Origin of the sequence: Pseudomonas sp. Wu6, from assembly GCF_019891515.1 — a bacterium.
Taxonomy (GTDB): domain Bacteria; phylum Pseudomonadota; class Gammaproteobacteria; order Pseudomonadales; family Pseudomonadaceae; genus Aquipseudomonas; species Aquipseudomonas orientalis_A.
In genome coordinates, this window is sequence record NZ_JAFLXH010000031.1 from 1 (window position 1) to 56776 (window position 56776).

Below are 56776 nucleotides of genomic sequence, written 5' to 3' on the forward strand. Positions count from 1 at the left end.
GCACACCGAGCCCAGGCGAGGTGCCGAGTGGTGGGGCAAGAGCGTTTTGCTTACTTTTGCGCTTTTCAAAAGTGAGCCGCCGTCAGGGCGGAACCCTAAGCAGCCGTTACCTAAATAATGGATATGTACTCGTTCCAATCCAACACCCTGGTCGGCCCAGAGGCCGCCATCGGGGGCAAGCCCCCTCCCACATTGGTTTTATATAAGTCAGGAGGACAGGTTTTGTAATAGTTTTGCATTGTAGGAAATTTGTATTTGGGTTGTAGGATTCAAGTCCTTTCGTTATTTCAGGACTTGCATGAACACCCTCTCGGAGCCCCCCAGTCGTCTTTCCCCAAGACACCCGCTGTCTCTGTTCCCGCTCGTACACCCCGTATTTCGTCGACTAACCTTGTCCCGGTCCAGTGACCGCGTTTTGCCGTGTCCGGCATTCTGAACCACTTGAATACAGAGAACCCATAGATGGAATGGTTAGCGGATCCAACGGCCTGGCTCGGCCTTGCGACCTTGATTGTGCTGGAACTGGTACTGGGCATCGACAACCTGGTGTTTATCGCGATCCTCGCGGACAAATTGCCGCCTGAACAGCGCGACCGTGCGCGGCTGATCGGTTTGTCCCTGGCTTTGCTGATGCGCCTGGGCCTGCTGGCAAGTATTTCCTGGCTGGTGACGCTGACCCAGCCGCTGTTCGAGGTGTTCGACAAGAGTTTCTCCGGGCGTGACCTGATCATGCTGTTTGGCGGTGTATTCCTGTTGTTCAAGGCCACCATGGAGTTGCATGAACGCCTGGAAGGGCATGTGGCCCAGCACAAGGGCAACGTGGCCTATGCGATGTTCTGGCCGATCGTGGCGCAGATCGTGGTGCTCGACGCGGTGTTCTCCCTGGATGCGGTAATTACCGCCGTGGGCATGGTCGATGAGCTGGCGGTGATGATGATCGCGGTGATCGTGTCCATCGGCCTGATGATCGTGGCGAGCAAGCCGCTGACCCGCTTCGTCAACGCCCACCCGACGGTGATCATGCTGTGCCTGGGCTTTTTGATGATGATCGGCTTCGCGCTGACTGCCGAAGGCCTGGGCTTCCATATCCCCAAAGGCTACCTCTATGCGGCGATCGGCTTCTCGATTCTGATTGAAGTGTTCAACCAGATCGCGCGTTCGCGGCGCAAGAAGTCGGCGCAAGGCGTATTGCCGGTGCGTGAGCGCACCGCCCACGCGGTGATGCGCCTGCTCGGCGGTCGCGGCCTGGCGGTGGAGGAGGTCGGTGAAGAGGTGGCCGACCTGCTGGACGCGTCGGATGCTGCGCAAGGTCCGTTGTTCGATCGACGTGAGCGCGTGATGATCAGCGGCGTGCTGCAACTGGCTGAACGCCCGATCCGCACATTGATGACGCCACGGGCCAAGGTCGACTGTATCGATCTGGCGGACGATCCTGAGAGCATCCGCCTGAAACTGATGCACTCGTCCTACTCGCGGCTGCCGTTGATCCGTAACGGCGCGGTGGATGAGCCCTTGGGTTTCGTGCACAAAAAGGAATTGCTCAAGGAATACCTGGCCGGCAACGAGCCGAATCTTGCCCATCTGGTGCGCCGTGCGATCAACCTGCTGGAGAGCTTTTCGATCCTCAACGCCTTGGAACAGATGCGTCAGGAATCCACGCACATCGCCTTTGTGATCAACGAATTCGGCGATTTTATGGGGGTGTTGAGCATGACCGACATCCTGGAGTCCATCGCCGGTGAATTGCCGGACGCCAGTGAAATCGAGGGTCCGGATATCGTCGAGGAAGGCGACGGTTTTCGTGCCAGTGGCGCCTTGAACCTGAGCCAGGTCGGTCAGCGCACCGGCTTCAAGGCCGTGGCTACCGAGGATTATCAGACACTGGCTGGCCTGCTGATGAGCCTGCTCGATCGTCTGCCGGTGGTAGGCGATAGTCTGGAACATCAGGGCTGGCGATTGACGGTGGCCGCGGTTGAAGAGCGCCGGGTGACGCAGGTGGTCTTGCAGCCTTGCTCCGATCAAAGCGACTGAACAGGCTGTCCACATACTGCTGTTGCTGCTCCACGGGGCCGAAACCCTTGTGCAGCTCCACCCTGGCGCCATGTTCGTAGATCAACAGCGTGGGAGTGCCCGTGACGTCGGGATGCCTAGGGGTATGGGCGCAATCGAGCACCATGCTGACTATCCACGGGTGGCGCCCGGCGACTCTTTCGAACAACGGGGCTGCACTGGCGCAGGCCGGGCAGTGCTCCGAGACGAACAGAATAAACACGGGGCGCGGTGTATTCAGTACGCGCTGGAAGTCCTTGGCACTGGATATCGTTCGCGTGGCTGCGCCCATGGTGATCTCCTGTCGACGGCGTTGGTTGTTGCCAACGCTAGGCCGTTGATTCAGCCCCGTCTACTGTCAACCTTCACAGGTCGGGCTGACGCTCCAGCCGTTCCCGAGCCTTGCGCGCCTGGCTGGCGCATTTTCGGTATTCCTCATTGTCACGGGATGCCTTGGCCTCGCGGTAGGCATGGTGATTCTGGCTGGTGTAGTTGGTGTCGAAGGCTTCCTTGAGTTTGCGCAGTTGTTCCTTGCAGTCGCGGCGGTCGTTGCTCGCCAGCGCGTTGCCGGCCACCAGATAGCACAGCATTAACAGGCCAAGGCTCAATTTCATCCGGGGGTTCCTCCATGTAGGGGCTTGCTCGCTCTACAGGTTAGCCCAACGGTGCACAGTTGGTGCGCAGTAACACCGTTGTGGGGCAACCGGTAGCAGCCTGATGGGGTGATGGCGCAACGCCGCTGCGTTCTTCAATCTCTATCCTGCTGATCCATAAACAATTTCTCTCGCGCGTATTTTTCCCTGAAAGCATATGGCACACTTTCTGCTGTCTATTCCGTTGTTACATACCAAGTTCCGGTATAGCGGAATACACATCTCCTGGAGTGCTTGTCATGCATCACCGACCTTCCGTGTTCAAAGCGTGTGTTTTTCTCTTCGCCGCCTCGGCGTGCGTCGCCAGCCTCGCGCAGGCGGCGGACAGCAAACTCGACAATGTGCTCAAGCGTGGGCACCTGATCGTGGGTACAGGCAGTACCAATGCGCCGTGGCACTTCCAGGGAGCGGATGGCAAGTTGCAGGGGTTCGATATCGACATTGGCCGCATCGTCGCCAAGGGCCTGTTCAATGACCCGAGCAAGGTCGAGTTCGTGGTGCAGTCGTCCGACGCGCGGATTCCCAACCTGCTGACCGACAAGGTCGACATGAGTTGCCAGTTCATTACCGTCACCGCCAGCCGTGCGCAGCAGGTGGCCTTCACCCTGCCGTACTACCGCGAAGGCGTCGGCCTGCTGCTGCCGAACACCAGCAAGTACAAGGAAATCGAGGACCTGCAGGCGGCGGGCGATGGCGTCACCGTGGCCGTGCTGCAGAACGTGTATGCCGAGGAATTGGTGCACCAGGCGCTGCCCAAGGCCAAGGTCGACCAGTACGACAGCGTCGACCTGATGTACCAGGCCGTGAACTCCGGTCGTGCCGATGCCGCCGCCACCGATCAGTCCTCGGTCAAATACCTGATGGTGCAAAACCCTGGCCGCTATCGCAGCCCGTCCTACGCCTGGAGCCCGCAGACCTACGCGTGTGCGGTCAAGCGTGGCGACCAGGACTGGCTGAACTTCGTCAATACCGCGCTGCATGAAGCCATGACCGGCGTCGAATTCCCAACCTACAAGGCCTCGTTCAAGCAATGGTTCGGCGTTGACCTGCCGGAGCCGGCGATTGGTTTTCCCGTGGAATTCAAGTGATCCGCAACAATCGGGGCGCGCGTGATGGCGCCCCATTCAGGTAGTGCCGACCATGAACTATCAGTTGAACTTTGCCGCCGTATGGCGTGATTTCGACACCTTGCTGGCGGGCCTCGGCCTGGGTCTGCAATTGGCCCTGCTGTCGATCGCCATCGGCTGCGTGATCGGCCTGCTGATGGCGTTTGCCATGCTGTCCAGGCACCGCGCGTTGCGCATTTTCGCTTCGGTGTACGTGACGGTGGTGCGCAACACGCCGATCCTGGTGTTGATCCTGTTGATCTACTTCGCCTTGCCGTCGCTGGGGATTCGCCTGGATAAAATTCCTTCGTTCATCATTACCCTGTCGCTGTATGCCGGGGCCTATTTGACCGAGGTATTCCGCGCCGGGCTGTTGAACATTCCCAAGGGCCTGCGCGAAGCCGGCTTGGCGATTGGCCTGGGTGAGTGGCGTATCCGCGCCTATATCACCGTGCCGGTGATGCTGCGCAACGTGCTGCCGGCGCTGTCTAACAACTTTATCTCGCTGTTCAAGGACACGTCCCTGGCCGCTGCGATTGCGGTGCCGGAGCTGACCTATTACGCCCGCAAGATCAACGTCGAAAGCTACCGGGTGATTGAAACCTGGCTGGTCACGACCGCGCTCTACGTGGCTGCCTGTTACCTCATTGCCATGCTGCTCCGTTACCTGGAACAGCGTCTGGCGATTCGTCGTTAAGGAGGGTTTCCATGTACGAATCCCCCAGTTGGCTGCATGAATTGTGGATTGCCCGGGAGACGCTGTGGGCGGGATTTCAGACCAGTATCTATTGCTCGGCGCTGGCAATTCTCTTCGGCACCCTGATCGGTATCTGCGCCGGGATGGTGCTCACTTACGGCAAGTTCTGGATGCGTGCGCCGTTCCGTCTGTATGTCGACCTGATTCGCGGCACGCCGGTGTTTGTGCTGGTGTTGGCGTGTTTCTACATGCTGCCGGCGCTCGGTTGGCAGATCAGCGCGTTCCAGGCCGGCGCCGTCGGGCTCACGCTGTTCTGTGGCTCCCACGTCGCGGAAATCGTGCGCGGTGCGCTGCAGGCCATTCCCCGTGGGCAACTGGAAGCGGGCAAGGCGATTGGCCTGACGTTCTACCAGTCCCTGGGCTACGTGCTGTTGCCCCAGGCGCTGCGGCAGATCCTGCCGACCTGGGTCAATTCCTCCACGGAAATCGTCAAGGCCTCGACCCTGCTCTCGGTCATCGGCGTGGCCGAGTTGCTGCTGAGCACCCAGCAAGTCATCGCACGCACCTTCATGACCCTGGAGTTCTACCTGTTCGCAGGCTTCATGTTCTTTGTCATCAACTACGCCATTGAATTATTCGGGCGCTACATAGAAAAGCGGGTGGCCTTGCCATGAATCAACTTCAAACAACCGAACCGCTGCTGAATATTCGTGGCCTGCGCAAGCAATACGGGGCAGTGGAAGTGCTCAAGGGCGTCGACCTGAGCCTGCAGCGCGGCAACGTGGTGACCCTGATCGGCTCCAGCGGCTCGGGCAAGACCACCCTGTTGCGTTGCGTCAACCTGCTGGAAGAATTCCAGGGCGGGCAGATAACCCTGGACGGCGAGTCCATTGGTTACAGCGACGTGGCCGGCAAGCGCGTGCGCCATCCCGAGCGCGTGATCGCCCAGCACCGCGCCATGACCGGCATGGCGTTCCAGCAGTTCAACCTGTTCCCGCATTTGACCGCCTTGCAGAACGTGACTTTGGGCTTGTTGAAAGTTAAGAAAATGCCTAAGGACGAGGCGGTGTCGCTCGCGGAAAAATGGCTCGACCGCGTGGGACTTCTGGAGCGTCGCAATCACTTTCCCGGTCAGTTGTCCGGCGGCCAGCAACAGCGCGTGGCGATTGCGCGGGCGATTGCCATGAACCCCAGCCTGATGCTCTTCGACGAAGTGACCTCGGCCCTCGACCCGGAACTGGTAGGCGAAGTGCTCAGCGTGATCAAGGGACTGGCGGAGGAGGGCATGACCATGTTGCTGGTCACCCACGAAATGCGCTTTGCCTATGAAGTGTCCGACAAAATCGTTTTCATGAACCAGGGGCGCATTGAAGAGCAGGGCAGCGCCAAGGATATTTTCGAACGCCCGCAGTCGCCGCGACTGGCGGAATTTCTCAAGAACATTCGTTTTTAATCAAGGAGCTATTTTATGAGCATTACTCGTTACGGTGCCGGCAGTACTGCCGGCGGCGGCCAGCCACGTCCCTTCGCCCGCGCAGTGGAAGCGGACGGCTGGTTGTACGTCTCAGGCCAGGTGCCTGCGGTGGACGGCGAAATCATCACTGGCGGGATCATCGAGCAAACCCGCCAAACCATGCGCAACGTGGTGGCGATCCTTGAAGAGGCCGGCTACGAATTGAAAGACGTGGTGCGTGTCGGCGTGTGGCTGGAAGACCCACGGGACTTCTGGAGTTTCAACAAGGTGTTCGGTGAATACTTCACCCCGGAACACGCCCCCGCGCGAGCCTGCGTGCAGGCGAACATGATGGTCGATTGCAAGGTGGAGATCGATTGCGTGGCCTACAAGAAAAAGGGCTAAATTGGCCCCATTCTCAAGACCACAGCAACTCCAATGTGGGAGGGGGCTTGCCCCCGATAGCGGTGTATCAGTAACAGATGTATGGACTGACACACTGCAATCGGGGGCAAGCCCCTCCCACAGGGGATCACTGTGTAGCACACACCCAAGACCGGATCGGAACCGCCATGACCGAAGACACCATCAAACGCCGCGCCAAGGGCCTGGACCGTGCGTTCGATATCCTCGATTTTCTCAAGGAGGTCGGCCAGCCGCTGCGCCCGAATGATATCGCCAGTGGCATCGGCAGCCCCAAGTCCACGGTCTATGAACTGGTCGCCTCGCTGCTCGAACGGCGCATCCTGGAAACCGTGGGCAAGGACGGTCACGTCTACCTCGGGCGCCAGCTGTATTTCCTCGGCCAGGCGCACCTGCGTCACTTCGACCTGACCCGCGAGGCCGACCACGCCTTGCAGGAAATCGTCAGCCAGACCCACGAAACCGCGCAGATGTGCCTGCTCAACGGGCGCAAGTACACCGTGGCGCTGATGCGCGAAGGCCAGCGGCATTTCCGTATTTCGTCGGATATCGGTGAAAACGCGCCTATCCCCTGGACCGCTTCCGGACGCCTGTTGCTGGGGCATTTGAGCGACCGGCAGATCATCGACCTGATCGACCCCGACGATTTCATCCTGCCGGATGGCCTGCGCCTGCCCCTGGAGACCTTCCTGGCACAGATCCGCCAGGCCACCCTCGACGGGTTCTTCTCCTTCGACAGTGTGGCCGACACCTTTACCCACTGCTTTGCCGCCCCGGTGCGCGACGCCCAGGGCATCAGCATCGCGACGCTGTGCATCGTTGCCCCTCGGGCCGATGCGAGCAAAAACTACCACGACTATCGCCGGGTGCTGATCGACAGCGCCAACAGCCTGGCCCGGCGCATCACCGAATAGGAATTTCCCATGTCTGCCTTCAATGCCGTTGAAAAAGGCGCCGCCGCCATTGGCGCCCATCTGGTCCGCGACGTTAGCCTGCCGGCCCTGGTGCTGCACCGCGAAGCCCTGGAACACAACATCCGCTGGATGCAGGACTTTGTCAGCAACAGCGGCGCGCAGTTGGCGCCCCACGGCAAGACCAGCATGATGCCCGCCTTGTTCCAGCGTCAGATCACTGCCGGAGCCTGGGGCATTACCCTGGCCAACGCCGTGCAGACCCGCGCCGCCTATGCCGGTGGCGTGCGCCGTGTGCTGATGGCCAACCAGTTGGTGGGCGCGCCGAACATGGGGTTGATTGCCGACCTGCTGGCCGATCAGGATTTCGACTTTCATTGCATGGTCGATCACCCGGACAATGTCGCTGACCTGGGCCTGTTCTTCGCCGCCCGTGGCCTGCGCCTGAACGTGATGATCGAGTACGGCGTGGTCGGTGGCCGGTGTGGCTGTCGCAGCGAGCAGGAAGTACGCGAATTGGCCAAGGCGATCAAGGCTCAACCTGCGCTGGCCCTGACCGGTATCGAGGGCTACGAAGGCGTGATCCACGGCGAGCACGCCATCAGCGGCATCCGTGACTTCGCCGCCAGCCTGGTGCGCCTGGCGGTGGACCTGCAAGACAACGGCTTTTTTGACCTGCCCAAACCTATCGTCACCGCATCGGGTTCGGCCTGGTATGACCTGATCGCCGAATCCTTCGAGCAACAGAATGCCGCCGGGCGCTTCCTCAGTGTGTTGCGTCCCGGCAGCTACGTGGCCCACGACCATGGCATCTACAAGCAAGCGCAATGCTGTGTGCTGGACCGTCGCAGCGACCTTGACGAAGGCCTGCGCCCGGCGCTGGAAGTCTGGGCCCATGTGCAATCGTTGCCCGAACCCGGCTTTGCGGTGATCGCCCTGGGCAAGCGCGACGTGGCCTACGACGCCGGTCTGCCGGTGCCGCTCAAGCGCTACAAGGCCGGCATCGTGCCGGCCGAGGGCGATGATGTGAGCGCGTGCCAGGTGACCGCCGTGATGGACCAGCATGCGTTCATGACCGTGGCGCCGGGGGTTGAACTGCGCATTGGCGACATCATTTCGTTGGGTACTTCCCATCCCTGCCTGACGTTCGACAAGTGGCAGGTGGGTTGCCTGGTGGATGAGCAACTGCGGGTGATCGAGACCCTGCGTACCTGCTTCTAGACCGAGTCGCGCCTATCGGGGGCAAGCCCCCTCCCACAGGGGAATGCATTCCAAATGTGGGAGGGGGCTTGACCCCGATGAGGCCATCAGCCCCACCGAGAAATCAGCCATGACCACCCAACCGCGCATCGCCCTCATCGGCGAATGCATGATCGAACTGCAACACCGCGCCGATGGCAGCCTGCACCAGAGCTTCGGCGGCGATACCCTGAACACCGCCGTGTACCTGCGCCGCGAACTGGGCGATATCGGCAGCGTCGACTACGTCACCGCCCTGGGCGACGACAGCTTCAGCGACTCAATGTGTGCGCAGTGGCAAGCCGAGGGCATCGGCCTGGGCATGGTCCAGCGCCTGCCCGGACGCCTGCCGGGCTTGTATTGCATTCAGACCGACGCCAATGGCGAGCGCAAGTTTCTCTACTGGCGCAACGAAGCGGCCGTGCGCGATTGCTTCACCACGCCTGCGGCCGAGCCGATCCTGGCGGCGTTGCCGGAGTATGACCTGGTGTATTTCAGCGGCATCACCCTGGCGGTGCTGGGTGAGGTTGGGCGCGCACGCTTGCTGGACACCCTGGTGCAAACCCGCCGCCGGGGCGGGAAGGTGGTGTTCGATAACAACTACCGGCCACGGCTATGGGCCGATGTGGACGCGGCGCGTGAGGCTTATCGCAAGGTGTTGGCCGAAGTGGATATCGCCTTGTTGACCGAGGATGACGAGCGCGCGCTGTTTGGCTATGAGGACAGCGAGCAGGTGTTTGCAGCCTATCCAGCGATTGCCGAGGTGGTGCTCAAGCGCGGGGCGGATGCGTGTTTGATTCGTTGCGCGGGGGAGCGTTTTGCCGTGCCGGCATTGAAGGTGGAGAAGGTGGTGGACACCACGGCGGCGGGGGATTCGTTCAGTGCGGCGTACCTGGCCGGGCGGCTCAAGGGTGGGTCGCCGCAAGCGGCGGCGTTGGCGGGGCATCGGCTGGCGAGTCGGGTGATTCAGGTGTCGGGGGCGCTGATACCGAGGTGAATGGCCGCCTGTGGCGGATCGGGGGCAAGCCCCCTCCCACAGTTAACCGCGTTTTAACTGCAAGAATGCAGCCCAATGTGGGAGGGGGCTTGCCCCCGATAGCGGTGTAAAGCCAACCCCCTCAATCCCGGTAAAACACCTGCACCAGGTGATAGCCAAACTTGCTCTTGATCGGCCCATGCACCACCTTCACCGGCTTCTTGAAGATCACCGCATCGATCACCCCTACCATCTGCCCGGGCCGCACCTCTCCCAGATCACCGCCACGCTTGCCCGACGGGCAGGTGGAGTATTTCTTGGCGAGCACGTCAAACGCTTCGCCCTTGGCAATGCGCTGCTTGAGCTGTTCGGCTTCTTCGCTGGTCTTCACCAGGATATGGCGGGCTTGGGCTTTCATTGATCTCTACCAGGTGTGCGACGGCGCGCGATTATGCCTGAACTCAGGCCTCGACGCCGATCATGCTGCGGATTTTGGTGGCCAGCAGGTCGATGGAAAATGGCTTGGCGACCATGTCCATGCCGTCCTCCAGGAAGCCCTGGCGTTCAGCGGCTTTCTCCGCATAACCGGTCATAAACAGCACGCGCAGGCCCGGGCGATGCTGGCGGGCGATTTCTGCCAGTTGCCGGCCGTTCATGCCCGGCAGGCCGACGTCGGTCACCAGCAAATCCACGCGCAGGTCCGACTCCAGCAGCGGCAGCGCGGCCCGGGCATCCGCCGCCTGATGAGCGGTATAGCCCAGTTCGTCGAGTACGTTGACCACCAGCATGCGCACCGCCGGGTCGTCCTCGACCACCACCACGGCCTCTCCGGCCAGGGCCACCGGGGCTTCGCCCAGGCTGGCCGGCAGGCTGCTTTCCAGCGCGGTGCCATGCAGACGTGGCAGGTACAGGCGCACGCACGTGCCCTGGCCGGGCTCGCTCTGGATAGTCACATGGCCCCCGGACTGTTGGGCGAAGCCGTAGATCATCGACAAGCCCAGGCCGGTGCCTTGGCCGATGGGTTTGGTGGTGAAGAACGGATCGAAGGCCTTGGCGAGGATTTTCGGCGCCATGCCGCTGCCGTTGTCGCGCACGCCGAGCATCACGTAGTCGCCGGCCTTGACCGGCTCCAGGGTGGTGATATCGGTGCCGTCCAGATAGCTGTTGGCGGTTTCGATCAGCAGTTCGCCGCCGTCGGGCATGGCATCGCGGGCGTTGATCACCAGGTTGAGCAGGGCGTTTTCCAGTTGGCTGGCGTCGGTGTTCACCGGCCAGATGTCTTTGCCAAGCTGCACGGTGAGGGTGATATGCGCGCCCTTGGTGCGGCGAAAGAGATCCTCCAGGGACGCCACCAGCTGGTTGGGGTCGGTGGGGCGTCGGTCCAGCGATTGGCGCCGTGAGAACGCCAGCAGCCGGTGGGTAAGGGCGGCGGCGCGGTGGGCGGACGTCACGGCGGCATCGGCAAAGCGGCCGATGTCCTCGCTGCGGCCGTCGGCAATGTAGCGTTGCATCAGGTCCAGGCTGCCGATGATACCGGTGAGCATATTGTTGAAGTCGTGGGCGATACCGCCCGTGAGCTGGCCCACCGCTTCCATTTTCTGCGCGTGGCGCAAGGCGTCTTCGGCCCGTTCGCGTTCGAACATTTCATTCTGCAGGCGCTGGTTGGCCTCGGCCAGTGCCTGGGTGCGCTGGGCCACGCGTTCTTCGAGGTTCTCATTGAGATGGCGCAGGGCTTCTTCGGTAAGCTTGCGTTCGGTCTCGTCGATCACAAAGATGTAGAAACCGTTCACCGAGCCGTCGTTGCTGAAGCGCGGCAGGTACTTCATCAAGGCATGGCGCGCGCGCCCGTCGCGGTGCGGCGTGACGGTCATGAAACTGCACGCCTTGCCGTTGAGTGCGGCGGCGATCTTGTCGGCGCGTCCGGCGTATACGTCGTCGCCGATGACTTCGCGGATGGTCTTGCCGTACAGCTCTTGAGGCGTTTGGCCGTACCAGTCGAGGTAGGCACTGTTGTTCAGGCGAAAGCGCTGCTCGTGGTCGACGTAGCCGATCAACACCGGCATGGCGTTGATGATCAGTTGCAGCTCGGTCTGGCTTTGACGCAGCGCCTGTTCGGTGTGCTTGCGCTCGGTGAGGTCGAGCGCGGCGCCAAGGAACCGCGCCGGCCGTCCGTGCGGGTCCTTGTAGCAACGGCCACGGGCAAACACCCAGCGCACCTGGCCGTCGGCTTGCTGCAGGCGGTATTCCTCGGCGTATTCGGTGCCGTGGGTGATGCAGTGCTTGATGCTGCGCGTGACCGTGCCACGGTCTTCGGGGTGCACGCCGAGCAGGTAGGCGCTGATGGGCAACAGGCCGGCGTCATTCGGGTCGACGCCATGCAAGTGAGCGAAATGCGCGTCGGCGATAAAGCGGTCTTCGCCGATGTCCCAGTCCCAGGTGCCCACCGCGTCGGTCGCCGCCAGTGCCAGCTGCAGGCGCTGCTCGGTGCTGTGCTGGGCCTTGAGGCTGTCTTCGGAACGCTGCTGCAATTCGAGGGTTTTGCTGCGCCGCTCGTTGGTTTCGATGGCGGTGACCAGGATGCCGGCCACGCGGCCGCTTTCATCGCGCACCGGGCTGTAGGTCAGGTCGAGCCAGATTTCAGTGTCGCGCTGGTTGCGCTGCAGCACGAAACATTGCTCGCTGAAGGTCCGCACCTGGCCACCGAGCACCGCGTCGTAGATCGGCGCGGCAAAGCCCTGCAGTTCCGGCCAGGTGGTGTGTACCGGCTGGCCGAGGGCGTCGGGGTGCTTGTTGCCGGCCAGCAGGGCGAAGCCATCGTTGTAGAGCTGGATGAGTTGCTCGCCCCAGAGCAGCAGCATCGGCATGGGCGAATGCACCACGATATCCACGGCGGTGCGCAGACTTTGCGGCCAGCCACTGGCCTCACCGAGGGGGCTTTGCGCCCAGTCCAGCCGCTCGATCAGTGCAGCGGCCTCGCTACCGGTGGATGTTCCATTCATGAAAAAGCCCTGCGCTTGACGCTTTGAAAAAAAGACAACACCTATTATCCCTAGAGAGAACCACGGGTGGCTACCTCGGAAAATAGCATGCATTTTCTGATTTTTTCAAAAACGCCGCGTCAGCGCTGAAACCTTTCATCTATCCCGCCAGCTCGGGGCGGTCGCGAAATTGCTCGAGCGCCTGGGGATTGGCCAGCGCATCGGTGTTTTTCACCGGCTCACCGTGCACGACGTTGCGCACTGCCAATTCGACGATCTTGCCGCTGATGGTGCGCGGGATATCCGCGACCGCGAGGATCTTCGCCGGCACATGGCGCGGCGTGGTATTGGCACGGATCACCTGGCGAATCTGCTGCTCCAGCGCCTCATCCAGTTGCACACCGTGGTCAAGGCGCACAAACAGCACCACGCGCACATCGTCCTGCCAGCGCTGGCCGATGGCGAGGCTTTCCAGCACCTGGGGGACTTTTTCCACCTGGCGATAAATCTCGGCGGTGCCGATGCGCACGCCGCCAGGGTTGAGCACTGCGTCGGAGCGACCGTGGATCAGCAGGCTGCCATTGGGGCGCTGTTCGGCATAGTCGCCCTGGGCCCACACGCCGGGGAACTGGCTGAAATACGACGCGCGCAGTTTGTGCTGCTGTGGATCGTTCCACAGCCCGATGGGCATGGCCGGAAAGTGCCGGGTACACACCAGTTCGCCTTTTTCGCCGAGCAGCGGCCGGCCCTGGTCGTCCCACACTTCAATGGCCATCCCCAGGCTCTTGCACTGCATTTCGCCACGGCGCACCGGCAGCACCGGGTTGCCGATCACGAAGCAGGAGACGATATCGGTGCCGCCGGACATCGACGACAGGCACAGCTCGCCCTTGATCTCGCGGTACACATAGTCGTAACTCTGGGGCGACAACGGCGAACCGGTGGAAATCAGGCCCTTGAGGCTGCTCAGCTGGTGGCTCAGGCGTGGCTGCAGCCCGGCTTTCTCCAGGGTGACGAGAAACTTGGGGCTGGTGCCGAACACACTGATGTTTTCCGCATCGATCAGGTCGATCAAACGCTCGGGTCCGGGATGGAACGGCGAGCCGTCATACAGCACCGCCGTGGCGCCAATCGCCAGCACCGACACCAGCCAGTTCCACATCATCCAGCCGCAGGTGGTGTAGTAGAACAGGCAGTCCTCACGGGACAGGTCGGCGTGCAGGCCGTGTTCCTTGAGGTGGGTGAGCAACACGCCGCCAGTGCCGTGAATGATGCACTTGGGCACGCCGGTGGTGCCGCTGGAATAGAGGATATACAGCGGATGATCGAACGGCACCGCGACAAACTCAGGCTCGCCGCCGGCCTGGTAGACGTCGTCCCACAGCCTGACCCGGGCCTGGGTCAGGTAGTCGCCGACCTGCGCCTGCGGGCGGGCGTAGGGCACGATGATCAGTTGTTCCAGGGACGGCAGTCGTTCGAGGATTTCATTGAGCTTGGCGCTCTGGTCGATGGTCTTGCCGGCATAGCGATAACCGGCGCAGGTGATCAGCACCTTGGGTTCGATCTGGCCGAATCGGTCGATCACGCCCTGAGTACCGAAATCCGGCGAGGAGCACGACCAGATCGCCCCAAGGCTGGTGGTGGCGAGCATGCCGACCAGGGTTTGCCAGGTGTTGGGCATGCACGCGGCCACCCGGTCACCGAGGCCGACCCCGGCCGCGCGCAGGCTGTTTTGCAGGCCGGCCACGTGGGCGGCCAACTCGGCGTAGGTCAGTTGTTCGCGCTGGCCGTCTTCGCTGATGGCAACCACGGCAGGGTGATCGTCGCGACGGCGCAGCAAGTGCTCTGCAAAGTTCAACGTCGCGCCGGGAAACCATTGGGCGCTGGGCATTTCGGTGCCTTCGATCAACGTGGCGCTGGGCGGGCTGCGAAAGTGCACGTCAAAGAACGCCACGATGGCCTGCCAGAAGTCCGCGCGCTGGTCGATGCTCCATTGGTGCAGGGCGGGGTAGTCGCTGAGCTGCAAGTCGTGGCGAGCATTGATGAAACGTTGGAACTGGTCCATCCGTGTGTTGGCGATGCGTTCGGGGGAGGGTTGCCAGAGGATGTCGGACATAGCGAGATCTCTTGTTCTTATGCACGTTCTTCCAAACAATGGAGTTCCAGTGTGGGAGGGGGCTTGCCCCCGATGGCGGTGGTTCAGCTGGCACATGTGATACTGATCCACTGCCATCGGGGGCAAGCCCCCTCCCACATTAATCTCCACTGTCTGGGGTTATTGGGCCAGCCAGCCGCCATCGATATTCCACGCCGCACCCCGCACCTGGGCGCCGGCCTCACTGCATAAAAACAACACCAACTCACCCAACTGCGACGGCGTCACAAACGCCAGCGACGGCTGCTTCTCCGCCAGCAGATCCTGCTGCGCCTGCTGCGGCTGCACCCCACTGGCCACGCGATCATCTATCTGCTTCTGCACCAGCGGGGTCAGCACCCAGCCTGGGCAAATGGCATTGCACGTCACGCTGCTGGTGGCGGTTTCCAGGCCGACGACTTTGGTCAGGCCGATGACCCCGTGCTTGGCCGCCACATAAGCCGCCTTGCCCACCGAACCCACCTGGCCATGCACCGAGGCAATATTGACGATGCGTCCCCAGCCCCTGGCCTTCATGCCCGGCAGGCTCAGGCGGGTGGCGTGGAACACCGATGACAGGTTGATGGCGATGATCGCGTCCCAGCGTTCCACCGGAAAGTCTTCCACCGCTGCCACGTGCTGGATGCCGGCGTTGTTGACCAGAATGTCGACGCCGCCGAACTCCCGCTCGGCATAGGCTAACATCTCGGCGATCTGCGCCGGGTCGCTGACATCCGCCGGGTGATGCCCGACCTTGCCGCCAAACGCCTGCACCTGGGCGATCACCGCGCCGGCGTCACCGAAGCCGTTGAGGATCAGGTTGGCGCCGGCCTTGGCCAGGCTCAGGGCAATGCCCAGGCCGATGCCGCTGGTGGAGCCGGTGACCAGGGCCGTCTTGCCGTTCAATGTCGTCATGAAAACCTCACACAATGCCGGTGGCGTAGAAAGTACCGATCACCACGAACACCGCGAGGGTCTTGATGATCGTGATGCCGAAAATGTCCTTGTAGGCTTCGCGGTGAGTCAGCCCGGTCACCGCCAGCAGCGTGATCACCGCGCCGTTGTGGGGCAGGGTGTCCATGCCGCCGCTGGCCATGGCCGCGACCCGGTGCAGCACTTCAAGGGGGATATTGGCCGCATGGGCCGCTGAAATAAAGCTCTCGGACATGGCCGCCAGGGCGATGCTCATGCCGCCGGACGCGGAGCCGGTAATCCCCGCCAGCAGGGTCACGGTAATGGCTTCGTTGACCAGCGGGTTGGGGATGCCCTTGAGCCAGTCCGCCAGCACCAGAAAGCCCGGCAACGACGCAATTACCGCACCAAAGCCATATTCCGAGGCGGTGTTCATGGCGGCGAGCAGCGCGCCGCTGACTGCACTTTTACTGCCTTCGGCCAGCTTGCTCTTGATCGCCGAGAAGCCGAACACCAGCACCACGATAATCCCCACCAGCAACGCCGCCTGCACCGCCCAGATCGCCGTGAGCTTGGCGATGTCGGTGGTCACCGGGGTGCTCATGCCGGGCAGGCTGAGGCTGTGGGTCTTGCCGTACCACTGCGGGATCCAGTGGGTGAACAGCAGGTTCATCACCCCCACCAGAATCAGCGGCGACAGCGCGACCCAGGGGTTGGGCAGGGTCAGGTTTTCGGCGGTTTCCGGTTCGTTGCGCAGCTCGGTGCCATAGCCTTCACCTGCGTGCTGGGCCTTGTTGCGCTGGCGTGCCAGGTACAGCATGCCGGCGCAGAACACGAAGATCGTGCCGATCAGCCCCAGCCACGGCGCCGCCCACGCGGTGGTGTTGAAGAAGGTGCTGGGGATGATGTTCTGGATCTGCGGCGTGCCGGGCAGGGCGTCCATGGTGAACGAAAACGCACCGAGGGCGATGGTGGCCGGGATCAGGCGCTTGGGGATATTGCTCTGGCGGAACATCTCCGCCGCAAACGGGTACACCGCAAACACCACCACGAACAGCGACACGCCGCCGTAGGTGAGCAGGGCGCAGACCAGCACGATCACCAGCATCGCCTGGCGCGTACCGAGCACACGAATGGCGGCGGCGACAATCGAGCGCGAAAAGCCCGACAGCTCGATCAGCTTGCCGAATACCGCGCCGAGCAGGAACACCGGGAAATACAGCTTGATAAAGCCGACCATCTTTTCCATGAACACCCCGGTAAAGGCCGGGGCGACAGCGGACGGGTCGGTGAGCAGCACCGCGCCGAGGGCGGCGATTGGGGCAAACAGGATGACGCTGTAGCCACGGTAGGCAGCCAGCATCAGCAGCGCCAGGGCTGCCAGGGCAATGATCACACTCATGGTGTGTCTCCATCGGATTGTTATTGTTGTGGGGTGGGGCTTTGGGGGAGGTATAGCGAGATGTGTGCCAAGTATTTAAGTTGTTGAAATAAAAGGTTATTTATAGGATCTTGCGTTGATTTTTTTTAGGGTATCTCAATAGTGAGACAAACACTGCTCCAATGTGGGAGGGGGCTTGCCCCCGATGGCGGTATATCAGGTGTATATGCTTAACCTGACACACTGCTATCGGGGGCAAGCCCCCTCCCACATTGGATTTTCTTGATATTGAGAATTGTGTCTCTTTATGGAGACTGGGTGAGGCCCAGGGCGATCATTTTCTTGTACAGCGTCGACCGCCCCAGCCCCAGCCGCTTGGCAGCCTCCACCACATTCCCCGCGCACGCCTGCAAGGCCTCACCGATCAACTGTCGATCGAACCGCGCCCGCGCCGCCGCAAACGTCTCACCCTCAACCGTGGCCACCGCACCGCGTGCCACCGGGCTGAACGTACCGATCGCCGCACGAATCTCCCCGGCACTCAACACCAGGTCATCACTCAACAACGCCGCCCGCTCGAGCACATTGCGCAGCTCGCGGATATTGCCCGGCCAGGCGTGCCGGGCCAACAGTGTCAACGCTTCAGGGCTCAACTCGTGGCGGCTGCGCAGTTCTTCCAGAATCGCCTCGCTCAGCGCGGGGATGTCCTCCAGCCGTTCACGCAACGGCGGCACCTGGATCGGCAGTACATTGAGGCGGTAATACAGGTCTGCGCGGAATTCGCCACGCTTGATCGCCGCCTCCAGGTCCATGGAGGTGGCGGCAATCACCCGCACATCGCTGTGCAACATCTCGTTGGAACCCACCGGTTCGAATTCCTTCTCCTGCAGCACCCGCAATAACTTGCTTTGCAGGGGCATCGGCATATCGCCGATCTCATCCAGAAACAGCGTGCCACCCTGGGCGATCTGGAACTTGCCCGGCCGGCCCTTGCGGTCGGCGCCGGTGAACGCGCCCGGTGCGGTGCCGAAAAATTCAGCCTCAAGCAGATCGTGGGGAATCGCCGCGCTGTTGATGCTGACGAACGCTTTATGGGCGCGAGGCGACGCACCATGGATGGCCTGGGCGAGCAGTTCCTTGCCGGTGCCGGTTTCGCCCAGCAGCAGCACCGGCGACTCGGCGCTCGCACTGCGCCGCGCGCGGCGCTTGACGTCAAGGCTGGCGGCGCTGGTGCCGATAAAGTGCGCGAAGTTGTATTTGCTTTGCCGCGAGCGCAACAGCGAACGGGTGGACGCCAGCTCCTGCTGCAGGCTCAGGTAGCGCTCGATCAGCGGCGACAGGTTGCGCAGCTCATCGAACAACGCAAACCCGATCGCACCGATCACCGCGCCGGCTTCGTCGTGGATCGGCAGGCGCATCACCACCAGCGGGCACTTGGGCGTGTCCTGGATATCCAGCAGGATCGGCCGGTCATTGCGCACCACCTGGCGCAGCAGGCTATTGGAGATCACCTGCTCGCAGGGTTGGCCGATGGCGTGCTCGGCGCTCTGCAGGCCGAAACGCCTGGCGTAGCGTTCGTTCATCCAGACGATATTCGCGTCGCGATCGACAATCACCGTGCCTTCGCTGGACTGCTCGATGATCTCGAACAGCGACTGGATGGCCAGGCCACGAACCTGTTGGTAATCCTTGAGGCTGGTACTCATGGGTACAAATCCTGTTAATGATCGTTCCCACGCTCTGCGTGGGAATGCCTCCCGTGACGCTCCGCGTCACTTGGCACAAGGCGTGGGGACTTGCGTGCCTGGCGGGACGCGGAGCGTCCTTGGCTGTGTTACCACGCAGAGCGTGGGAACAATCTCACAACGGGATGTGCGCGGCCGCCAGCAATTCTTTTGTATATGGGTGTTGCGGCGACTCAAATACATCATGACTGGCACCGCGCTCCACCACCTTGCCGTCCTTGACCACGATCATATCGTGGGCCATCGCACGCACCACCGCCAGGTCATGGCTGATGAACAGGTAAGTCAGGCCGTATTTCTCCTGCAGTTCGCGCAGCAGCGCCACCACTTGTTTTTGCACCGTACGGTCCAGCGCCGAGGTGGGTTCATCCAGCAGCATCAGCGCCGGCCTGAGCACCAGCGCACGCGCAATGGCGATACGTTGCCGCTGGCCGCCGGAAAACTCATGGGGGTAGCGATGGCGGCTGGCGGGGTCCAGGCCTACATCCTTGAGCACCTGAATCACCTGCGCTTCGCGCGCGTCGAGGCTGCACGGAGCATGCACTTCCAGGCCCTCGCTGATGATCTGCTGCACCGACATGCGCGGGCTGAGGCTGCCATAGGGGTCCTGGAACACCACCTGCATCTGCTTGCGCCACGGCCGCATCTGCTGATGGTTGAGCGGGTCGAGGGCCTGGCCCTGGAAGCGGATGCTGCCGCTGGAGTCCAGCAAGCGCAGAATCGCCTGGCCGAGGGTGGACTTGCCCGAGCCGGACTCGCCGACAATCCCCAGGGTCTTGCCCCGTTGCACGCTCAGGCTGATGCCGTCCACCGCGCGCAGGTAGGTCTTGGGCCGAAACAGTCCGCCGCCGAGGCGAAACTGCACGGTCAGGTCATCGACCTGCAAGACCGTCTCGCGCTCTTCACCGCACAGCGCATCGCCCGAAGGTTCGGCGTCCAGCAGCAGGCGGCTGTAAGGATGTTGAGGCGACGTGAACAGCGTCTGGCAATCGGCCTGCTCGACGATCTCCCCGGCGCGCATCACGCACACGCGCTGGGCAATGCTGCGCACCAGGTTGAGGTCATGGCTGATCAGCAGCAGTGACATGCCCAGGCGTTGCTGCAGGGACTTGAGCAACAGCAGGATCTTGCGCTGCACGGTCACGTCCAGCGCGGTGGTGGGTTCGTCGGCAATCAGCAGTTCCGGCTCGCAGGCCAGGGCCATGGCGATCATCACCCGCTGGCGCTGGCCACCGGAGAGTTGATGGGGATAGGCCTTCAGCCGCTCCCGGGGTTTCTGGATGCCCACCAGCTCGAGCAGCTCGAGGATGCGCGCCTGCGCCGCCTTGCCGCCCAGGCCCTTGTGCAGCAGCAGGGTCTCGCCGATCTGCTTTTCGACCGTGTGCAGCGGGTTCAGCGAGGTCATCGGCTCCTGGAAGATCATGGCAATGCGGTTGCCGCGCAGCTTTTGCAGGGCCGCAGGTGACGCGCCCATCAACTCCTGGCCGCGGTACTTCACCGAGCCTGTACTGTGCGCGCCGGCTTCGGGCAGCAATTGCAGGATCGAATGGGCGGTCACGGATTTGCCCGAGCCCGACTCGCCCACCAACGCCAGGCATTCGCCTGGGCGTACGTCCAGGCTCACCTTGCGCACCACGGTCTGGTCGCCGAACGCCACGCTCAGGTCACGGATTTCAATCAGGTTCATACGCGATCACTCATGAGCGAGGGTCGAAGGCATCACGCAACGCCTCGCCGATAAATACCAGCAGCGACAGGATCAGCGCCAGGGTGAAAAATGCCGTCAGGCCCAGCCACGGCGCTTGCAGGTTCTGCTTGCCCTGGGCGATCAACTCACCCAGCGAAGCACTGCCGGCCGGCATGCCGAAGCCGAGGAAGTCCAGGGCGCTCAAGGTCGAAATCGCCCCGGTCAGGATGAACGGCAGGTAGCTCAAGGTCGCGGTCATGGCATTGGGCAGGATATGCCGGGCGATGATCTTGCCGTCGCCCAGGCCCAGGGCGCGTGCGGCCTTGACGTATTCCAGGTTGCGCCCGCGCAGGAACTCGGCGCGCACCACGTCCACCAGGGCCAGCCAGGAAAACAGCGCCATGATCCCCAGCAGCCACCAGAAATTCGGCTCGACGAACCCCGACAGGATAATCAGCAGGTACAGCACCGGCAGGCCCGACCACACTTCCAGGATGCGTTGGCCGAGCAAGTCCACCCAGCCGCCGTAGTAACCCTGCAACGCGCCGGCGGCGATGCCGATGGCTGCGCTGATCGCGGTCAACGCCAGGGCAAACAGGATCGACACGCGCGCGCCGAAGATGACTCGCGCCAGCACATCCCGCGACTGGTCATCGGTGCCCAGCCAGTTCACCGTCGACGGCGGGCTGGGGGCAGGGCGGGTCAATTCGTAGTTGGGGGTGTCGTCGCTGAAGGGGATGGGGGGAAACAGCATCCAGCCGCCGTCCTGCTTTATAAGCTTTTGCACGTAGTCACTGCGGTAGTCGGCCTGGAACGGCAATTGGCCGCCGAACTGCTGCTCGGTGTAGCGCTTGAACACGGGAAAATACAGCTCGTTCTTGAAGCTGAGCACCAGGGGCTTGTCATTGGCGATCAACTCGCCGCCCAGCGTCAGAATGAACAGGCCGATAAATAGCCACAGCGACCACCAGCCGCGACGGTTCCTCTTGAATCGCTCGAAACGCCGGCGCGCCACGGGAGACAGATTGAGCATCAGGCGTTCCTCGCGGCAAAGTCGATACGCGGGTCCACCAGGGTGTAGCAGAGGTCGCCGATGAGTTTTATCAAGAGGCCGAACAGGGTAAAGATAAACAGCGAACCAAACACCACCGGGTAATCCCGCGACACCGCTGCCTCATAGCTCATGCGGCCCAGGCCATCGAGGGAAAAGATCACCTCGATCAGCAGCGAACCGGCGAAGAACACGCTGATGAACGCTTGGGGAATCCCGGAAATCACCAGCAGCATCGCGTTGCGAAACACATGGCCGTAGAGCACGCGACGTTCGCTCAAACCCTTGGCGCGCGCGGTCACCACGTACTGCCGAGTGATTTCGTTGAGGAACGAGTTCTTGGTGAGGATGGTCAGCGTGGCGAACCCGCCGATCACCAGCGCCGTGACCGGCAATACCAGGTGCCAGAAATAGTCGGCGATCTTGCCCACGGTGCTCAGTTCATCGAAATTCTCCGACACCAGACCGCGCACCGGGAACCAGTTCAGCGAAGTGCCACCGGCAAACACCACGATCAGGAACATCGCGAACAGGAACGCCGGCATGGCATAGCCGATCACGATGGCGGTGCTGCTCCATACATCAAAGCTGCTGCCATGGCGCACCGCCTTGCGTATCCCCAGGGGGATCGACACCAGGTAGGTAATCAAGGTGGCCCACAAACCGAGGGAAATGGTCACAGGCATCTTTTCCAGGATCAGGTCGATCACCGTTGCGCCGCGAAAGAAGCTGTTGCCGAAGTCCAGTCGGGCGTAGCTCTTGAGCATCAGCCACAGGCGTTCCGGCGCAGGCTTGTCGAAGCCGTACTGCTTTTCGATGTCCTTGATCAGTTTCGGGTCCAGGCCGCGGCTGGCTCGCGAGCCGCTGATGCTTTCCCCGGCAGCGCCTGCGACACCGCCCCCGCCGATGCCTTGCAGGTGGGCAATGGCTTGTTCGACCGGCCCGCCCGGCGCGGCCTGCACGATCACGAAATTGACCAGCAGGATGATCACCAGGGTCGGGATGATCAGCAGCAGGCGCCGCACGATATAGGCAAACATCAGCGCGCACCTCCGCGTTTTTTCAGTTCAGCGTTCATTTGCTCGTTGGTCAGCGGCGTGGGGCTGATTTCCCACCAGGTTTCCAGGGCTTCGTCGTTCTTCGCCTCGATGGCCGGGCGGCCGAAGCGGTTCCACCACGCGGCAGAGGTGCCCGGCGGGTAGTAATTGGGGATCCACAGGTAATTCCATTGCAGCACCCGGTCCAGCGCATGGGCGTAGGTGAGCATCTGCGCCTGGGTGTCGGCCTTGACCAGGCCCTTGACCAGGCTGTCGACGGCCGGGTCCTGGAGGACCATGTAGTTATTCGCGCCGGGGTCAAAGGCGGCGGTCGAGCCGAAGTAGTTGTACAGCTCCATGCCGGGCGACGTGGTGACGGGGAAGCCGGCGACGATCATGTCGTAGTCCCGGGACATGATCCGGTTCACGTACTGCGAAGAATCGATACGACGGATATTCAAGGTAATACCGATCTGCGCCAGGTTACGCTTGTAAGGGAGCAGCAGACGTTCGAGGCCGTTCTGTGTGTTGAGGAACGTGAACTCCAGCGGCTCGCCCTCGGCATTCACCAGTTTATCACCGTCCGGTTTCCAGCCGGCTTCCTCCAATAGCGCCAGGGCTTGCAGCTGTTTGTCGCGGATCATGCCGCTGCCGTCGGTGACCGGGGCCTTGAACACCTGGGTGAACACCTCGTCGGGCACCTGGCCGCGCAAGGGTTCAAGAATCGCCAGTTCCTCCTTGGTCGGCGGTTGACTGGCCGCCAGCGGGCTATTGGAGAAAAAACTCTGCTGGCGGATATACATAGTGCGCATCATCTGCCGGTTGGCCCATTCGAAGTCCCACAGCATCGCCAGCGCCTGGCGTACGCGGCGATCCTTGAACATCGGTTTTTGCACGTTGAACACATAACCTTGGGCCGGTTGCGGCATCTCCTTGGCCAAGTGCGCGCGCTGCAGGCGACCATCGTCCAGGGCCGGACCGTTGTAGCCGATGGAATAACCGGTGGCGGAAAATTCGCGGTTGAAATCGTAGGCGCCGCCGCGCAAGACCTGGCGCGCCACTTCGGTGTCGCCGAAATACTCCAGGCTCAGGTGATCGAAGTTGTACAGGCCACGGCTGACGGGCAAGTCCTTGCCCCACCAATTCGGGTCGCGGGTAAACGTGATGGTGCTGCCGGAGTCGATCTTGCTGACGGTGTAGGGGCCGCTGCCCAATGGCGCTTCATAACCGCCGCCGTTGGCGAAGTCGCGGGTCTTCCACCAATGCTCCGGGAAGACCGGCAGGGTGGCGATATCCAGGGGCAGGGTGCGGTTTTCATTGCTGGAAAAATCGAAGCGGACCTGGCGCTCACCTTCGACTTCGACGTGCTTGACGTCGGCGAACAACGTGCGAAAACGCAGGCTGCCTTGGGTCATCAGCAAGTCGAAGCTGTAGCGCACATCTTCGGCGGTGATCGGTTTGCCGTCGGCAAAGCGTGCCTTGGGGTTGAGGAAAAAACGCAGCGACAGACCGTCATCGGCGCGCTCCATTTTCTCGGCAACCAGGCCGTAGACGGTGTAGGGCTCGTCCAGGGAGCGCTGGGCCAGTGGTGAGTACAGCCAGCCGTCAACCTGGGAAACGCCGATGCCTTTGTCGATATACGGCAACACATGGTCGAAGCGCCCGATCTCGATGGCCGAGCGGCGCAGGGTCCCGCCCTTGGGCGCATCCGGGTTGGTATAGTCGAAATGGCTGAAGCCGTCGGGGTATTTGGCCGGCTCGCCGTACACCGTGAGGGACGTTTGTGGCGCCGCGATCACGGCGGTGCCTGTCATGAACAGGACCAGGGTGATGCTGAACAGTTTTGGAAAAGCCAGTCGCATTATCAGCCTTGAGCGCGGATGAACATGAAAGGGAGAGCGGTACGTTAACGGCTTAAGCGTCGTCAGTCATCACATGCACAACGGCCCACCAAATGGCGGGCCGTTGTTTACAGCATCAGCACGGACCGATCAGTCCTGGCGGCTGGTGACTTCCAGCAGGTGATAACCGAACTGGGTTTTCACCGGGCCTTGTACGGTATTGACCGGGGCGCTGAAGACGACGCTGTCGAATTCCTTGACCATCTGGCCTGGGCCGAACGAACCCAGGTCACCGCCTTGACGGCTGGACGGGCAGCTGGAGTTGGCTTTGGCGACTTCGGCGAAATCAGCGCCGCCTTCGATCTGGGCCTTGAGTTCGTTGCACTTGTCTTCAGTGGAAACGAGGATGTGGCGGGCGGTGGCTTTGGCCATGGAAAATAACTCCTTAAGTGAAAAACGGTGAGCCTACCGGATTCAGGCGGTTATTTCCCGGCAAAGTTCCACCGGCGTGCCTGAGCGGCTGAAGAACGGCCTGGCCTGCGGGTTTCAGGCCAAAACGATGTAGTCGTTCTGCTGGACGATGGGGGCGTGCGGGCCCTTGACCAGATGGATGTAGCGGCCGTCCACCAGGTCGATGGGCAGACAATCGTCGATATCCATGACCGCGTCGGTGTGGGCCTGGGACCAGTGGCGCAACAGGTGCTGCTTGCCCTTGCTCATGGCTTCGCGTTTGTCGCGCGCGACCAGCAACAGGTAGTGATGGGCCTCGCCAAAACTGTTGGCCTCATAGCCGCCGAGGTTGATGAAATACAAGTGCGGCGCATCACCGTGCGGCGCCAGTTGGCTGAATTGGACCTGCCAGCCGTCGACACCCTCGACCGCCATCCACGAATCGATATGCACGCCCTTGGGGCTGCCAAACCAGGCGTCGCGCAATTGCGGGTAGGTGGCCTGCAGGGTATCCGCCACGGCAAACGCCACATCGTGTACTTCGATCCGGGCCCTGGGGTGCTTGCCCCCGAGCATGACAACAAACAGCATTGCGAGTGATTCCTGGCGATTGATCAAAGGCCAACCATACTGCGATTGAACCCTTTTGTCCGGTCAATGCCACACTGTTAATTCGCCAACTCATCAGGAGGTTGTCATGCGTACTATCGATCTGGCCGGCGTTCCCGTCCCTGTCATTGGCCAGGGCACCTGGCGCATGGGTGAAGACCCGGACCGGCACCGCGCCGAAGTGGGCGCCTTGCAACTGGGCATCGACGAGGGCCTGACCCTGATCGATACCGCTGAAATGTATGGCGAAGGCGGTGCGGAAAAGGTGGTCGGCGAGGCCATCCAGGGCAGGCGCGACCAGGTATTTTTGGTGAGCAAAGTCTATCCGCACAATGCCAGCCGCACTGGCGTGCCCCGTGCGTGCGAAGCGAGCCTTCAGCGCCTGGGCACCGACTACATCGATCTGTACCTGCTGCACTGGCGCGGCCAATACCCTCTTGAAGAAACCGTCGAGGCGTTCGAGCGTTTGCGCGAAGCGGGCAAGATCGGCCGTTGGGGTGTTTCCAATTTTGATGTGGCAGACCTGCAGGAACTGGCATCCCCCGTGTGTGCAACCAACCAGGTGCTCTACAACATTGAAGAGCGTGGTATTGAATTCGACCTGCTGCCGTGGTGGCAACAGCACCATTTGCCACTGATGGCTTACTGTCCTGTTGCCCAGGGCGGTGCGCTGTTGGCCAGCCAGACGCTCAAGGAGATTGCCCGTCGTCATGAGGCCACTCCCGCGCAAGTCGCTCTCGCCTGGGTCTTGCGTCAAGACGGCGTAATCGCCATCCCCAAGGCGGTCACTCCCGAACACATACGGCAGAACGCCGCCGCTGTGAAGCTGGTGTTGGACGAGCATGACCTGGACGCGATTGATCGCGTGTTCGGCGCGCCCAAGCGCAAGCATCCGCTGGCGATGGTGTAGTGCCGGCAGGAACGGTGCCTTCCCTGGACCGTTCCCGCCTACGCCGCGGTTAGCCGGCCACAGGGCTGCGCCAGTCATCCGAGCCGGACGTGCCGGCTACTTCATGGGTCCAGACGATCTTGCGATAGCTGAAATACACGTCCTCCAGGTGGGTGAAATGGGCGTTGTCCGGGTCCTGGCAATTGGGCATGCGCGACTGGATGTCCACAATCGTCGCGCCTTCCAGTTCAACGGTGAAGTAGTGCTCCTGGGTGCCTGCCGAAGAGGTACGAAACCATTCCAGCCGGCACGACACTTCTTCCCCCGAGGTCAGTGCACTGAATAGCAGGGGCGAGGACTTGTCGAAGACCTTGCTCACCATCAGCGGTTTATGCACACGCTGGCCGGTCGGCTGGCCCGATTGCGGATCCCGGGGAATGATCACCTGATGCGCGAACGCCTGCACCAGGATCTGATCTTCATGGCCTTCCTGATAAATGTTTCCTACCGAGTCCTGGGTAAATGTACCTGCGGTGATCAAGCCTTGTTTGACACCGGTGATGGAGAGGTACGCGGGTGTTGGCATGACGGGTTTCCTTGTCTGGTTAAGTAGGTACTCCCGAACAGCAAAGTTGCCGGGCGGGTAAATGCCTATAACAAAAAGCGTGCCTGAAAGTGCGTGCCCCAATGAAATAAAGGCGATGCCGTTGGAAAAATTTAATACGCCAGGGAGTTATGAGTTTTTTAGTAATTAAAGTTGCACACAACTGCGCAGTTAATTGCTCGTGATGATGAGTGAGTCATTAAACGCAGGTGCGGGTAACTGAAGGGTTTTCTCGCTTATTAAGTGCGCAATTCATTGCGCAGGCCTTGATTTCAAGGCGTTGTAGGAAATTCCTTAAGTCCCGCCCTGCGGCTTGCTGGTTGTTTTTAAGGTGGCTAAGGTTTGTTCACTTCGTAGCGTGTTGAACGCGGGGTTAGCGGCACTCTGATCCGTATTTCTCGGTATCTGGTTTGCCTATTCAGCCTTATTAGTTGTGTGCGGCCAAAAAATGGTTCATTCAGAAAAGCTTTGCGCTTATTACCAGGAACTTGCACGAAGCCCTTGTTCGCCGGGGAATTTCGCCGGCAACGACGTGCGTTTTTCGAGTGAGTTTGAAACCGTGGAAACCGAGGTCGCCAAGACACACTCGATACATGGTGCGAGCCTGCCGGATTGGCAGCAGGTCTGCGAGCTCAGTGAGCGCGTGCTGCGTGAGCAATCCAAGGATCTGCGCGTCGCTGTATGGTTCACCTGGGCACTGCACCAGCGTGATTCATTTCCCGGACTGCTGGCCGGTCTCGTCTTGCTGGTTTATCTCTGTGAGCACCACTGGGCACAGGTGTATCCCGCCAAGCCACGCACCCGCGCTGCCGCGTTGGGTTGGCTGGTGGCGCGCCTCGACTCGCTCTTCTCGCACAACCTGTCTCTTGTCGACCAGTTGCCGTTGTTCCGGGCGCTGCATGAACACCTCGTGCGCCTTGATGAGTTGTTGAACGAGCATCTGGGCAGCGACGCCCCGTTGTTGTTGCCGAGCCGGCGTCAACTGGCGGAGCGCCTGGCGCGTGCCACCCAGGGCGGCGAGGAGCCGGCGGGCATCGCGGGTGTCATTGCCCAGGTCAGGCAGGCGAGCACGCAACTGTTCAAGCCTGAATCGCCCATCAACAACGAGAAGGATGCCCACAAAGCGCTGCGCGCCTTACAGGAACAGGCCCGAACGTTATGTAGCTGGTGGTTGCGCCACAATGCCACCGACCTGCGGGCCTTGCGTCTGGGGCGAACCCTGGCCTGGCTGAGCCTCGTCAACTATCCCGATGCCAACAGCGAGGGGGTGACGGCCTTGCGCCCGCTGGCTCCCGACAAGCTTAAGCGTTACCAGGATCGTCTCGGTCATGGCCATCACGCCGAGCTGTTGCTTGAGCTCGAGGCCAGCCTGGCGGGCGCATTGTTCTGGTTTGATGGCCTGCGCATGGTCTGGGAATGCCTTGAAGCCTTGCACGCAAGCCAGGCAATGACTGAGCTGGAAATGAGCTTCGCGCTGTTATTGCAACGTTTGCCGAACCTGCCTGAATTGCGCTTCGACGACGGTACGCCGTTTGCGGCCCCCGCGACTGGTGAATGGATCACGCTCCACGTGATTCGCCACCTGCACAAACCCGAGCCTTTCACGGCTGTCGCCGATGTCGGCAGCGAACCCTGGGAAGCCGCCTTGCAGGCGGCCATGCCGAGCCTGCGCCAGGAAGGGCTCAAGACTGCAGTGGGCGCGCTCAAGCAGGGTTTGCAGAGCGCGTGCAGTGAACGCGCGCGCTTTCATTGGCGACTGGCGCTGGCCAGGTTGTGCATACGGGCGGGCAAGCCTGACCTGGGCAGGATTCAACTGGAACAGCTGGACCTCGAATTACAGCGCGCGGGCCTGGACCGCTGGGAGCCGGAACTGGCCCTGCACGTCGGCAGGCTTTTGTATCGCTGCTATGACCTGTTGCCACAAAGCCACGCCGTGCGCGAAAGCAGGGAGGCCACGCACCGCCGGCTGTGCCATTTCGATCTGGAAGCGGTACTCGAATAAAAAATCATCAAAAGGAGTAACACCATGGCCAAAGACGGTTCGGTAGCACCCAAGGAACGTATCAATATCACCTTCAAGCCCGCCGTTGGTGGTGCGCAGGAGGAAGTCGAGCTGCCGTTGAAACTGCTGGCGCTGGGGGATTTTTCACAACGCGAGGACCCGCGCAAGCTTGAGGACCGTAAGCCTATCGGCATCGACAGGAACAGCTTCGACGAGGTGTTGGCCAAACAGGCCCTGAACTTGACATTGAGCGTGCCCAATCGCCTGCAGGAAGACGCTGACGTCGACGATCTGGCGATCCAGGTGCGGATCAACTCGATGAAGGATTTCAACCCCGCCAACCTGGTCGAGCAAGTACCTCAGCTGCAAAAGCTGATGGTGCTGCGAGAGGCATTGGTGGCGCTCAAGGGGCCGCTGGGCAACACCCCGAGCTTTCGCAAAGCCATTGAGCAGGCACTGGCCGATGACGACTCCCGTGCTCGGGTACTGGCCGAGTTGGGGCTGAGCAACGCTGATGCCGAACCTATTCAGTAAAAGGACACTGACACCATGACAACTCCCCAGCATGACCCGCAGCCCCTGCCAAAAGCCGCCGACGAGTGCAGCATTCTCGACAACATCATTGCCCAGACGCTACTGAGTGCCGATGACGAGGCGTACAGCATTGCCAAGCGCGGTGTGTCGGCGTTTATCGAGGAACTGGTCAAGCCCCACAACCGCGAAGAACCAGTCAAGAAACGGCTGGTCGATCGGATGATCGCCGAGATCGATGCCAAGCTCAGCCGGCAGATGGACGAGATTCTGCACCATCCGGATTTCCAGGCCCTGGAGGCGGCCTGGCGCGGGCTGCAACTGCTGGTCGAGCGCACCAACTTTCGTGAGAACATCAAGATAGAGCTGCTGAATGTCTCGCGGCAGGACCTGCTGGACGATTTCGAGGATTCCCCGGAAGTTACCCAGTCGGGGCTCTACAAGCACATCTACAGTGCGGAATACGGCCAGTTTGGCGGGCAGCCGGTAGGGGCGATCATCGCCAACTACTTCCTGTCGCCCAGCGCGCCTGATGTAAAGCTCATGCAATACGTGGCTGCTGTTGCCGGTATGGCTCACGCCCCTTTCATTGCGGCGGCCGGGCCAGGTTTCTTTGGTCTGGAAAGCTTTACCGGCCTGCCTGACCTCAAGGATCTGCGGGATCATTTCGAAGGCCCTCAGTTTGCCAAGTGGCAGAGTTTTCGCCAGAGCGAAGATGCGCGCTACATCGGCCTCACGGTCCCGCGCTTTTTGCTGCGCACGCCGTACGACCCCCTCGAATGCCCGGTCAAGACCTTTGCCTACCAGGAGACTGTGGTCAACAGCCACGAACACTACCTGTGGGGCAATACGGCCTACGCCTTCGCTACACGCCTGACCGACAGCTTCGCGCGTTTTCGCTGGTGTCCCAACATCATCGGCCCCCAGAGTGGGGGAGCGGTCGAGGACCTGCCGTTGCATCACTTCCAGAGCATGGGCGAGATTGAAACCAAGATTCCTACCGAGGTACTGGTTTCGGACCGGCGCGAATATGAGTTGGCGCAGGAAGGGTTCATCGCCCTGACCATGCGCAAGGGCAGTGACAACGCGGCCTTCTTTTCCGCCAGCTCCGTGCAGAAACCCAAGACGTTCGGCATCAGCGAGGAGGGCAAGGCAGCCGAACTGAACTACCGGCTGGGTACCCAGTTGCCTTACATGATGGTGGTCAATCGCCTGGCTCACTACCTCAAGGTTCTGCAGCGTGAACAATTGGGCTCGTGGAAGGAACGGACCGACCTGGAGTTGGAACTCAACAAGTGGATTCGCCAGTACGTGGCGGATCAGGAGAATCCCAGTGCGCAAGTGCGCGGGCGGCGTCCACTGCGCGCAGCGCGCATTGTCGTCAGCGATGTCGAGGGGGACCCGGGCTGGTACCGCGTCAGCTTGAGCGTACGCCCGCATTTCAAGTACATGGGGGCGGACTTCACCTTGTCCCTGGTCGGCAAGCTCGATAAAGAATGAGTCGAAGCCAGGGAATGCGCCACTGCAGAAGCCTCTTCGAGCGCCTTGAGCCCGACGCCTGCGCCAGTGTGTGCCGCGTGACGTCCGTCGCGGCGCATTTGACGAAAATGCTCAGCACCCGCGCAGGCAGCGTCCAGACATTGCCGGATTACGGCTTGCCTGATCTCAATGATATGCGGCTCAGCCTGCACGAATCCCTGACGCAGTCGCGGCTGCTGATCGAGCGCTTCATCCAGGCCTACGAACCTCGGCTGGTGAATGTACGCGTCAGGGTGCTGCCCCGCGTGCACGAAACGTTGGCATTGGCATTTGCCATTGACGCCGGACTGCTCATTGACGGTGGCACCCAATCTGTCGTGTTCCATGCGCGCCTGGCGGATGCAGGGCAAGTGGAGGTCTGCGCAGATGGCCTTTAACCGTTATTTTCAAAGCGAGCTCAGTGCCCTGCGGCAACTCGGGCGGCGCTTTTCCGAGCGCAACCCGGCCCTGGCACCGTTTCTCGCCGAGGCCGGTCAGGACCCGGATGTGGAGCGTTTGCTGGAGGGCTTTGCATTCCTGACCGCGCGCCTGCGTCAGAAGCTGGATGACGAGCTGCCTGAGCTGACGCATTCCTTGATGCATCTGTTATGGCCCAACTACATGCGGCCGATGCCTGCTATGAGCATCCTGCAATTTGACCCGTTGAAGTGCGCCGGCCCCAGTATTCGAGTGGCACGGGATACCGCCGTGGAAAGCCTGCCCATCAAAGGCGAACGTTGCCGTTTCAAAACCTGCTATGCCATCGACGTCATGCCGTTGCAACTGCGTAGCCTGGACTATACCTGCCAGGGCGCAGTGGACTGGTTGGACCTGCGCCTGACCATGAGCGCAGCGGGCAATTTCAGTGCGTTGACATTCGATTCGTTGCGCCTGCACCTGGCCGGAGACCGCTCTGTCAGCCAAGGCCTGTACCTGGGCCTGTTGCGCCATCTGCACAGCATTGAGTTGCAACTGTTGGACCAGGACGGTTCGCCGGTCAACGGAATCGATGATCAGCCTGCCACGCTAAGGCTCAGCGCCGGCCAGGTCCGGCCGGTGGGTTTCGCAGAGGAACACGCACTGATTCCCTACCCGCAAAACACCTTTTGCGGTTATCGCCACTTGCAGGAATATTTCACGTTTCCCGAGAAGTACCTGTTTGTCGATATCGAAGGCTTGGCTGCCCTCCATCGGTTTCCCCAGGAGGTGCTCAAGCAGGCGCACGGCATGCTGTTGCGCTTCGAGCTACGCGGCCAGGGCCGTGCGCTTGGGCGGCCCACCCTGGACAACGTGAAGCTGTACTGCACGCCGATCGTCAACCTGTTCAATCACGATGCGATACCCATTCGGCTGGACGGAAAACAGGACGAATACCTCCTGCTGCCCGGGGAATACTCCCCGGCAAATGCCGGTGTGTTTTCGGTTGATCGTGTTACAGGATGGCGCCCCGGTGGCCTGGGGCATCAGACGTACGTGCCCTTTGAGTCGTTCGAGCATGAAGGCGACCTGCAGACTACGGGCGCGCGCCCCAGCTTCAGCATTCGTCAACGGCCTTCGGTACAGCATGATGGGCTGGCTACCTGGATAAGGTTTGATGGTCGCCGCGAGCAGGGCCCGGAAACCCTGTCAATCGAGCTGACGTGCACCAATGCCGGCCTGCCGCGACAGTTACGGGCCGGTGAAATCAACCAGCCCGGCGAGCACGCCCCGGAGTCGTTGACGTTTGGCAATATCTGCGCGCCGACCGCGAGTTTTGCGCCGCCGCTGGACCAGGACTATCTCTGGAAGCTGATCAGCAACATGTCGCTCAACTATCTGTCGTTGACCGATATCAACGCGCTGAGGGTGATTCTCGAAACCTACGATCTGCCGCGCTATCACGATCGACAGGCGCTGAACATCAGCCGGAAAAAGTTGGGGGCGCTGCGCTCGATCCAGCATGAAGCGGTTGACCGTTTACACCGTGGCCTGCCGATTCGCGGATTGCGGGTGGACCTGACCGTGGACCCTCTGGGGTTTGCCGGCCAGGGCGATCTGTTTGTGTTCGCTTCGGTTCTCAATCAGTTCTTTGCGCTGTACGCCAGCCTCAATTCCTATCACGAGTTGCGAGTTATCAGCACACAAGGAGACGTGTACCTATGGCCGTTCCAGATGGGTCAGCAACCCCTGCTTTGACTCGGCTTTGCCGTGGCATCCGCGAATACACGCTGTTCCAGGCGGTGGTGCAGGTGGTCGCACGCTTGCGCCAAGCCCATCCACGGCTGGATGAGGAGGCGCTGTACGACCTGCTGGAGTTCCAGGCCAATCCGGGCCTGGGGTTTGCGGGGCACGATATTGACCGCGTGGAGTTTTTCATGGACCACGAGACGTTGCGGGCGCGCCTGCGCATCAATGTGCTGGGGTTGTTCGGCGCCGGTTCACCATTGCCCGCGTTTTACGCTGAGCAGGCATTGGCGGAACGCGCGGGTGGTAATCCCACGCGGGATTTCCTCGACATGTTCCACCACCGATTGCACCGCCTGATGTTACCGATCTGGCGCAAGTACCGTTACCCGGCCTGTTTCCTACAGGGCGCCAGTGATGGGTTTTCGCAGCAGATGTTTGCGCTGATCGGCCTCGGCAGCCACGCGCTAAGGGGTGCCTCGCGTCTCGATTGCAAGCGCTTGCTGCCTTACCTCGGGCTTCTGAGCCTGCGAACGCACTCGGCTGCGCTGATCGAGACCGTCCTGCGGTATTACTTCAAACATGCCTCGGTGTTCATCGAACAGTGGGTCGCGCGCACGGTGGACGTTGCGCCGTCGCAGTGCAATGACTTGGGCCGCGCCAACTGTGGGCTTGGCCAGGACCTGATGCTGGGGCGCCGGATCGCCGACCGCAGCGGCAAGTTCAGGGTGCATATCACCGCGTTGGGTTGGCAGCGCTTTCACGATTTTCTCCCCACGGGAACGGCGTATGCCCCGGCGTGTTCGCTGGTGCGTCTGACCGCGCCGGACGCGCTGCAATTTGACCTGCGCCTGGTGCTGGCGCCCGGCGAAATCCGGGCGCTGCACATCGGCGCTGACAATGTGTGCCGCCTGGGTTGGACCAGTTGGCTGGAGCATGAACGAGCCGAGGGTGCGATCACACTCGCCGGGCATTTTCATTAAGGATCGATGAGCATGATTAATGTGGACCTGCAACAACTGATCCGCACGTTGACGGACCAGACCCGCCGTGACCTGACGCGTGCCGCCGAGCGCTGCATGACGAGAGGCGGCCATGAAGTGTTAGTGGAGGATCTGCTCCTGGCCTTGCTCGAGCATCCCGCCGGGCTGATGGCCAAGGCGTTGTCCGATGCCGGCGTTGCCGTGGGCGAACTGCAGGCGGCCTTGCAGCCCAGGAGTGAGCAGAGTGCTACACGCAACCCGGTATTCGCCCAGGCCTTGGTGCTGTGGTTACAACAGGCGCTGGTCATTGCTCACGCGCAATTGGGTCAACGTTTCGTCGATCACGGCGCGCTGTTGCTGGCACTTTTACAGCACCCGCTGGAACATGCGGGCAGCGGGTATTACGCCGTGCTCAGCCGCCTGGACACAAGCAGGCTGCAGGATTTCCTGAAAAGCCGGCCCTGCGAGAATCAGCCGATTGCCAACGAGTCGCTGTTGCAGCGCTTTACCCAGGACCTCACCCGGCAGGCTCGTGAGGGCCGGATAGACCCCGTGCTGTGTCGTGAGCGTGAAATACGCCAGTTGATCGATATTCTGCTGCGGCGGCGCAAGAACAACCCGATTCTGGTGGGGGAGGCCGGGGTGGGGAAAACGGCGATCGTCGAAGGCCTTGCGTTGCAGATCGTCGCTTTGCAAGTGCCCGAGGCCCTTAAAGCAGTGCGCGTGCTGGTCCTCGATATGGGCCTGCTGCAAGCGGGGGCCGGCCTCAAGGGCGAGTTCGAGCGGCGTCTCAAAGGGGTAATCGATGAAGTGAACGCATCACCGCAGCCGGTGATCCTGTTTATCGACGAAGCCCATACCCTGGTTGGCGCCGGCGGCCAGCCGGGAGGCCTGGACGCGGCCAACCTGCTCAAGCCGGCGCTGGCTCGCGGCGCACTGCGTACGATTGCCGCCACCACCTGGTCGGAGTACAAGCGCTACATCGAAAAGGACCCGGCCCTGGCGCGGCGCTTCCAGCCGGTACTGGTCGAGGAACCCGGTGTCGAGCAGGCGGTAACGATTCTGCGGGGACTGGTGCCTGTCTATGAAGCGAGTCATGGCGTGTATGTGCGTGATGATGCAGTGGTGGCGGCCGCTCGCATGAGCGCACGCTATCTTGCAGGCCGACAGCTGCCGGACAAGGCAGTGGACGTGCTGGACAGCGCCTGTGCCAGTGTTCGCGCGCGTCAGGCCATGCCGCCACAGGCATTGCAGGCGGTACGCGCCGAACTGATCGAGGGTCAGCGGCAGGCGCGGGCGCTGGGTCGAGACGCCGAACTCGGTTTGCCGGTGGACACACAGGCCTTGCAGGCGTTGAAGCTGCGCCTGGAAACCCTCGAGCACGAGGGCCTGGCACTTGAGCGGCGCTGGCTTGAGCTGGGTGAGCAACCGTTGGCCAAACCTGAGGTGTGCCCGCGTGGCATAGCGCACGTCATCAGCGCGTGGACCGGTATTCCCACTGAGCAGCTGGCCTTCGAACCCAATGAAAAAGTCCTGGGTTTTGCCGAGGCTTTGCGCGCGCGCGTGCTTGGGCAGGAACACGCCGTCCAGGCCCTGGATCGTGCCTTGCGTGCGGTCGCCGCCGGGATCGACAAGGTCGATGCGCCTGTCGGGGTGTTTCTGCTGGTGGGGCCAAGCGGAGTCGGCAAGACCGAAACGGCGCTGGCGCTGGCCGATCTCCTGTACGGCGGTGAGCAGTTCGTCACCACGATCAATATGTCGGAATACCAGGAGAAGCACGCGCTTTCCCGACTGATCGGCGCGCCACCGGGTTATGTCGGTTATGGCGAGGGCGGGGTATTGACCGAAGCCGTACGCCAGCGCCCCTATTCGGTGGTGCTGCTCGACGAGGTGGAGAAAGCCGATCCGCAGGTTTTGAACCTGTTTTACCAGGTCTTCGACAAAGGCCGTGCCAATGATGGCGAAGGGCGGGAAATCGACTTTCGCAATACCGTGCTGCTGATGACTTCCAACCTGGCAAGCGACTGTATCAACGCGCTCTGCGCAGACGGTCAACGACCTGATCCCCAGGTGCTGCAAGACGCGATTTACCCGGTACTGCGTGCCCACTTCAAGCCCGCCTTGCTCGCCCGCATGCGTGTCGTACCGTATTACCCGATTGGGGAAAAGGTGCTGCACGAGGTGGCCGCACTCAAACTGGCGAGCCTTGGCCAGCGGCTGCAGCAACGCCAACTGGCGTTCACCTGGTCGCCGGGATTGGTTGCGCACATGACCGAGCGTTGCGCTGACGGTGACAGCGGTGCGCGGTACATCGACCAGTGGATCGAGCGGCATTTATTGCCGCAGATGGTGGATGGCCTGCTCGGCGCCATGGCCGCGGACGCACCGCTTGCCTCGGTGCATGCCCGATTGGATGGCAACGGCCAGCCCGTCTGTGAGTTCAGCCAATGACCGAAAAAAGCCTTGAGCAACTGCCTGATCCGCTTGCCCATGCCAGCGCCATGCTCGACTGGTTCACACGAATCGGCCTGGACACTGACGTCGCTTCATTGCCCGGTGTGTGCGTTTCGGCTGCGGCCCACATGAGCGGCTGTGAACTGAGCCAGTTGTACCGGCTCGATGAAGAAACCGGCCGGCTCGATCTGATCGCCCAGCACCTGAGCGCGACACCCTCGCTGGTGGTTGCGGCTGCAGCTATCGATCTGCGGCAGGTGCCGTTGCTGCGCGACACCGTGAACCAGGGCGTTGCCGTCCATGTGAATGACGGGCAGGACAGCCCCTACGACACGACTTTCTTGCCAGTGCTCGCGTCACCCTGGCGCGCCCTGTTGAGTGTGCCGCTGTTCAACCGCCTCAATGCAGTCACGGGCGTGCTGCTATGCGCCGCTCAACGCCCGGCGCGGTTACAGGGGTACGCGTGCTCGCTGGGCCGGTTCGGCAGCTTCGCCTTGCACCAATTGGCCCTGTTGCGCAGCCTGCGGTGGGTGCCGGCTGTTGCACCGCAAGGGCCCGAAAAGTCGCTGGTCGACACTTATGGCCTGATTGGCGGCAGCACAGCAATGGCGCGGACCTGCCAATTGATCGCCAAGGTGCTGCATACCCCTTATACCGTCCTGCTGCGGGGCGAAACCGGCACCGGCAAGGAAGTGGTGGCTCGGGCCATCCACCTGGCAGGGCCGCGCGCGGCCAAGGCATTTGTGGTGCAGAACTGCGCAGCGTTCCCGGAAGGCTTGCTGGAGAGTGAGCTGTTCGGCTACCGAAAAGGCGCGTTCACCGGTGCCGAGCGCAACTATGCCGGGCTGTTCGACGCGGCGCATGGCGGCACGTTACTGCTGGATGAAATCGGCGACATGCCGCTGTCCCTGCAAGCAAAGCTATTGCGGGTATTGCAGGAAGGTGAAGTTCGCCCATTGGGCGCCAGTGCCGCGCACAAGGTTGATGTGCGCATCATCGCGGCCACCCACCGCGATCTGGCGGCCATGGTCGCTGCAGGCAGCTTTCGCGAAGACCTTTATTACCGGCTTGCCCAGTTCCCCATCCAGTTGCCGGCCTTGCGTGAGCGGGATGGAGATGTGCTGCAACTGGCACGGCATTTCGCCGCCAAAGCGTGCGCAAGCCTGGGGAGGACGCCTGTGCAGTGGTCCAATATCGCCCTTGATCAACTGTCGAGTCATCCCTTTCCCGGCAACGTGCGTGAACTCAAGTGCCTGGTGGAGCGAGCCGTGCTGTTGTGTGACGACAACGTGATTCTGCCGGTGCACCTGTCGCTGCCCCAGGCGGTGGCGAGCGCCGTTGATGATGTAACGCTGCGCCAGCGTATGGAGCGGGTAGAGCGGGTGTTCCTGCTCGATTGCCTGCACAAGAATCGTGGCAACCGAACCCGTACCGCACGGGAACTGGGGGTTGCACGGCGCACGCTGCTGTACCGGCTTGCGCGCTTAAACATTGCCTGCGGCGATGCCGGCGTGCCTATTCACCGAGGAGAAACCTGATGCTTGATCGTCCCCGGCACCTCGTCGTGCTTGTGCTGTGTCTGCTCGGCGGTTGTAACGCCAACTATGTATTCGATGACGCCCAATACCGGCCTTTGGGTGAGCCTCAGGCGGTCATCCGTGGCCGCTGAACAGAGGAGGGAGCCTGACCATGCAACTCGTGTTTGAAGTCAGTGAGGCCGCAGGCGCCGGTTCGGCGTCCACGGTGCGCAAGGTTTTTGACGGCGTCGGCGGCGTGATTGGCCGTGGCTCCGGCTGTGACTGGGTAATCCACGATCCCAGTCGCTTGCTCTCCAGCCACCATGCTCTGGTGGGGTGCCGGGAAGGACGTTACTTTCTCACCGATATCAGCAGCAACGGTATCGGCATGCCAGGCAGTGGCGAACGACTGCGCAAGGGGCAGGCGCGCTTGATCGAGGATGGCGATGTGTTCGAACTGGGGATGTTGTTGGTACGCGCGCGGTTGATGGAACCTGCTCAACCCTTCGACGAGCAGTCGATCAGTACGGGGACACCGATTCCCGATGACGCGTTCCTGGGGCTGGACCCGTTGCAGGCGCTGGACCTCGAGCACCAGCGGCATAATGCCTCGGATGAGCTGGCGGCGTTGAGTACAGGTGTTGGCGAACTCGGCGCGTGGGCTGATCGGTATGCCGCAGACCGTGAACATGTCGCGATACCGTGCCGGGTCGAGCCCGTCAGAGAGATGCCGGCGGTTGAGCCGGTCGCGATGGCAACCTCGCCCGACGAGGTCTTCTGGATCGCGTTCGCAGCCGCGCTTGGGCTGGACCTGGGCAGGCTTGACAGCGCTGCCCGAGAAGCGCTGGCAATCAAGGTTGCGCGCTTGTTTCGGCTGGAGGTAGAACGCCTGCAAAGCAGCCTGCGCACCTGTGAGCAATTGCAGGGCGAACTGGCAACGCTGCCTGCCGACGCGTTGCGCACCGCCCACAACCCCTTGCGCAGTTGTATCGATACCGACGCAGCGTTAACCGCGATATTGGACATGGCGCAAGTGGCCCCGTTGTCTGGCGAACAGGCGATCGCCCAGGCGCACCGGGCGCTGCAAGTGCATCAGGTCGCGTTGCTGAGTGCCTGTCGAAGTGCGTTGCGTAACGCTCGGGCCGCTTTTGCTCCAGGCCATTTACTGGCATGCGCCGAATTTCAGGAAGCAGCCCCCCGATGGAGTTCCGACGGCGCGCGCTGGCGGGCATACCTGCGTCACTACCGGCGCCTGGTGGCGGATGGGCAGTTCGACGAGCGACCGCTGGGCAGCGACTTCGCCAGGGCCTATGAGGAACAGGTGCGCCTGATCTCAACCCTGCACAACGATTATCCAGGATGACGTTCATGTATCGAGCCGCGCTCACATCGTTGTCGCTCATGCTCGGCCTGTTGGCTGGCTGCAGCGCTCTATCGCCGTTCTCGACGTTGACCAAACTGGACCTGGTACTGAGCGCCAATGAGCGCGTCAACCCGGATCTTCAGGGTCGACCCTCGCCGGTCGTGCTGCAGTTGATTGAACTGCGCCATGGCGTTGCCTTTGAGAATGCCGACTTCTTCAGCCTGTATGACAACGCCGAGCAGGTTTTGCCGAAGGACTGGGTGAGCAGTGAGGAAGTTGAACTGCGCCCGGGCGATAGACAGGCACTCAAGTTGAGGGTCGAGCCAAACAGTCATTTTGTCGGCGTTCTGGCGGCCTATCGCGACTTGCCGCACGTTCAGTGGCGACTGCTCGTTCCGCTCACCGCCCGGCAATTGAACCGTGCCGAGCTGGTGCTGGACCAGGACGGAATCCGGCTTGCCGACCCGCGTTCCGACAAGGAGGTGCAGTGATATGCACGCACATAAAGTCATATGGCAGGAAGGCATGCTGTTGCGGCCACAGCACTTGCAGCACAACGACCGGCATTACCAGCAACAGCTCAACCAGACGCGTCTGCTGGGCCCTGATGCCTGGGGATTCCTCACGCTGGAGTTCGATGTGCAGTACCTCAACCTGGGCAAGCTGGTGGTCACTCAAGCCAGCGGTGTGTTGCCGGACGGCACTCTGTTCGACCACGGTACCGCCATGGAACCGCTGGTATTACAGGTGCCCGCCAATGCCGGGGAACAGGCCGTTTACCTGGCGCTGTTACTGGCGACCGACAATCAGATTGAAGCCCGTCAACCGGAGCAGGGCGATGTCCTGGCGCGCTACCTCAGCTGTGAAGTGGAGGTGGGCGACTCGAATGCCGGGACCGGCTCGCGTTGCCTGATTCATTGCGCGCGGCCTGATCTGCGTCTCCTGCTGGGTGAGCGGCAGCGGGAACAGGGTTACGTCACACTCAAGGTCGCACAGGTGCTGGAGTCTACCGACGCGGGGGGCGTGCGCCTGGACGCGGAGTTCGTGCCTACGTTCATGTTTATGCAGGACCGCGGGTATGTCGCTTCTTGTCTCAAGGAGGTGATCGGCTTGCTTGCGTCGCGAGGCGATGCCATCGCCGCGCGGATCAGGGGGGAGAGCACCGCCGCCGGCACTCAGGTGGGCGATTTTCTGATGCTGCAAGTCATCAATCGTACCGAGCTTGCGCTGCGTCACTGCTTGAGCCAGGCCCGGGTTCGCCCTGAGGCGGTGTTCAGTGCACTGCTCGCGCTGCTCGGCGAGTTATCAACGTTCGCCAGCGATAGCAGGCGCGCTGAGCTGGACGTGCATTACCGGCACGCCGACCAGGGGGCAAGCTTCCGTGGGCTGATGGAAGCAGTGCGTGGCGTGCTGTCGGTCGTGCTGGAACAACACTCTATCGAGTTGACGTTGCAACAACGTCAGTACGGCGTACTGGTTTGCCCGGTAAGCGACTTGAAATTGCTGGGCACTGCGACGTTCATCCTGGCGGCCTCCGCGCAGTCTGATTCGGAGCAATTACGCCAACGCCTGCCAGCGCATCTGAAAATCGGTCCCGTTGAGCGCATACGCGAGCTGGTCAACCTGCATCTGGCGGGGATCAAGGTCAAGCCACTGCCCGTAGCGCCGCGCCAGATTCCGTTTCATGCCGGCAAGACGTATTTCATGCTGGACATGAGTGCCCGCGACATCGCACAGCTGCAGCAGTCGGGTGGGTTCGCCTTCCACGTGGGGGGCGAGTTCTCCGGGCTTGAGTTGACCTTCTGGGCCATCAGGAATTGAACGCTATGGACAGTGAATATTCGCAGGATGAAAAGACCGTCTTGCTCGACCGCGACGGCCTTGGGTCCGCACAAGGGCCGCTCACGCAGTTCCCTTCGCCGCCACGCTACGAACAGTTACAGGATCGGATGATCTATGCGAGCCAGGCATTGGACGCACACAGCTTCACGACAACGCTCAACCCGTTGGTGGTCGCGGCTTGGGAGGTATTGTCGCAAGTGGTCCGGCTCAAGGGCTGCTCCGGTCGTGAAAACCTCGTCACGATCAACGATCGATTGTCATCGGCGGTGACTCAATTTGAAACCCGTGCCCTGCAGGGAGGCGTTGAAAACACTCAGGTCATGTCTGCGCGCTACGTGTTGTGCAGCCTGATTGACGAAGCCGTCGTCACCACGGCGTGGGGCGCTCGAAGCGACTGGTCGAAGATGAGTCTGTTGAGCCGCTTTCACCACGAGACATTTGGCGGCGAGAAGGTCTTCCAGTTGCTTGAACGCCTGGCGCGTGACCCGATAAAAAACGTGGCGATGCTTGAGTTGGGGTACCTGTGCCTGTCCCTGGGGTTCGAAGGAAAGTTTCGCGTGATGGAGCGGGGGATGCTGCATCTGGAGGCCGTTCGCGATGGCCTGTATCGACAGATCCGGCAGGTGCGTGGCAACCCGTCGTCGGCGCCGGTCTTGCCGACCGGGCAGAGACGCGCGCGAAGCAGGTGCATACGCGTCATCCCTGCCCGCTGGTGTGTTGCCTTCACGCTGTGCTGTTTGCTCGCGATGTACGCGGGCTTCTGCTGGGTGTTGGAGCAAGAAAGGGCGAACGCGCTGCAGCCTCTTCAACTTTCGGCGTCGGAGCCTACCCGGACGCCCTTGTAAAAAAACGCAGGGAGCAATGAATGAACGCATTTTTCAAGGGCGTGGGCGCCGTGCTGGGCAGAGTCTGGGTTTGGAGCCTGATACTGGTGCTTTGCTGCGCTGTGCTGGTGTGGTGTGTCGGGCCGCTGCTGGCTGTGGACGACCACCGGTTCTGGGAGGGCGCAACTGCCCGCCTGGTCACCATCAGCGTTGTGTTTCTGCTATGGGGGTTGGCGATGGTCATGGCGGATGGGCGACGCGCCGCCGCACGCGAAACGCCCGATTCGCCCGCGAGCCAACCTGCGCTGGCGGCGGTGGAGGAGGAGCGCAAGCACGTCCGTGGCCGTTTCAGGGAAGCGCTGCACCGGTTGAAAACCTCCCCTCGCTATGCAGAGCGTAATGCGCGCTGGCGCCATGACTTGCCCTGGTATTTGGTGATCGGTGAACCCCGCAGTGGCAAGACCCAGCTGTTGGAAGCAGCCGGGTTGCGGTCACCGCTCGATCAGATGGACACAGGGTCCACAGGCAGCAGCGCACAGTGTGACTGGTACTTTGCCGACGACGCTGTGCTCATCGACACGCCAGGGCGCTATCTGCTTCAACCCGACCGTTCGGTGGATGTCGCCGGCTGGACCACACTGTTGAACAGGCTGAAGTGGCGGCACCGAGTGCGTCCGCTCAACGGCGTGGTGGTGACGCTTTCGGCGGACAGCCTTCTGAGCGCTAACGAGCACGATCTGGAGCAATCGGCACGCCACGTGCGATCGCGCCTGCAGGAAATCCAGCAGGTGCTGCATGTGGATGTACCCGTCTACCTGGTGTTGACCCAGGCTGATCGACTGTCGGGGTTCACCGAGTACTTCGACTCACCCTCGGCGGACGATGTCGACGCGGTGCTGGGCCAGCCGCTGGGGGCTGACAAGGCGGGCAATGACATGACCCAGGTTCGCCAGGCGTTCGAGCAGTTGCTGCAACGTTTGCACACTGAATTGATCGAGCGATTGCACCAGGAACGCGATGTCGAGCGTCGCAGGCAGATGCTTGAGCTTCCCCAGCAGGCGGCGCGAATGGGCGAGCAGTTGTGCCTGTTCATCGAGTGGGTGTTCGGTGCCCATCGCTACCCGCGCAGCAACGGTTTACGCGGGTTCTACCTGACCTGTGCCAGTGACAGGCGCAGCTATTTCGTGCAGGGGCTGTTCAGCCGGGTGATTTTTGCCGGGGCGGATCTGGCCGCGTTGCAGAGCCGCGAGCGACAGCGCATCTGGCGGCGCAACGGCTTGCTGGGGAGTGCCGTTGCGCTGGTTCTGGCGTGTGCCGGTGGGCTGTGGATGCACAGTTACGCGATCAACCAGCAGCGTTTGGCTCAGATCGCTGCACTCAGCGCGCCCGTTGCTCCGGGTAGCGATGAAACCTTGACGACCCTGGCGCTGCTGGACGCGCGCTGGGCGGCAACCCGCATATTTCCCCGCGCAGGCGACACTGCGCTGATTGAGCGTGCCGGCCTGTATCAAGGCGAGGTCAGCCGTCCATGGGTGACGCGCGCCTATGAGCAGGCGTTGCAGCAGCGACTGCTGGGCCGCACCGCGCCCCTGCTGGAAGAGCAGGTACGCGCCAGCCTCGGCGACAGGGAACGCCTGCTCGACAACCTGCGTGCGTACCTGATGCTCAATCTGCGCGAGCGGCGTGATACCACGTGGCTGGCGCAGCATATGGCGAGCTTTTGGTCGCTGCGGTTTGCCGGTGATACGCCGGTACAGACGCGCCTGAATGAACATTGGGCGCGACTGCTCGAACAGCCGTTTTCAGCACCGCTCAATGACGAGTTGGTGGCCCAGGCGCGTGCCGCGCTGCGGGGAGAGTCATTGGCCGATGTGGTGTATCGAGTGCTGCGCGAACAATCGCGCGACCTGGAGCCGTTGCGCCTGGCCGAGGGCAAGGTATTTGCGGCCATCGAGCCCTCTGTTCCCGGTTTCTACACCAAAAGGTATGTGCAGTACTTCCAAACCCAGGGCCCTCGGCTGGTGAACGCCATCGCCCAGGATAATTGGGTACTGGGGGAAGGCACTGACTTGAGCGCCGAGGATTTGCAGCGTCTGATGACCGAACTGCAACAGCGCTACTTCAGCGAATACGCCCAGGCCTGGAGCGACGTCCTCGGGCGTGTCAGGCTGTTGCCAACCGACAGCCTTCGCGGGGATGCCGAGCGGCTCGCGGGGCTGACCTCGGCGCAATCGCCGGTACTGCTGTTATTGCAGCAGCTTCGTGAGAACACCCGTTTACTGCCTGGCCTGGAGTTGCCGACCACGGCGGCCCAGCCGGCAGGTGCGTTGGGCTCCATTGCCAAGGCGGCGTTGGCGCAGGGGCAGGCAAGCCTGGGCGACTCGGCGCGCCGGGCGTTGCAGCGGCGGTTTGAACCGCTGCATCAATTGCTGGACGAGCAGCAGAATCCCGGCGCCGAGCTGGCCCGGGGGTTGGGCCTGCTCGACCAATTGCACCTGCAATTGGCGGCGCTGAACCGTGACGGTTCGCCTGAGCAGGCGGCTTTTTTACGGGCAAAGCAGCGCATGGACGGCCAGCAGGACGTGCTGGGCGACCTGCGTGAAGCGGCCGCCCGTCTGCCGCTTCCGCTGGCCGGGTGGTTCGAAGGAGTTGCCGAAGAAACCTGGCGCCATGTGCTGGACCAGGCCTATGCCCACGTCAATCAGCACTACCAGAGCGAGGTGCAGGGTCTTTACGCCAGGACGATTCGCCAACGGTATCCGTTCACTGCCCACGCCACGAGTGATGTGGCCCTTGAGGATTTTCGCGAGTTTTTCAAACCCCAGGGTGTCCTGGCGCGTTTTTACGAAGCTTACCTGCGTCCTTTTGTCAGCGCCGATGGCACGCGCTACCGGTTACGCGGACTGGACGGGCAGGGTTTACCCCTCTCGCGCTCGCTGCTGGATCAATTGACGAAAGCCCAGCTTATCCGGCGTGGCTTCTTCACCGAGGAGCAGGGCGAGCTGGCCGTGCGTTTTACCCTGGCGCCCTACAGCCTGGATCAGTCGGTCAACCGCGCGACTTTGCGCTTGGGTGGACAGCAGCTGGAATACCGGCACGGCCCGATCATCCCCATGGCGTTCCGCTGGCCCATCGAAGCGGACAACGGTCGTGCCAGCCTCGTGCTGGAGCGAGGCGCCGAACTGCGGCCCCTGGGTATCGAGAAGAACACCGGCGCCTGGTCGTTGTTCCGGTTTTTCGACCTGCTGCACCGAGAGCCTGCCACCGGCGGCAACGCGCAGATCGTCAAGGCCGACCTGGCCGGGCTGCGCGCCCATTACCTGCTGGCGAGCCAGCGAACACCCAGCCCATTTGAAATGGACACGTGGCGCACCTTTCGCCTGCCGGAGCAACTGTGAGCCCCACATGGCGCAGTGCCGGGCGTACACAGCGCGGGCAATCACGGCCGCGTAATGAGGATGCCTTGCTCGATTGCCCGCAGCTGGGCTGTTGGGCCGTGGCGGACGGCATGGGCGGGCACCGGCACGGCGATGTCGCCAGCCAGTGGGTGATCGGCAGCCTGGCTGCGTTGCCCGCGCGGGGCAGTCTTGATCAGCGGGTCGATGCGGTCCGGCAGAGCTTGCAGGGTGTCAATCAGCGGCTGGCGAATGCGCGGCAGGCGCCAGGGGCATCCGGCAATGCCGTGACAGGCAGCACGGTGGTGACGCTATTGCTGGAGCACGGGCGTGCGGCGTGTGTGTGGGCGGGGGACAGCCGCTGTTATCTGTGGCGCGAGCAGACCCTGTACCAGCTGTCCCGGGATCATTCGCTGTTGCAGCGTCTTATGGACGAGCGTCGGCTGAGTGCAACCCAGGCTCGCGCTCACCCTGATGCCAGAGCCTTGACCCGTGCGGTTGGCGGGCACTCGCCCTTGCGCCTGGAGGTGCTGGAGCTCAGGACCCGCCCCGGCGATGTATTTTTACTGTGCAGCGATGGTCTCTACCAGGCCCTCAGCCATGCCCAACTGGGCCGGGCGTTGAGCGCCGGCGGGCCGCGACAGGTTGTGGACAGATTGTTCGCCAGCGCGCTGCACACTCCGGCGCGCGACGACCTGACCGCCGTGGTGGTGCAGTCATGAAGACAGGATCGACTCCGCTGTTGCTGGTCGGGCGCTACCACCTTGAGCACGTCTTGGGCCGGGGTGGAATGGGCGTGGTGTACCGCGCGCGCGATCTGTTGCAGGAGCAGTTCGGCGAACCTTGTTCAGGTGTGGCGCTCAAGCTGCTGGACGAGTCTTTATCGGCGTGCCCGGATGCCCATGTATTGCTGCACAGCGAGTTTGCGTTGTCTCGGCGCCTGCGCCACGAACATGTAGTGAGGATGTATTCGTTTGAGGTGGATACCTGCAGCCAGATCGCTTTTTTCACCATGGAGCTGCTGCATGGCATGACGCTTGACCGGTTGCTGCTGGAATGTCCCGACGGACTGCCTTGGTCCGAACTGCAACCGATTGCCCTGCAACTGCTGGATGCGTTGGCTTACGCCCATCAACACAACGTGCTGCATGGCGATATCAAACCGGCCAATGTCATCGTGGGAGAAGAGGGCGTGCGCCTGTTCGATTTCGGCCTGGGGCAGTCCATTGTGCAAACCACAGCGGACTTGCCGAGTGTGAGTCGCAGCCGGTTGAATGCCTGGACTCGCGCCTATGCAGCGCCTGAGTTACTCGCCGGTGGCGCATTGACGCCCGCGGCCGACCTGTATGGCGTGGCGTGTGTTCTGTATGAGCTGGCCCAGGGGCGTCGCCGTGACGATCACCCGCCGGGCCACAGACTGTCACGGCCCACGCAGTTGCCCCGGCGTTGCTGGCCGGCACTCCATACTGCGTTGGCGCCGGACCCGCAACGGCGGACCCTGACGGTGGCCGAATTGCGCGAGGCCATCGGTTGCAAGCGGCCTCGCTGGTACGGCTGGCCGCCGCGTCAGCCGCTCAAGTCATGCAGTTGGCAGTAGTCGGCCCAGCTCATGCCGGCCATCTGTGCGACTTCCTTATGCACCTCAAGGCGCTGGGCTTCGAAGGCTTGGCTGGAGTCGGTCGTCAGCTTGAGGGTCAGCTCCCAGGCGAACAAGCCTTCGCGCTCGGCCTGCGCCTCGAATGCTTCGTATAGACGCTCGGTACGATACTGCGCCACGCTTTCCCCCCTGGCTTGGGCGGCCAGAGGGTTGAGGCTGTCCAGTTCGGCGGCCACGTCCGGGTGTTCGCGCAGGAACCGGTCCAGTGCGCGTTGATAGTTATCGCCAGGTGCTGACAACGCCAGGCCCCTCAGTGAGAGGGATGGGTGTCGACGTCGGGCGCGTGCCTGCCGACGTGACGCCGAGCGCGCTTGCGCGACCTGCGCTGGATCCAGCGCTGCACCGGCGCCAATAAAAAGAACATCAGGTAGGCGACGAGTACCAACGCCAGGTCTATCCAGGTTTCCGCGACGGGCCCGGTGAACAGTTCGATGACATTCTTGATCACAAATAACAGCACCACACTGCACAACCACAACAGGATGGTGACGAACAGAGGACGCATGGGGCTGGACTGCTTATCGTGCATGGTAAAGCTCTCTCCTTTGTGCCTGCTTGCATACAGGCCGTATTCCCTGAGTAGACACCCGGCGTTAGCCAGGTTGTAACATCCTTCGACACACGGAAAGCTGCGGATGATACCGACTCAGGCAGGGTTAGGGAGCAGCACACGTCAGAAAGTTCGATTTTTTATGTGGGTATTTTCCTATGTCTCCGAGTTTTTCGCCGAAAGCGCCAGTGGCGATGGCAAAAAGCTTTCGCTCCGAGCATAAGGGCGTGTAGCGTTGACGCGTATTCCGGCGCTGATCTCCAGAACCCGTGAATACGGGCAGAGGGAGGCTCATGGCGCAAACGCTGTTCAAACTTTTCCTTACCCAGCGCCTGGCGGCCCTGGCCAGTATCGAGTCGTTGCGTGCGATTCGCGAGGGATTGTTGTGGATCCTGCCTTGCCTGCTGGTCTCCGCCGGTTTCCTTATCCTGTCCGAATGCGCCAGGATGCTCGGGTTCAGCCCTCAGACCGCCAGCTTCCTGGCAGGTCTGCATGACCGCATCAGCGCGGTCATCCCGCTGCTGGTCGCCGCCTCCATCGGTTACATGCTAGCCATTCAGCACCGCTTGCCACAGCTGCCGATCGCCTTCTTGTGCCTTACCCATGTGGTGGTGGCCACGTTTCTGTTGCGTGAATACCCTCGAGCGTCGGCCACCTTTCTGCTGTTTATTGCCATCGCTTCGCCGCTGATCAATGTGCCCGCCGTTGCCTGGCTGCACCGTTTTCGTTGGACACGCCTGGTCCATGAAGACCTGATCGGACACAACCTCAAAGGCACGATCAACATGGTGCTGCCCGGCGCGATCAGCGTGTTGGCATGGGTGGTGGTGCTGTCGTTGCTGCTGCAGATCCCCTACGTGGCGCAGTGGCAGGGGCCGCAGGTACTCAATGCGTTACAGGCGCCCTATGGCAGCGGTTTGTTCGTGACCTTGATGAATTCGCTGTTGTGGTTTTTCGGCATTCACGGTGTGTACGCCCTGCAGCCGCTGTTCGATGTGCTGGATCAGGCCGTGACGCTCAACGCTGCGGCGCTGGCTGCGGGGGAGCCGGTGCGGTACCTGCTCAACAGTGGCCTGTTGGGCAGCTTCGCGTTTATCGGCGGGTCAGGCAGCGCATTGTGCCTGCTCCTGGCTATCCTGCTGTTTTCCAGGAGCCGGTCCATGCGGTTACTGGCGATGGCCAGCTTGCCGCTGTCGTTATTCAATGTCAGCGAAGTGCTGTTGTTCGGTTTGCCGATCATCCTCAACCCGCGGTTGTTCATCCCGTTTCTGTTGGTGCCGGCGTTGAACGCGATGGTGGCGTTGGCAGTGGTGCAATTGGGCTGGGTGTCACCGGCAGTGGCGAGCGTGCCGTTTACCGCGCCGGTGTTGCTCAATGCCTACCTCAGTACCCATGGCGACGTCGCCGCCGTGGTGCTGCAGATTGTGCTGACGGGCTTGGGCACGCTGGTGTATGCGCCTTATGTACGGGCGATTCATCGCCAGGCCAGTGAGGGCGGCACGGTGTACCTCAAGTCACTGGACATGACCTTTCGCGGCCTTGAGGAGAAAGGCCGGTTGCTGGAGTTCGACCCGATCCTGGCTTCCCATCGCACCCTGGCCCGCCAGGCCATTGAGCTGAGCCGCATCCAGCAGATCAGCGATTACGATTTCTACCTTGAGTTCCAGCCCCAAGTCTCCACCCGTACCGGCTTGTGCACCGGCTGCGAAGCCTTGATGCGGGCCCGGGACGCCCAGGGCACGGTGCATTCGCCCTGGGAGTTCCTGCAATGGCTGGCGCAGGCGCGGTTGATGCCCGACGTGGACGTGTGGGTGGCGTCCCAGGCCGTGCGCCAACATCAAAAGTGGAAGAAGGCCGGTTTTGAATTGCCCATCACCATTAATGTGTCCAGCTTCACGCTCAAGGACGCGGCCTATGGTGATCGCCTGGTGGAGATTCTCGCCCAGGCCCACGGCTGGGTGTCGGTGGAGATCACTGAAGACGCGCTGGTCAGCGATATCCAGGCCGCCCGTCAGACCATTGGCAAACTGCAGGCGTTGGGGGCCAAGGTGTATATCGATGATTTTGGCACCGGGTTTTCGGCGTTGAGTTACCTGCACCAGTTTCCGGTCGATTTCATCAAGATCGATCGCAGCTTCGTGGTCGCCCAGCACGATCCCAAGGGCGCGCAGGTACTGACGGGCATGCTGCGTTTCTGCGAGGCATTGAACCTGGGCGTGGTGGTCGAAGGGGTCGAGACCGCCGAGCAACTGGCGTTCCTGAATACGGGAGCCGAGTTGTTTATTCAGGGATGGTATTTCAGCAGGGCGTTGCCGGGGGATGAGGTGCCGCAGTTTGTGCGCGAGCGCGCCGCGTTGGCTTGATCAGGTGGGCAAGGCGTCCGGTTTGAATGTGGGAGCGGGTGAGCTCCCACATTTTCACGCCATCTAGGCGGCCTCGTAGGCCCGATTGGTCTGTTCAATCTCCTCGACCAGCCCATCGATCCCCTGCAACCGGGCACGATTGTCATGATCCCATGGGTGAAAACCCGGTTTGAAATAGTGCAGCCATGGCCGCAGCATGCGTGGAAACACGCCCTTGGGGCCATACAGAAACTTGAGCATGCGCCAGCACCCCTTCACCAGCCCGCCCGACTTGCGGTCGGCAATCAGCAGGCGCACGTGGAAGTCGAACACCACCAGCCAAAAAAGCACCGTGGTGAACAGCATGGTGCCGGTGCGCAACAGGTAGCGCCCGGGCCCAGGCTTGATCACCTTGTTCCACACATCGAAGGCCACTGCCTTATGTTCGGTTTCTTCCAGGGCGTGCCAATACCACATCTGCCGGTAGCCCTTGAGTGAATCGCCAAACCGCGACGGGTCGCTCAGCAGGATCTCCGCGAGCATCGCGGTGTAGTGCTCAAGGGCGATGGTCACCGCCAGATTGAATGACGGTGGCAGGTGTTTCTTCTGCAGGTCCAGGAAGAACTTCAGGCGCCGGTCGAGGCGGTGCGCAGGCAGGCCCGCTGCGTGCAGCAGCTCGTTGTAGGCCACGTGTTCACGGCTGTGCATGGCCTCCTGGCCGATAAAGCCCTGGATTTCCTTCTTCAGGTCCGGATCGTCGATGCGGGTGCGGTAATGGCGCACGCTGTCCATGAAAAACAGCTCGCCCTGGGGAAACAGCAGCGACAGGGCATTGAAAAAGTGCGTCACGAACGGGCCTTGCTCATGCCAGTTGGTGATGCGCCCGGCGGGCAGGGCGAAGCGGATATCACGGCGAATGGGCAACATGGGGCGTACTCCTGTTCAGAGGCGAGGCTCGTCGTTGGTTTCAAACACGGGCGTGCGCGGTTTGGGGGCCATGCGCTTGCTGGCAAACACCACCAGCGCTTGATAGGCCGCCGGCAGGCAACGGGCGAGCAGGTCGAGGAAATAGGCATCGCGGCCGATCAGTATGCGGCGCTTGTTTTTGCGCACGCCGTGCAGGATGACTTTGGCGGCCTGATCGGCGTCGGTGATAAACAGTTTTTCGAAATCGGCGCGCGCCTGTTGTTCGCTGTGGATCAAAAAGCCGGTCATGTTCGCGTCGATACGGCTGCTGCGGCAGATATCGGTGCGAATCCCGCCGGGATGCACGCATGTGGCCGAGACGCCGCAGCGTTGCAGGTCCAGCTCCTGGCGCAGCGCTTCGGTGAAGCCGCGTACCGCGAATTTGCTGGCGTTGTAGCCGCTCATGCCAGGCTGGGCGAACAGGCCGAATACGCTCGAGGTGTTGACGATATGCCCGTCGCCGCTGGCCTTCAGGTAAGGCAGGAACGCCTTGGTGCCATGCACCACCCCCCAGAAATTGATGCCGACGATCCACTCAAGGTCGGCATAGTCCACGCCTTCCACGGTGCTCGACAGCGCCACGCCGGCATTGTTGAAGACCAGGTTGACCTGGCCGTGCTCGGCCGCGCAACGCGCCGCCCACTCCAGCATGGCTTGGCGGTCTGCTACATCCAGCACCTGGGTGGTGACGGTCACCGGCGACAGGGTGGAGGTTCTGATCAAGTCCAGGGTCTGCTCCAGCCCCTGGCTGTTCTTGTCGGCCAGGGCCAGGTGGCAGCCTTCCCGTGCCAGGGCCAGGGCCAATGCGCGGCCCATGCCGGAGGCCGCTCCCGTGATCGCCGCCACGCGGCCGTTGAATGACTTCATGACAGGCTGCCTTCTGTGGCGCAATGAGGGGTTGGCTGCGCACGCGGCACCGATGCCGCCGGCGCCTGGCTGACCAGGTAGTCCTTGAGCGCAAAATGCCGGGTGATCTGCTTGAAGCGCCACGTCGAGCCGGGCCACAGCGTGGTGTTCCTGCCGGTGCGCGGGTCGAGGTACCAGCTGCGGCAGCCGCCGGTGTTCCAGATAGTGCGCTTGAGCTTGCCTTGCAATTGCTCGTTGTAGGCCTGCTCCACGGCAGGTTTGACGTCCACCACGCTGATGCGCTGGCGCTGCATCTTTTGCAACGCACCAAGGATGTAAGTGACCTGGGCCTCGATCATCAGGATCATCGAATTGTGCCCCAGGCCCGTGTTGGGCCCGACGATCAGGAACAGGTTGGGATAGCCCGGCACCGTGGTGCCTTTGTAGGCGTGGGCACCGTCCTGCCAGGTGTCCATCAGGTCGACGCCGTTGCGCCCGATGATGCAGTCACGGGGCAGGGGATCGGCGGCCTGGAACCCGGTGCCGAAGATCAGGCAATCGGCGGGGTGCTTGATGCCGTCGGCGGTGATCACGCCATCGGCTTCGATGCGCAGCACGTTGTCGGTCACCACCTCGACGTTACTGCGTGACAACGCCGGGTAGTAGTCGTTGGAGATCAGCACACGCTTGCAGCCGATGGTGTAGTCCGGCGTCAGGACTTTGCGCAGGGAAGGGCGTGCCACCTGGTTGCGCAGGTGGCGCAGGGCGATTTTCTGCACCATCTTCATCAAGCGCGGGTGCAGGGCAAAGCCCACCACGCGGCCTTCCAGTGCCCAATAAAAGGCGCCGCGCACCAGCCGTTGGGTAAACGGCAGATGCTTGAACAGCCAGCGTTCGGTGCGGGTGATCGGCCGGTCGGGCTTGGGCATGATCCAGGGCGGTGTGCGCTGGAACAGGTCCAGGTGCGCCACGTGCGGTGCAATCTGCGGCACGAACTGAATGGCGCTGGCGCCGGTGCCGATCACCGCGACGCGTTTGCCTTTCAGGCTGTAGTCATGGTCCCACTGCTGCGAATGGAAACGCTTGCCCTTGAAACTGTCCAGCCCGGGAATGTCCGGCAGTGCCGGACGCGACAGCCCGCCCATGCCCGACACCAGCACGCGCGCACTGGCCTGACGGCCGTCGCTGAACGTCAGTTGCCAGCGCTGTTGCTGCTCATCGAACACCGCCCGCTGCAACCCCATGCCGAAGCGCAGGTACGGCGCCAGCTCGAAACGCTGCGCGCAGTGCTCCAGGTAAGCGCGAATCTCCGCCTGCGGAGCAAATTGTCGCGTCCAGTGCGGGTTGGGTGCGAACGAAAACGAATAGACGTGGGACTGCACATCACAGGCACAGCCGGGGTAGTGATTGTCACGCCATGTGCCGCCCAGGCTGTCGGCCTGCTCGGCGACAAAGAAATCGGTGAACCCGGCTTCCTTAAGTTTGATCGCCATGCACAGGCCGGCGAAGCCTGAGCCGATGATCGCGATGTCGACGTTGTCACTGTGGGCATTCATAGGTTGTCCTTTGTGGGCATCGGATGTGCTCCCGTTTTTGTTGTGTGTTTTAGATAGAACACCATTGCAAAGAAAAATTGAATTAATTATTTTAAAAAAAGATTTTAAATAATCTACCTGAAAATTTCGCCGCCGCCAGGGTCTTGTTCGATACATGCGACTTGTCCGACAGACGCGCATAGAGGTTGGCCCCAAGGTAGGGACGAAAGTTGAGGCCTCGATCAATCCCGGTCAGGTCGCCAGCAGCAGGGAAGCAGAGGACCGAGCTATGGCTGTCGAGTGGGTTGTCGCTGCGGGTGTGGTAATAGGCGCAAGCGCTGCGTTGTGGGCGTTCAGTGCGTGGATGACACGGCGCATCGAAACGGCTGTTCCGATCAATGGGCGCTTTGTCGAAGTGGATGGCGAGCGCTTTCACTATGTAGAAGAAGGCGCAGGCCCGGCGCTGGTGATGATCCACGGGCTGATGGGCAGCAGCCGCAACCTGACCTATGCGTTATCCGGTCAGTTGCGCGAGCATTTTCGCGTTATCAGCGTAGACCGGCCAGGCTCGGGCTACTCCACCCGGCAGCGCGGCACTGCGGCGGATCTGCCGGCCCAGGCGCGCCAGATGGCCGCCTTCATCAACACCCTCAAGCTGGACAAGCCGCTGGTGCTTGGGCATTCCCTGGGCGGGGCGATTGCCCTGGCCTTGGCCCTCGATCATCCCCACGCGGTATCGGGCTTGATTCTGGTGGCGCCCTTGACCCATCCCCAGCGCATGTTGCCGTTGGTATTCCTGTCATTGGCGGTGCGCCCCGCCTGGCTGTGTCGCTGGATGTCGCGCACCTTGACCATGCCTGTCGGCCTGCTGACCCAGGGATCGGTAGTCAAGGGCGTGTTCGCCCCCGATGCCGCCCCGGCGGACTTCGCCACGCGCGGCGGTGGCCTGCTGGGGATGCGTCCCGACAACTTCTACGCGGCGTCCACCGAGATCAACCGCGTCAATGACCACTTGCCGGACATGGTCACGCGTTACCCGCAGCTGACGCTGCCCATCGGCCTCATCTACGGCACGCGTGACAAGGTGCTCGACTTTCAAAAGCATGGCCAGGGCCTGGCCAGCAGGGTGCCTGGGCTGAAGCTGCAGGTCGTGGAAGACCGTGGGCACATGCTGCCGATTACCGCCACCGAGCGTGTGGTGGCGCTGGTCGAGCAGGTCGCCAAGCGGGTTAGACCGGTACAAACCGCCACCGTGTTGCATCCTTCGTTCGCCGTGGCGAGCAAATAATCGTGCCATTTCATTCGCGGTTCCAGCGCGCCAACGCTTGCCCTAGACACCTGGCCGACGGTCTGAAAAAACGACTGTACGGTCACGGAAAAAAGGTCTGGATAAACTAGTTGACGACCTAACGATTCCGCGCTATTTATTTAAAAAAATTATTTCAATGTCTAATTTGAAACAGTTTTTGAAATGCCTAAGAGCGAATAAAATAATGAAAAGAACGCCTTTTATCGCATGGTTGATGTCTCGCAGCGGTCAGCGCTGCGCCACTGCCTTTTCTGCCTTCGGATGCCCTCGGAGGTTGCCATGAACCCTTCTCTGAGTGTTCCAGGCGTGTGGGCCGACGGCAAGCGCTACCTCTGGTGGCTCGGTATCATGCCGCTGGCAACCCCATTGCTCTCGGGTGCCCTGGCGATCGGCACTGGCATCCAGCAACTGTGGTGGGTCGGTGTGCTGGTCATCTTCGGCGTGATCCCGTTGATCGACGGCCTGCTGGGCGAGGATGTCAGCAACCCGCCCGAATCCGCCGTCAGCCACCTCGAATCCCAAACCTATTACCGTTGGATCGTCTACACCGGCGTGCTGTTTGTGATCGCCTCGGTGGTCATCACCGGTTGGCTCGCCGCCGGCGGCATTGACTGGATCATCGGCGGCGGTTTGCTGCGGGCCACCGCGATGCTCGACCCGTCCAGCGGTTGGGCGAAAGCCGCAGCGTTCATCACCTCTCGCACCGAGTTGCACGGCCAGGTCAGTGGCTTCACTTATCTGGGCATGGCGATGTCTACCGGGGCGGCCACCGGTATCGCGATCAACACCGCCCATGAGCTGGGCCACAAGCCCAAGCCACTGGAAGTGTTCCTGGCCAAGGTAACCCTGGCGCCGACCTTCTACGGCCACTTCTACACCGAACACAACCGCGGCCACCACGTGCGCGTCGCCACACCGGAAGACCCGGCCAGTTCGCGCCTGGGTGAAAGTTTCTGGGCTTTCCTGCCGCGTTCGGTGTGGTTCAGCGCACGCTCGGCGTGGAACCTGGAGCGCGAACGCCTGCGCAAACTCGGGCTGCCGGCCTGGCACTGGAAGAACGCCGTGCTCAGCGCCTGGATGTACAGCGTGCTGCTCTGGGGCGCAATGATTGCCTGGCTGGGCGCGGCAGTGATCCCGTTTCTGATTATCCAGGGCATCTACGGTTTCTCGCTGCTTGAAGTGGTCAATTACGTCGAGCACTACGGCCTCAAACGGCAGAAATTGCCCAACGGTCGTTATGAGCGCTGTTCGCCGCGTCACTCCTGGAACAGCAACCGGATTGTGACCAATATCTTTTTGTTCCAGTTACAACGGCATTCCGATCACCATGCCAATCCAACCCGTAGTTATCAGTCGCTGCGCCACTTTGATGAATCACCGCAACTTCCGTATGGCTACGCAAGCATGATTGTCTGGGCGTATGTGCCTTACTTGTGGCGCCGACGGATGGACCACCGGGTATTGAATCATTATGCAGGCGATATAACCTTGACCAATCTTCAGCCGTCACAACGCTTGAAGTATCTGGAGAAGTACAGCGGCGAAGCCAAGCCGTTTTAATTTGAAATAAAAGCGCATTTTCAAAGGATATTTCGATAAGGATTTCTACGTCTATGGTTTGTTAGTTTAGTTGCAAGGCGGTTGTTTACCCGAACGAAAAATAATTTCAAGGGAAGGGCGTAAACATGCAAGTAACTCCTATAACTATAAAGTTCACCATTAACTTCGTATTGGCTGCGCTGGGCCTGATCGGCTGTCACCAGGCACAGGCCGCCCGTATCGAACCTGCCGGGAGTGCGTTTACAGCCCAGGGCCCGATCAGCTTTTCCAAAGGCGCGTTGATCAGTGCCGACTGCACCATCAAGGTGGCCGGCAAGGTGGCGGCCGATGGGACATCCGTCAATATCGACAAGGTGGCGTTCGATGGTGGGCTCAAGTGCAGCCGGGTCGAAGCTATTAACTTGCCCTGGATCTTGATTGCAAAGGATACAAAAAGCGGCTCGATGTCGAAGATCAGCGTGGATGTGCATGCCTTCGGCCTGGGCGGCAAGTGCGGTCCTTCTACCGCAGTCGGTACGTGGGATAACGCCACCGGCAAGTTGCAGGCTGCCAATGTACCGATTGGTGATGACTGCATCATTAAAACGGTGTCAA

At 61.6% G+C, this 56776-nt stretch carries 49 protein-coding genes and 1 pseudogene (1 of these 50 cut by a window edge); 30 read left to right on the forward strand and 20 right to left on the reverse strand.

Annotated features, from left to right (window positions below):
- Positions 1-462: 462 nt before the first annotated feature.
- Positions 463-2031, forward strand: coding sequence for a TerC family protein (locus J1G34_RS19905; protein ID WP_222994528.1), 1569 nt, complete (start codon positions 463-465; stop codon positions 2029-2031).
- A gap of 28 nt (positions 2032-2059) precedes the next feature.
- On the opposite strand, the pseudogene J1G34_RS19910 reads toward J1G34_RS19905, so the two are convergent.
- Both J1G34_RS19910 and J1G34_RS19915 read right to left on the reverse strand, forming a co-directional pair.
- Positions 2060-2341, reverse strand: a pseudogene (locus J1G34_RS19910) (thioredoxin family protein); the annotation flags it as partial.
- 73 nt (positions 2342-2414) lie between these two features.
- A complete protein-coding gene (locus J1G34_RS19915; protein WP_065893099.1) occupies positions 2415-2663 on the reverse strand; it encodes a hypothetical protein in 249 nt (82 codons plus the stop codon).
- Between the two features lie 278 nt (positions 2664-2941).
- Between J1G34_RS19915 and J1G34_RS19920 the strand changes: the two genes are divergently transcribed.
- The 8 genes from J1G34_RS19920 (at position 2942) to J1G34_RS19955 (ending at position 9528) form a co-directional block, all read left to right on the forward strand.
- The gene (locus J1G34_RS19920) at positions 2942-3790 is read left to right on the forward strand and encodes a transporter substrate-binding domain-containing protein (protein WP_130138363.1); all 849 of its coding nucleotides are present in this window, start codon (positions 2942-2944) and stop codon (positions 3788-3790) included.
- 52 nt (positions 3791-3842) lie between these two features.
- Positions 3843-4505, forward strand: coding sequence for an amino acid ABC transporter permease (locus J1G34_RS19925; protein WP_017737242.1), 663 nt, complete (start codon positions 3843-3845; stop codon positions 4503-4505).
- Between the two features lie 11 nt (positions 4506-4516).
- Positions 4517-5179, forward strand: a complete 663-nt coding sequence (locus tag J1G34_RS19930) for an amino acid ABC transporter permease (protein WP_065893097.1) — start codon at positions 4517-4519, stop codon at positions 5177-5179.
- A complete protein-coding gene (locus J1G34_RS19935; RefSeq protein WP_065893096.1) occupies positions 5176-5958 on the forward strand; it encodes an amino acid ABC transporter ATP-binding protein in 783 nt (260 codons plus the stop codon). The genes J1G34_RS19930 and J1G34_RS19935 overlap by 4 nt, the downstream gene beginning before the upstream one ends.
- Before the next feature lie 15 nt (positions 5959-5973).
- Positions 5974-6363 carry a RidA family protein gene (locus J1G34_RS19940; RefSeq protein WP_010210958.1) on the forward strand — a complete coding sequence of 130 codons (390 nt, stop codon included), beginning with the start codon at positions 5974-5976 and terminating at the stop codon, positions 6361-6363.
- Positions 6364-6530: 167 nt separating this feature from the next.
- The gene (locus tag J1G34_RS19945) at positions 6531-7295 is read left to right on the forward strand and encodes an IclR family transcriptional regulator (protein WP_065887465.1); all 765 of its coding nucleotides are present in this window, start codon (positions 6531-6533) and stop codon (positions 7293-7295) included.
- A gap of 9 nt (positions 7296-7304) precedes the next feature.
- Positions 7305-8513, forward strand: coding sequence for an amino acid deaminase (locus tag J1G34_RS19950; RefSeq protein ID WP_222994529.1), 1209 nt, complete (start codon positions 7305-7307; stop codon positions 8511-8513).
- A gap of 109 nt (positions 8514-8622) precedes the next feature.
- The gene (locus tag J1G34_RS19955) at positions 8623-9528 is read left to right on the forward strand and encodes a sugar kinase (protein ID WP_065893094.1); all 906 of its coding nucleotides are present in this window, start codon (positions 8623-8625) and stop codon (positions 9526-9528) included.
- Positions 9529-9649: 121 nt separating this feature from the next.
- Here the strand turns inward: J1G34_RS19955 and J1G34_RS19960 are convergent, their stop codons facing one another.
- The 12 genes from J1G34_RS19960 to J1G34_RS20015 all read right to left on the reverse strand — a co-directional run bounded on the left by J1G34_RS19960 (position 9650) and on the right by J1G34_RS20015 (position 25314).
- A complete protein-coding gene (locus J1G34_RS19960) occupies positions 9650-9925 on the reverse strand; it encodes a peptidylprolyl isomerase (protein WP_010564624.1) in 276 nt (91 codons plus the stop codon).
- A gap of 43 nt (positions 9926-9968) precedes the next feature.
- A complete protein-coding gene (locus J1G34_RS19965) occupies positions 9969-12506 on the reverse strand; it encodes a PAS domain-containing protein (RefSeq protein ID WP_065893093.1) in 2538 nt (845 codons plus the stop codon).
- A 139-nt stretch (positions 12507-12645) separates the two neighbouring features.
- Positions 12646-14601 (reverse strand): acetoacetate--CoA ligase, encoded by a 1956-nt coding sequence (locus J1G34_RS19970; RefSeq protein ID WP_222994530.1) that lies wholly within the window; start codon positions 14599-14601, stop codon positions 12646-12648.
- A 159-nt stretch (positions 14602-14760) separates the two neighbouring features.
- Positions 14761-15534 (reverse strand): 3-hydroxybutyrate dehydrogenase, encoded by a 774-nt coding sequence (locus J1G34_RS19975; RefSeq protein WP_222994531.1) that lies wholly within the window; start codon positions 15532-15534, stop codon positions 14761-14763.
- 7 nt (positions 15535-15541) lie between these two features.
- A complete protein-coding gene (locus tag J1G34_RS19980; RefSeq protein WP_065893090.1) occupies positions 15542-16933 on the reverse strand; it encodes a GntP family permease in 1392 nt (463 codons plus the stop codon).
- Between the two features lie 284 nt (positions 16934-17217).
- Positions 17218-18618: a sigma-54 interaction domain-containing protein gene (locus tag J1G34_RS19985; RefSeq protein ID WP_222994532.1), complete on the reverse strand. Its 1401-nt coding sequence runs from the start codon at positions 18616-18618 to the stop codon at positions 17218-17220.
- 154 nt (positions 18619-18772) lie between these two features.
- Entirely contained in the window at positions 18773-20344 is a 1572-nt protein-coding gene (locus tag J1G34_RS19990) for an ABC transporter ATP-binding protein (RefSeq protein WP_065936601.1), read from the reverse strand.
- A 10-nt stretch (positions 20345-20354) separates the two neighbouring features.
- The gene (locus J1G34_RS19995) at positions 20355-21377 is read right to left on the reverse strand and encodes an ABC transporter permease (RefSeq protein WP_065893087.1); all 1023 of its coding nucleotides are present in this window, start codon (positions 21375-21377) and stop codon (positions 20355-20357) included.
- Positions 21377-22435, reverse strand: coding sequence for a microcin C ABC transporter permease YejB (locus tag J1G34_RS20000; RefSeq protein WP_122684595.1), 1059 nt, complete (start codon positions 22433-22435; stop codon positions 21377-21379). The genes J1G34_RS19995 and J1G34_RS20000 overlap by 1 nt, the downstream gene beginning before the upstream one ends.
- Positions 22435-24294 (reverse strand): extracellular solute-binding protein, encoded by a 1860-nt coding sequence (locus J1G34_RS20005; RefSeq protein ID WP_065893085.1) that lies wholly within the window; start codon positions 24292-24294, stop codon positions 22435-22437. Before J1G34_RS20005 ends, J1G34_RS20000 begins: the two co-directional genes overlap by 1 nt.
- A gap of 129 nt (positions 24295-24423) precedes the next feature.
- A complete protein-coding gene (locus tag J1G34_RS20010; protein WP_065887453.1) occupies positions 24424-24705 on the reverse strand; it encodes a peptidylprolyl isomerase in 282 nt (93 codons plus the stop codon).
- Between the two features lie 114 nt (positions 24706-24819).
- On the reverse strand, positions 24820-25314 hold the full coding sequence (locus J1G34_RS20015) for a DUF1543 domain-containing protein (protein ID WP_065887452.1): 495 nt from the start codon (positions 25312-25314) through the stop codon (positions 24820-24822).
- A gap of 106 nt (positions 25315-25420) precedes the next feature.
- Between J1G34_RS20015 and J1G34_RS20020 the strand changes: the two genes are divergently transcribed.
- Positions 25421-26242 carry an aldo/keto reductase gene (locus J1G34_RS20020; protein ID WP_065893084.1) on the forward strand — a complete coding sequence of 274 codons (822 nt, stop codon included), beginning with the start codon at positions 25421-25423 and terminating at the stop codon, positions 26240-26242.
- Between the two features lie 49 nt (positions 26243-26291).
- Here J1G34_RS20020 and J1G34_RS20025 read toward each other — a convergent pair whose 3' ends face one another.
- Positions 26292-26807 carry an Hcp family type VI secretion system effector gene (locus tag J1G34_RS20025; protein ID WP_065893083.1) on the reverse strand — a complete coding sequence of 172 codons (516 nt, stop codon included), beginning with the start codon at positions 26805-26807 and terminating at the stop codon, positions 26292-26294.
- Positions 26808-27273: 466 nt separating this feature from the next.
- Here J1G34_RS20025 and tssA point away from each other — a divergent pair, with 466 nt between their 5' ends.
- From tssA to J1G34_RS20105, 16 genes are read left to right on the forward strand one after another with little or no spacing between them, the layout of a single operon-like run.
- Positions 27274-28827 carry a type VI secretion system protein TssA gene (gene tssA / locus J1G34_RS20030; RefSeq protein WP_222994533.1) on the forward strand — a complete coding sequence of 518 codons (1554 nt, stop codon included), beginning with the start codon at positions 27274-27276 and terminating at the stop codon, positions 28825-28827.
- Between the two features lie 24 nt (positions 28828-28851).
- The gene (gene tssB / locus J1G34_RS20035; protein WP_065893081.1) at positions 28852-29361 is read left to right on the forward strand and encodes a type VI secretion system contractile sheath small subunit; all 510 of its coding nucleotides are present in this window, start codon (positions 28852-28854) and stop codon (positions 29359-29361) included.
- Positions 29362-29376: 15 nt separating this feature from the next.
- On the forward strand, positions 29377-30858 hold the full coding sequence (tssC, locus tag J1G34_RS20040) for a type VI secretion system contractile sheath large subunit (protein ID WP_065893080.1): 1482 nt from the start codon (positions 29377-29379) through the stop codon (positions 30856-30858).
- A gap of 14 nt (positions 30859-30872) precedes the next feature.
- Positions 30873-31274, forward strand: coding sequence for a type VI secretion system baseplate subunit TssE (tssE, locus tag J1G34_RS20045; RefSeq protein WP_065893079.1), 402 nt, complete (start codon positions 30873-30875; stop codon positions 31272-31274).
- Positions 31264-33051, forward strand: coding sequence for a type VI secretion system baseplate subunit TssF (gene tssF, locus J1G34_RS20050; RefSeq protein WP_065897783.1), 1788 nt, complete (start codon positions 31264-31266; stop codon positions 33049-33051). Before tssE ends, tssF begins: the two co-directional genes overlap by 11 nt.
- Positions 33015-34022, forward strand: a complete 1008-nt coding sequence (gene tssG / locus J1G34_RS20055) for a type VI secretion system baseplate subunit TssG (protein WP_065897782.1) — start codon at positions 33015-33017, stop codon at positions 34020-34022. The genes tssF and tssG overlap by 37 nt, the downstream gene beginning before the upstream one ends.
- A gap of 12 nt (positions 34023-34034) precedes the next feature.
- Positions 34035-36473, forward strand: coding sequence for an AAA family ATPase (locus J1G34_RS20060; protein ID WP_222994534.1), 2439 nt, complete (start codon positions 34035-34037; stop codon positions 36471-36473).
- On the forward strand, positions 36470-38014 hold the full coding sequence (locus J1G34_RS20065) for a sigma-54 interaction domain-containing protein (RefSeq protein ID WP_065897780.1): 1545 nt from the start codon (positions 36470-36472) through the stop codon (positions 38012-38014). The genes J1G34_RS20060 and J1G34_RS20065 overlap by 4 nt, the downstream gene beginning before the upstream one ends.
- Positions 38014-38145, forward strand: a complete 132-nt coding sequence (locus J1G34_RS20070; protein WP_065893074.1) for a type VI secretion protein — start codon at positions 38014-38016, stop codon at positions 38143-38145. Before J1G34_RS20065 ends, J1G34_RS20070 begins: the two co-directional genes overlap by 1 nt.
- A 20-nt stretch (positions 38146-38165) precedes the next feature.
- The gene (gene tagH, locus J1G34_RS20075; protein ID WP_065897779.1) at positions 38166-39356 is read left to right on the forward strand and encodes a type VI secretion system-associated FHA domain protein TagH; all 1191 of its coding nucleotides are present in this window, start codon (positions 38166-38168) and stop codon (positions 39354-39356) included.
- Positions 39357-39361: 5 nt separating this feature from the next.
- Positions 39362-39847 carry a type VI secretion system lipoprotein TssJ gene (tssJ, locus tag J1G34_RS20080; RefSeq protein ID WP_065887439.1) on the forward strand — a complete coding sequence of 162 codons (486 nt, stop codon included), beginning with the start codon at positions 39362-39364 and terminating at the stop codon, positions 39845-39847.
- A gap of 1 nt (position 39848) precedes the next feature.
- Complete coding sequence (gene tssK, locus J1G34_RS20085) at positions 39849-41177, forward strand: type VI secretion system baseplate subunit TssK (protein WP_065893072.1); 1329 nt, start codon at positions 39849-39851, stop codon at positions 41175-41177.
- Positions 41178-41182: 5 nt separating this feature from the next.
- The gene (icmH, locus tag J1G34_RS20090) at positions 41183-42043 is read left to right on the forward strand and encodes a type IVB secretion system protein IcmH/DotU (RefSeq protein WP_222994535.1); all 861 of its coding nucleotides are present in this window, start codon (positions 41183-41185) and stop codon (positions 42041-42043) included.
- Between the two features lie 20 nt (positions 42044-42063).
- Positions 42064-45420: a type VI secretion system membrane subunit TssM gene (gene tssM / locus J1G34_RS20095; RefSeq protein ID WP_222994536.1), complete on the forward strand. Its 3357-nt coding sequence runs from the start codon at positions 42064-42066 to the stop codon at positions 45418-45420.
- Positions 45417-46139 carry a PP2C family protein-serine/threonine phosphatase gene (locus J1G34_RS20100; RefSeq protein ID WP_065893069.1) on the forward strand — a complete coding sequence of 241 codons (723 nt, stop codon included), beginning with the start codon at positions 45417-45419 and terminating at the stop codon, positions 46137-46139. The genes tssM and J1G34_RS20100 overlap by 4 nt, the downstream gene beginning before the upstream one ends.
- A complete protein-coding gene (locus J1G34_RS20105; protein WP_065897776.1) occupies positions 46136-47014 on the forward strand; it encodes a serine/threonine-protein kinase in 879 nt (292 codons plus the stop codon). Before J1G34_RS20100 ends, J1G34_RS20105 begins: the two co-directional genes overlap by 4 nt.
- Here the strand turns inward: J1G34_RS20105 and J1G34_RS20110 are convergent.
- Together J1G34_RS20110 and J1G34_RS20115 are read right to left on the reverse strand one after the other, a co-directional pair.
- Positions 46984-47313, reverse strand: a complete 330-nt coding sequence (locus J1G34_RS20110) for a DUF6388 family protein (RefSeq protein ID WP_065897775.1) — start codon at positions 47311-47313, stop codon at positions 46984-46986. The genes J1G34_RS20105 and J1G34_RS20110 overlap by 31 nt on opposite strands.
- A gap of 11 nt (positions 47314-47324) precedes the next feature.
- On the reverse strand, positions 47325-47603 hold the full coding sequence (locus J1G34_RS20115; protein ID WP_065893066.1) for a hypothetical protein: 279 nt from the start codon (positions 47601-47603) through the stop codon (positions 47325-47327).
- Positions 47604-47917: 314 nt separating this feature from the next.
- Here J1G34_RS20115 and J1G34_RS20120 point away from each other — a divergent pair, with 314 nt between their 5' ends.
- On the forward strand, positions 47918-49987 hold the full coding sequence (locus J1G34_RS20120) for an EAL domain-containing protein (RefSeq protein ID WP_065893065.1): 2070 nt from the start codon (positions 47918-47920) through the stop codon (positions 49985-49987).
- 63 nt (positions 49988-50050) lie between these two features.
- Here the strand turns inward: J1G34_RS20120 and J1G34_RS20125 are convergent, their stop codons facing one another.
- Genes J1G34_RS20125 through J1G34_RS20135 form a run of 3 tightly spaced genes read right to left on the reverse strand, consistent with a single transcriptional unit; the run spans position 50051 to position 53334 of the window.
- Positions 50051-50893 (reverse strand): metal-dependent hydrolase, encoded by an 843-nt coding sequence (locus J1G34_RS20125; RefSeq protein WP_065897773.1) that lies wholly within the window; start codon positions 50891-50893, stop codon positions 50051-50053.
- A 15-nt stretch (positions 50894-50908) separates the two neighbouring features.
- Entirely contained in the window at positions 50909-51799 is an 891-nt protein-coding gene (locus tag J1G34_RS20130; protein WP_065893063.1) for an SDR family NAD(P)-dependent oxidoreductase, read from the reverse strand.
- Positions 51796-53334 (reverse strand): flavin-containing monooxygenase, encoded by a 1539-nt coding sequence (locus tag J1G34_RS20135; protein WP_222994537.1) that lies wholly within the window; start codon positions 53332-53334, stop codon positions 51796-51798. Before J1G34_RS20135 ends, J1G34_RS20130 begins: the two co-directional genes overlap by 4 nt.
- A 268-nt stretch (positions 53335-53602) precedes the next feature.
- Between J1G34_RS20135 and J1G34_RS20140 the strand changes: the two genes are divergently transcribed.
- The 3 genes from J1G34_RS20140 to praA all read left to right on the forward strand — a co-directional run.
- Positions 53603-54601, forward strand: a complete 999-nt coding sequence (locus tag J1G34_RS20140; RefSeq protein WP_128876716.1) for an alpha/beta fold hydrolase — start codon at positions 53603-53605, stop codon at positions 54599-54601.
- 300 nt (positions 54602-54901) lie between these two features.
- The gene (locus J1G34_RS20145; RefSeq protein WP_222994538.1) at positions 54902-56182 is read left to right on the forward strand and encodes an alkane 1-monooxygenase; all 1281 of its coding nucleotides are present in this window, start codon (positions 54902-54904) and stop codon (positions 56180-56182) included.
- A 125-nt stretch (positions 56183-56307) separates the two neighbouring features.
- Positions 56308-56776: the 5' portion of an alkane oxidation protein activator PraA gene (gene praA / locus J1G34_RS20150; protein ID WP_065893059.1), read on the forward strand. The gene runs 35 nt beyond the window's last position; the window shows 469 of its 504 coding nt (coding positions 1-469); the start codon lies at positions 56308-56310; its stop codon lies beyond the right edge, outside the window.

What these genes read in the sequence shown, in the direction of transcription:
- J1G34_RS19905 (WP_222994528.1), top strand. Translation starts at nt 463, where the DNA reads ATGGAATGGTTAGCGGATCCAACGGCCTGGCTCGGCCTTGCGACCTTG.
- J1G34_RS19915 (WP_065893099.1), bottom strand. Translation starts at nt 2,663, where the DNA reads ATGAAATTGAGCCTTGGCCTGTTAATGCTGTGCTATCTGGTGGCCGGC.
- J1G34_RS19920 (WP_130138363.1), top strand. Translation starts at nt 2,942, where the DNA reads ATGCATCACCGACCTTCCGTGTTCAAAGCGTGTGTTTTTCTCTTCGCC.
- J1G34_RS19925 (WP_017737242.1), top strand. Translation starts at nt 3,843, where the DNA reads ATGAACTATCAGTTGAACTTTGCCGCCGTATGGCGTGATTTCGACACC.
- J1G34_RS19930 (WP_065893097.1), top strand. Translation starts at nt 4,517, where the DNA reads ATGTACGAATCCCCCAGTTGGCTGCATGAATTGTGGATTGCCCGGGAG.
- J1G34_RS19935 (WP_065893096.1), top strand. Translation starts at nt 5,176, where the DNA reads ATGAATCAACTTCAAACAACCGAACCGCTGCTGAATATTCGTGGCCTG.
- J1G34_RS19940 (WP_010210958.1), top strand. Translation starts at nt 5,974, where the DNA reads ATGAGCATTACTCGTTACGGTGCCGGCAGTACTGCCGGCGGCGGCCAG.
- J1G34_RS19945 (WP_065887465.1), top strand. Translation starts at nt 6,531, where the DNA reads ATGACCGAAGACACCATCAAACGCCGCGCCAAGGGCCTGGACCGTGCG.
- J1G34_RS19950 (WP_222994529.1), top strand. Translation starts at nt 7,305, where the DNA reads ATGTCTGCCTTCAATGCCGTTGAAAAAGGCGCCGCCGCCATTGGCGCC.
- J1G34_RS19955 (WP_065893094.1), top strand. Translation starts at nt 8,623, where the DNA reads ATGACCACCCAACCGCGCATCGCCCTCATCGGCGAATGCATGATCGAA.
- J1G34_RS19960 (WP_010564624.1), bottom strand. Translation starts at nt 9,925, where the DNA reads ATGAAAGCCCAAGCCCGCCATATCCTGGTGAAGACCAGCGAAGAAGCC.
- J1G34_RS19965 (WP_065893093.1), bottom strand. Translation starts at nt 12,506, where the DNA reads ATGAATGGAACATCCACCGGTAGCGAGGCCGCTGCACTGATCGAGCGG.
- J1G34_RS19970 (WP_222994530.1), bottom strand. Translation starts at nt 14,601, where the DNA reads ATGTCCGACATCCTCTGGCAACCCTCCCCCGAACGCATCGCCAACACA.
- J1G34_RS19975 (WP_222994531.1), bottom strand. Translation starts at nt 15,534, where the DNA reads ATGACGACATTGAACGGCAAGACGGCCCTGGTCACCGGCTCCACCAGC.
- J1G34_RS19980 (WP_065893090.1), bottom strand. Translation starts at nt 16,933, where the DNA reads ATGAGTGTGATCATTGCCCTGGCAGCCCTGGCGCTGCTGATGCTGGCT.
- J1G34_RS19985 (WP_222994532.1), bottom strand. Translation starts at nt 18,618, where the DNA reads ATGAGTACCAGCCTCAAGGATTACCAACAGGTTCGTGGCCTGGCCATC.
- J1G34_RS19990 (WP_065936601.1), bottom strand. Translation starts at nt 20,344, where the DNA reads ATGAACCTGATTGAAATCCGTGACCTGAGCGTGGCGTTCGGCGACCAG.
- J1G34_RS19995 (WP_065893087.1), bottom strand. Translation starts at nt 21,377, where the DNA reads ATGCTCAATCTGTCTCCCGTGGCGCGCCGGCGTTTCGAGCGATTCAAG.
- J1G34_RS20000 (WP_122684595.1), bottom strand. Translation starts at nt 22,435, where the DNA reads ATGTTTGCCTATATCGTGCGGCGCCTGCTGCTGATCATCCCGACCCTG.
- J1G34_RS20005 (WP_065893085.1), bottom strand. Translation starts at nt 24,294, where the DNA reads ATGCGACTGGCTTTTCCAAAACTGTTCAGCATCACCCTGGTCCTGTTC.
- J1G34_RS20010 (WP_065887453.1), bottom strand. Translation starts at nt 24,705, where the DNA reads ATGGCCAAAGCCACCGCCCGCCACATCCTCGTTTCCACTGAAGACAAG.
- J1G34_RS20015 (WP_065887452.1), bottom strand. Translation starts at nt 25,314, where the DNA reads ATGCTGTTTGTTGTCATGCTCGGGGGCAAGCACCCCAGGGCCCGGATC.
- J1G34_RS20020 (WP_065893084.1), top strand. Translation starts at nt 25,421, where the DNA reads ATGCGTACTATCGATCTGGCCGGCGTTCCCGTCCCTGTCATTGGCCAG.
- J1G34_RS20025 (WP_065893083.1), bottom strand. Translation starts at nt 26,807, where the DNA reads ATGCCAACACCCGCGTACCTCTCCATCACCGGTGTCAAACAAGGCTTG.
- tssA (WP_222994533.1), top strand. Translation starts at nt 27,274, where the DNA reads ATGGTTCATTCAGAAAAGCTTTGCGCTTATTACCAGGAACTTGCACGA.
- tssB (WP_065893081.1), top strand. Translation starts at nt 28,852, where the DNA reads ATGGCCAAAGACGGTTCGGTAGCACCCAAGGAACGTATCAATATCACC.
- tssC (WP_065893080.1), top strand. Translation starts at nt 29,377, where the DNA reads ATGACAACTCCCCAGCATGACCCGCAGCCCCTGCCAAAAGCCGCCGAC.
- tssE (WP_065893079.1), top strand. Translation starts at nt 30,873, where the DNA reads ATGCGCCACTGCAGAAGCCTCTTCGAGCGCCTTGAGCCCGACGCCTGC.
- tssF (WP_065897783.1), top strand. Translation starts at nt 31,264, where the DNA reads ATGGCCTTTAACCGTTATTTTCAAAGCGAGCTCAGTGCCCTGCGGCAA.
- tssG (WP_065897782.1), top strand. Translation starts at nt 33,015, where the DNA reads ATGGCCGTTCCAGATGGGTCAGCAACCCCTGCTTTGACTCGGCTTTGC.
- J1G34_RS20060 (WP_222994534.1), top strand. Translation starts at nt 34,035, where the DNA reads ATGATTAATGTGGACCTGCAACAACTGATCCGCACGTTGACGGACCAG.
- J1G34_RS20065 (WP_065897780.1), top strand. Translation starts at nt 36,470, where the DNA reads ATGACCGAAAAAAGCCTTGAGCAACTGCCTGATCCGCTTGCCCATGCC.
- J1G34_RS20070 (WP_065893074.1), top strand. Translation starts at nt 38,014, where the DNA reads ATGCTTGATCGTCCCCGGCACCTCGTCGTGCTTGTGCTGTGTCTGCTC.
- tagH (WP_065897779.1), top strand. Translation starts at nt 38,166, where the DNA reads ATGCAACTCGTGTTTGAAGTCAGTGAGGCCGCAGGCGCCGGTTCGGCG.
- tssJ (WP_065887439.1), top strand. Translation starts at nt 39,362, where the DNA reads ATGTATCGAGCCGCGCTCACATCGTTGTCGCTCATGCTCGGCCTGTTG.
- tssK (WP_065893072.1), top strand. Translation starts at nt 39,849, where the DNA reads ATGCACGCACATAAAGTCATATGGCAGGAAGGCATGCTGTTGCGGCCA.
- icmH (WP_222994535.1), top strand. Translation starts at nt 41,183, where the DNA reads ATGGACAGTGAATATTCGCAGGATGAAAAGACCGTCTTGCTCGACCGC.
- tssM (WP_222994536.1), top strand. Translation starts at nt 42,064, where the DNA reads ATGAACGCATTTTTCAAGGGCGTGGGCGCCGTGCTGGGCAGAGTCTGG.
- J1G34_RS20105 (WP_065897776.1), top strand. Translation starts at nt 46,136, where the DNA reads ATGAAGACAGGATCGACTCCGCTGTTGCTGGTCGGGCGCTACCACCTT.
- J1G34_RS20115 (WP_065893066.1), bottom strand. Translation starts at nt 47,603, where the DNA reads ATGCACGATAAGCAGTCCAGCCCCATGCGTCCTCTGTTCGTCACCATC.
- J1G34_RS20120 (WP_065893065.1), top strand. Translation starts at nt 47,918, where the DNA reads ATGGCGCAAACGCTGTTCAAACTTTTCCTTACCCAGCGCCTGGCGGCC.
- J1G34_RS20125 (WP_065897773.1), bottom strand. Translation starts at nt 50,893, where the DNA reads ATGTTGCCCATTCGCCGTGATATCCGCTTCGCCCTGCCCGCCGGGCGC.
- J1G34_RS20130 (WP_065893063.1), bottom strand. Translation starts at nt 51,799, where the DNA reads ATGAAGTCATTCAACGGCCGCGTGGCGGCGATCACGGGAGCGGCCTCC.
- J1G34_RS20135 (WP_222994537.1), bottom strand. Translation starts at nt 53,334, where the DNA reads ATGAATGCCCACAGTGACAACGTCGACATCGCGATCATCGGCTCAGGC.
- J1G34_RS20140 (WP_128876716.1), top strand. Translation starts at nt 53,603, where the DNA reads ATGGCTGTCGAGTGGGTTGTCGCTGCGGGTGTGGTAATAGGCGCAAGC.
- J1G34_RS20145 (WP_222994538.1), top strand. Translation starts at nt 54,902, where the DNA reads ATGAACCCTTCTCTGAGTGTTCCAGGCGTGTGGGCCGACGGCAAGCGC.